Here is a 55587-nt window from a genome sequence, read left to right as displayed (position 1 = left end):
CAGCTACAGCGGTCGCCTCGAAGCCCCCAGCTCGACCTCGAGTTACCTGGACCGTAACTCCCTCGATTCGCTGCACCGCGTGGTGACCGCCAACGACGGCCTGGGCTCGGTGTATGTCGTGGCTGCCGGCAACCAGGGCGAGGCGCTGCAGGCCGAGCGACCCATCCACCAGCAGGCCGAGATATTCGAGCGCATGCTGATCGTCGGCGGCTCGACCCGAAACGACACGAACGAGATCGAGAAGGCCATGTACAGCAACTTCCCCGGCGACGATGAGCGCTGGCAGTCGCGTTTTCTCACCGCACCGTGGCGCACGCTAGTGGCCTTGGACGATGCCGATGACAGCTACGGCTGGGGGCTGGGCACTTCGTTTGCCACGCCGCGGGTCACGGCCTATGCAGCAGCCATCATCGAGCTGTGGCCGCACCTGGACGCCACGCAGGTATCGCAGCTGCTGCTGGACACGGCCGACCGGACATCGCCGCTCTATGGCCAGAACGATTGCGGCGACAGCGGCGACCAGAATTGCGGCTTCTTCTACCTGGGCCAGGGCGAGGCCGATCTCGAGGAGGCCCTCGAACCTCAAGGCGAGCTGGTCATGCCGACCGGTGCCAGCGTAGACGAGGGTGGCCAGTCGCTCGAACGAAGCGCCGCCCAGCTCTCGGATGCCTATGGCGATGCCCTGGCGGAGTCCGGCGTGTTGCAGGAGGTGGCCGTCTTCGACGCGCTCGGCCGCGACTATCGTACCGACCTGTCAGGGCACGTGACACAGCGCTCCGGGCGCGACCGCTCGCAGCATCGCCAGATGGAGCAGATGGCGATGGCCACCCAGGGTCACCGTACCGAGACCCGAGGCGAATTCGACAGCATGCGCTTCATGGCCCGGCACAACGTCTTCGGGGAAGCGACTTCCGCCCGCCTGGATGGCCGCTTCGGCCGCCATGAATGGTCGCTCTTCCAGTTCAGCGGCGACGAACCCAATCCCATGAGCCCCCAGGTCGAAGCCGGTTTCATGCCGATGCTTTCCTTTCAGGGAGGCACGGCGGTCAGCCGCGGCCTTGAGCGCATCGCCGGCGCCAGCCACCGCCTCGAGCTCAATGAGCGCATCGCGCTGGAAGCCGAGCACTGGTCCGGCAGCGCCGATGAAGAGATGACGACCCTAGCGGATCGCTACCGCGCCGAACGCTCAAGCATCGCGCTGGCGATGGACCTGGGCGAACGCCTGACCCTGACGGGAGGTGTCGGCGTCAGGCGCGAGGCACATGGCCTGCTCGGCGCCCAAGGCACGGGCGCCCTGTCGCTGGGCGAGGACAATCGGCTGAACCTGCAGCGGCTCCAGCTCGATTATCGGCTGGGCGAAACATTGACCGCCTTCGCCAGCCATGAGGAGGGGCGCGGCGAAATGACCGGCAACGGCCTGATCCAGTCCATCGAGGGAATTCGCACCCGGGAAACGGCGCTCGGCCTGCAGTGGCGAGGCGACGGCCATCAGGCCGCCTTGGCCCTGCGCCAGCCGATGCGCATCGCCGATGCCGAGGCACAGCTGAGCATTCCCACCGGACGCACGCTGGACGGCACGGTCGTGCGCGATGACGTTCGGGTTTCGCTGGCGCCTTCCGGACAACAGCGCGACATCGAGTTCGGCTACGCCCTGCTGCCTTCCGAGCGCACCCGGCTGCAGCTCAACTTGCTTTATTCCATCGAGCCGGGCCATGACCGGAACGCCAACGATGAGATTGCCGCCATGGTCAACTACACGCACCAATTCTGAAAACGCCCCGGCGGTGCGACGAGTGGCCGGGCAGCTCAAATCCTGCTCCGTGTCGCTACGCTTGCCGCCTGGGGCAGAGCGATTACCTTGAGGTTAATCGCCCTACAAGGAGGAGTCTCATGGCGCCAACCATTCCAACCGCAGCGCTCGGCTTCGCTGCCGTTGCCCTCTCCCTCTCTCCCCAAGCCCTGGCGCAGCCCAAGGAGTCCGTTCAGACGGAGGCCGGCGCCCTGAGTATCGAAACCGTCGCGGATGGGCTCGTCCATCCGTGGGGGATGGCGTTTCTGCCCGACGGCCGGTTGCTGATCACGGAACGCGAGGGTCGCCTGAGGCTGCTCTCGGAGGACGAAAGCCTCTCCGACCCGCTCGAGGGCGTCCCCGACGTGTTCAACCAGGGCCAGGGCGGACTGCTGGACATTGCCCTGCACCCCGATTTCGAAACCAACCAGCAGGTCTATCTCTCCTTTTCCGAACCCGGTGAGGAAGGCGCTTCCACGGCGCTGGGCCGTGGTCGGCTGATCGAAGAGCGGCTGGAGGAGTTCGAGGTGATCTTCCGCATGGAGCCGAGGGTCGAGCACGAGAACCACTTCGGTGGCCGCATCGTCTTCGCCGATGCCGACACGCTCTTCCTCACCCTGGCCGAGCGCTTCCAGTTCGATCCGGCCCAGGACACGTCCAACCACCTGGGCACCATTGTGCGTCTCAACGATGACGGCACGCCGGCCGACGGGAACCCCTTTCTCGACGACGACGAGGCCCGCGACGAGATCTGGTCCTATGGCCATCGCAATATCGAGAGCGCGGCCCTCCATCCCGAAACGGGCGAACTCTGGGTGGCCGAAATGGGCCCGATGGGCGGCGACGAACTCAATCGGCCCGAAGCCGGCCGCAACTATGGCTGGCCGGAAGTCAGCTGGGGGCAGCACTACGACGGCGAGGAGATCCCCGACCCCAGCGATGACGACGACTACGCCGGTTCGGTGAAACAGTGGACACCGGTTATCTCGCCTTCCGGCATGATCTTCTATACCGATGACGCCCTGCCGGAGTGGCAAGGCAGCATGCTGATCGGCGGACTCTCGGAGCATGGCCTGGTGCGCATCACCCTGGAGGGCGACGAGGTGGCGAACGAAGAGCGCATTCCGCTGGGAGCCCGCATCCGTGACGTCGAGCAAGGGCCGGATGGATGGGTCTACGTTCTCACCGATGAACAAGAGGGCAAGTTGATCCGCTTGTCGCCGCTCGACGAGAACGACGGCTGAGGGCAGCAGCACTACGTCACATAAAGCAACCGATGAAAACCGTGCTCCGCCAACAGCATTGCTACGTTGTAGACGTTAGACAAGGAATGGTTGCCAGCAAAAAAGGAGGAGATATGAAGATCGATAGCCCCCAGGACCTTTTCATGCGCTTGCTTTCCGAGACCAACAGCGCCGAAAAGCAAATTACCCGTGCCCTGCCGAAGATGGCCCGCGCCGCCGACGACCAGCAACTGGTCGAAGCCTTCCAGCATCACCTCGAGGAGACGCAAGGCCAGCTCGAGCGCATCGAACAGGCTGCCGACTCCATCCCTGACGTTCGGGTCAAGCGCCTCAAGAGCCACGCCATGGAGAGCCTGATCCAGGAAGGGGAAGAGCTGATCGAATCCACCGAGAAGGGCGCCGTGCGTGATGCCGGCTTGATCGCCGCAGCCCAGAAGGTGGAGCACTTCGAGATCGCGGCCTACGGCACCCTGTGCGAACTGGCCGAGCAGCTGGGCCATACCAAAGCGAAGGAGATCCTGGCCGAAACGCTCAAGGAGGAAAAGGCCACCGACGACAAGCTGAGCAAGCTGGCCAAGCAAGACGTCAACCGCAAGGCGCTTTGACGCAATACCCCATCGCGGCAGGTCGTCCCCCGACCTGCCCTTGTTTGCCGCAGTCAGGAGGAGCCGATGGCCACCACGGACGAGATGCTCAAGGCGAGCCTGATCCTGCAAACGGAAATCCTCGCCCGGCTGGAAGCGCTGGAACGTGCTCAATCAGGCAATACTGCCGCGACCTTCGACCAGCCCACCACCGAAGTGCTGCGCCAGATCCGCGACATGGCCGAGAGCGGCGGTTATGCCAACCTGAACCGTGAGCTCGAAGACCTGCTGGCACGACTCAATCGTGAGCCGTAAGATCAAGCCGTACCCGGCTCCGCCACGCCGAAGACGTGCTTGAGATAGCGCACGAAGCTTTCGTCGCGCGACATCGTCTTGCCCGGTGAATCCGAAATCTTGGCCACCGGCTGGCCGTTGCACGACACCATCTTGATCACGATATTCATCGGCTTCACTCCCGGCACGTCGCAGGTGAGGTTGGTGCCGATACCGAAACTGGTCCTGATCCGCCCCTCCAGCGCCGACTTGATCCGCATGGATTTCTCGAAGGTCAGGCTGTCGCTGAAGATCAACGTCTTGGTCATCGGGTCGATACCCAGCGACTCGTAGTGACGAATGCACTTCTCGGAAAACCACAACGGTTCGCCGCTGTCGTGGCGCAGGCCATCGAAGAGCTTGGCGAAATAGAGGTCGAAGTCGCGCAGGAAGGCATCGAGGGTGACCGTATCGGTCAGCGCTATGCCCAGGTGGCCGCGGTACTCCTGCACCCAGGCTTCCAGCGCGGCGCGCTGGCTATCCACCAGACGGCTGCCTAGCTGCTGGTGCGCCATGATCCATTCATGGGCCATCGTTCCCATCGGGCTGATGCCGTGGCGACGCGCCAGGTCGACATTGCTGGTGCCGACGAAGTTGCCCGGGAACTCCTCCTCCAGGACCACGACGATCGCCTCCTGCACGGGCTGGGAGAGGCGCCGCCGCGTGCCGAAGTCGGCCAGGTTGAAGCCCGCCAGTTGCTCGGGCGCGTAGGTTTCGCGCAGCGCAGCGAGCTTGCGGCGCAGCTGCGCCACCGCCTGCTCGACTTGGACATCCGGATAAAGCGTGCGATTGCGCACCTCGCTGATGATGGCCAGTATCGCGATCTCGAACAGAATGCTGTGAGACCAGGGCCCGTCGATGACGATGCACAGCTCGCTGCCCTGCATGCCGACCTTTACGTACTCGGGCCGAAAGCGGAACAGTTCCAGGAAGCGGATGAAGTCGGGCGACATGTAGGGAAAGCTCGCCAGGTAAGCCGATTCCTCGGGAGACAGCTGCAGCGTGGCCAACCGGTCGATCTGCTCGCGAATCTCGGGAATGTAACGCTCCAGGTCCTCGGCGTCCCGGCAGCGGAACTCCCATGTGACGCTGGCATTCGGGTACTGATGGTGGACCCCCTGCATCATGGTCAGCTTGTACCAGTCGGTGTCCAGCAGTGACCGGATGATCGGCCCTTCGCGGTAGGTCTCGCCCATGTCGCCTTCCGTTTATGTGATTCGGTACGGTCATCTCTCTGACAGGCTAGTGCTCGCCGCCCTTCTTCACCACCCGCGATGAACGCGCCAGGCCTTGGGTGACGGCGGCCAGGAAGGAATCCGCCGCGGCACGGGGCGGCCGGCTCGCCAGACTGCCGCCGACGAAGGTCACGCTCGCCACGACGATGCCCCAGACGCCTGCCGGCAACCCCAGGAAGCGATTGCCGACGGCATAGACGAACAGCACGAAGGCACTGGTGACGATGACGCTGACCAGCACCCCCAGCGCGGTGCCACGCCGCCAGAAGAAGGTACCCACGATGGCCGGCACCACGGCGACCAGCCCGGCCGATGCGGCCACGGAGAGCACTGCAATCATGCTCAGCTGCAACTCGGCGAAACCCAGCGCCAGCAGCGCGATGACCGGAATGACCCATTTGCCCACCGCCAACTGGCGCGCCTCGCTGCTGCCCGGCTTCAGGTTGCCGTAGACATCGCGAGCGACCATCGAGGAGAGCGTCAGCATGATTGAATCGATGGTGGAAACGGCCGCCGCCAGGATGCCGATCATCACGATCACCCCCAGCAGGGGCGGCACGTGGCCGGAAGTCAGCAGCGAGGGTGTGGCCAGGTCGGCGTTGTCGAGCCCCGGAAAGGCGACGATGGCCGACATCCCCCACAGCACCGAGACCAGGGTATAGACGAAGCCGAAGACCAGGAAGCCGAGCAGCATCCGGCGCATTGCCGAAAGCGATGCCGGCATGAACAGGCGCTGGCTGACTTGGGGATTGGAGAGACTGAAGAAGAACCATGGGATGGTCAGGCCCAGGAAGGTGGTGAAGGTGAACAGCCCCTCTCCCGGTACCACCAGGGATTCCGGGCGTTCGGCCGCCAGGGTGTCGAACAGCACCTGGAAACCGCCAAGCCCCTGGATGACCAGGTACGTGACCAGCGTGGACGCCCCGATCATCATGATTGCCTGCAGCGAGTCGGTCCACATCACCGAGCGGATGCCGGCGATAAACGAGAAGAACAGCGCCAGCGCCGTGGCCAGCACCACCCCGGCGGTGAAGGGGACCGCGCCCTGAGTCGTGCCCTGCAGCAGGTAGCCGATGCCGGCGAGCTGTACCGCGGCGTAGGGAATCAGGAACAGGCAGTTGGAGAGCGCCACCACGATGGCCACCGCCCGGCTGTCGTAGCGCCGGCCGAGCATCTCGCTCGGCGTGACGAAGCCGAACGCCTTGCCCACGGCCCAGAAGCGCGGCCCGAACACCGCCACCAGCGAGACCCCGGCGAAGTAGACGATCTCGAAACCCAGGGCACCGACGCCGCCGGCGTAGGTCAGCCCCGCCAGCCCCACCATCATGAAGGCGCTGTAGGTGGTCGCACTGTAGCTGAGCGCCGAGACGAAGCCGCTCATCTGCCGGTTGCCGAGAAAGTAACCCGACATGTCCTGCGTCTTGCCCTGGCGCGACAGGAAGGCGATGACGATGGCGATCGCGAGATAGCCCGCGATGGCCCACCACACGAGAGCAACCGTCACGTCACCGATCCTTGAAATCGCGTGTGAGGAAGACGTTCAACGCAATCACGGCCAACCCCGCCAGCGCCCAGAACAGGAAGCTGCCGTACCACCGCGCCACGTCGGTGAGCAGCGTGTAGGGCACCACGTAGCACAGCGCGACCACGATCCAAAGCAGCCAGATTCCCTTGTCCTTCATTCCCTTGTGCTTGCGCATAGATCTCCCTACGGCGTCGAATCGGCATCATCCTTAAGCCTAGATGATGGCGCCCGTCACGTTGAGGAAGCTGATGAACATAGTGGGTCACTGTGTTTTGAAACCATGCCATTCGAGTCAAATGCTGTATGCCCACGGCCCGCTACACTACTGGCAGGGTCACTGGAATGGACCTCGGGGAAACAAATGAAACGACCCGCAAGCTCGTGGCACGACCTGACGATATCCTCCTACCGGGCGGGAGTATTCGATCTGGATGGCGTCGTGAGCAATACTGCCCGCTTGCATTGCCTTGCCTGGCAGCAGCTTTTCGATACCTATCGCTCAGGGCTGGCCGAGCAGGACAAGGCATCGTTTCCGCCTTTCGATCCCATCGAGGATTATCGGCGCCATCTCGACGGCAAGCCACGTTACGAAGGAGTCCGCAGCTTCCTTGAAGCACGACGTATTCACCTACCGCGAGGCACGCCTCAGGACAGCCCGGATCACGAAACCATATGCGGACTAGGCAATCGCAAGCAACGCTTTTTCGTACAGCTCCTGGCCCAACATGGCGTCGAGGTCTTCGCTTCCTCCATCGCGTTCATCGAGTCGATTCGTACTGCCGGGTTGAAGACGGCTTTGGTGTCCTCAAGCAAGAATGCCCGGGACATTCTCGCCAAAGTTGGGGGTAGCCATTTGTTCGATGCCGTGGTCGACGGGATCGATTCGGAACGGCTGGGGCTCAACGGCAAGCCGCACCCGGACATCTTCAGCCACGCCGCTGAGCTTCTCTCCACTCCGCCAGACCAGGCCTTTGCCGTGGAAGACGCCCTTTCTGGTGTGGAGTCCGCCAGCAGAGCGGGCTTCGGGCTGGTGATCGGAGTCGACCGCGCCGGACAGCGCGAGGACTTGTTAGCTCATGGGGCTGATATCGTCATCGACGACCTGGACGAGCTGATGCCGTCCGAAGCGGTACCAGTGGAATCACTCCCCGATGCGCTGATGAGCTTCGATGCCATTGCCAAGCTTCTGGGGAACCGCCTACCTGCGCTCTTCCTGGATTATGACGGCACTCTCACGCCTATCGTGGATCGACCTGAACTGGCCGTGCTCGACGAGACCATGCGCCGCACCCTCAAGCGCCTGGCCCAGCACTGTAGCGTCGCTATCGTCAGCGGCCGTGATCGCGCCAATGTTGCCGCCCTGGTGGGTATCCGTAGCCTGGTATATGCCGGAAGCCATGGATTCGACATTACCGGCCCCGGTGGACTCTCCATGCAGCATGAACGCGCCATTGAAATGCTGCCGCACCTCGACACCGCAGAAGCACAGCTGCGGCAGCGCCTGGCCGGTATTCACGGCGTGCTCGTCGAGCGCAAGCGTTTTGCTATTGCCATCCATTACCGGCTGGTCACCGGGAGCGACTTGGAACGCATCCTGGCAGCCGTCAAGTTAGTCGCTGAAACACTTCCCCAACTGCGACGCACCGGCGGCAAGAAGGTTTTCGAGCTGCGGCCGCAGCTACCATGGGACAAAGGCAAGGCGATCTTCTGGCTGCTTGAGGCTCTCGACCTGGCGCAGACTGACGTCATGCCGATCTACCTCGGCGACGACGAGACCGACGAAGATGCATTTGCGGCAATGCGTGAGCTTGGCGGCCTCGGTCTCTTCGTGGGCGATGCCTCCCGTATTACTGCCGCCAGCCATCGGCTGAACGACACCATCTGCGTCGGCCGCTTTCTCGAGCGTATTGCCGACATGCTGGAACGCCCTCATGAGCGACTGGACACTTGATTACCTGCACTTCGACCCTGCCCAGGAGGAGCTACACGAAGCGTTGTGTACGCTGGGCAACGGCTACTTTGCGACCCGAGGTGCCGCGGAAGAAGCGGAAGCGGGAGAGATCCATTACCCGGGCACCTATCTTGCCGGCGGCTACAACCGGCTTACGACCGAGATCGCTGGCCGAAAGATAGAGAACGAAGACCTGGTGAACCTACCCAACTGGTTATGTCTGACGTTTCGCCCCGAAGGGGGCGACTGGTTCAACTTGATGGCAGTCGAACTGCACGAATACCGACAGGCGCTTGATCTCGAGGCGGGTGTACTCAAACGCCAGCTCTTGTTCCGTGATCATTACGGGCGTGAGACCCGGCTGTTGACGCGGCGTCTGGTGCATATGGCCCGTCCCCATCTCGCAGCTATCGAGTGGCGCCTGCACCCCGAAAACTGGTCTGGACGCATCTTGGTTCGCTCGGCCCTGGACGGGCGAGTCATCAATGCCGGGGTCGAGCGATACCGGCAACTGGCAAGTACCCATCTGGTGCCGTTGTCAACGGACGTTACTGATAACGCCACGGTCCGCCTGCAAGTCGAAACCTGCCACTCCCGGTTGCACATCGCCCAGGCGGCACGCACGCACCTGATCGTGAACGGCCAGGCGATGGAGTATATAACCGAAGTCGAACAAGAGCCCGGCTATATCGCCCAAGTGCATGCCCTCGACCTTGCGCCTGGCGATGAAGTCGTCATCGAGAAGATCGTGGCGATGCATGCATCCCGAGACCGTGCCATTGCCGAACCCGGGCTCGCCGCTAGCCTATCAGTCTCCCGAGCGGGGGCATTCGAGGATGTACTATCGAGCCATCAACGGGTTTGGAAACAACTTTGGCAGCGCTGCGATGTGAAGCTCGACGGGGGTGGACGCGCCCAGATGATCCTTCGCCTACACATCTTTCATCTGCTGCAAACGGTTTCACCGCACATCGTCGACCTTGACGCGGGGGTGCCGGCCCGCGGGCTTCACGGCGAGGCCTACCGAGGGCACATCTTCTGGGACGAGCTGTTCATTTTTCCATTCCTGAACTATCGCATTCCGGAGATAACGCGCGCACTGCTGCGGTATCGCTACCGCCGCCTGGAAGAAGCTCGCCACCTGGCACGCAAGGCAGGGTATCAAGGCGCCATGTACCCTTGGCAAAGTGGCAGTGATGGACGAGAAGAGAGCCAGCAGGTGCACCTTAATCCCAAGTCGGGGCGCTGGGTGCCCGACGACAGTTCCCTGCAGCGCCACGTCAACGCGGCGATCGCTTACAACGTATGGCGTTACTACGAGGTGACCGAGGATGGAGAGTTCCTGTCCTACTTCGGCGCCGAGATGCTATTCGAGATCGCTCGTTTTTGGCGCAGTGCCGCCAGCTGGAATCCACAACGCAAGCGATACGACATTCGAGGCGTGATGGGGCCCGACGAGTTTCACGACCGTTACCCCGACGCGCCGACACCGGGGCTCGACAACAACACTTACACGAACGTCATGGTCGCCTGGGTACTGGACCGTGCGGCGCACGTCTACGGTTTGATCGGCGAGCGGCGTCGAGGTGAGCTGAGCGATAGCCTCGGCCTGATGGACTCAGAAGTCCGCGAGTGGATTACCCTCAGCCAGTCTCTGTATGTACCGTTCCATGCGGATGGCATACCCAGCCAATTCGAGGGTTACGAGAAGCTGCAGGAGTTCGACTGGGCCGGCTACCGCGAGCGGTACGGCGATATCCACCGTCTTGATCGGCTACTCGAGGCGGAGGGGGATACCGTCAACCGCTACAAGGCATCGAAGCAGGCCGACGTTATGATGCTGTTCTACCTGTTTTCGGCCGAGGAACTGAGCGATATCTTCGCCCAGCTCGGTTACCCCTTCTCACCCGAGCTGATCCCGGCCACCATCCGTTATTACCAGCAGCGTACCTCACACGGCTCCACCCTGAGCCGGGTGGTGACCGCCTGGGTGCTGGCACGCTCGGATCGCCGTCAGGCGTGGGACGTGTTCCTGCAAGTGCTGGAAAGCGATATCGGGGACAGCCAGGGAGGCTCGACGGCAGAAGGCATTCACTTGGGCGCCATGGCCGGTAGCGTGGATTTAATCCAGCGAGGCCATACCGGGCTCGAGGTTCGCGATGGCATGTTGCGCCTCAACCCCTGCCTTCCCGAGGCGCTGCCGGGCTTGCACATGCGGCTACGTTTTCGCGGACATTGGCTCGAGCTCGACGTAAGCCACGACCGCCTGACCCTGACGGCACCCGAAGGTTGGTGTGAGCCGAAGCGAATCATGTTCTGCAACGACACGTATCCGTTCAGCGAGAGCCAGCCGCTGGAGTTGCACTATTCTCCAGAAGCACGCTGTTGGCAGGAACCTCATTGACCTTTCAGGGGAATGACACCGTGACTCGCTGTCGTTCGTTTAGCCCGCCGAGGCTCGGCAGTCAAAATAACTTGGCGTTCTTGGCAGGCATCTCCCGTAGCCGCCAGTAAACATACTACCTGCTCTTAGTTTGGAGCGGATATGCGTCGGGTTGATTTGGCAGCACCGCGTCAACGTCCCTGCGCACCTCGGCGAAGCCAATCATGCACGAAGGCCAGTTTCTCGAGCGCAACATCCGACAGCACGAAGGGGTAGAGGTCCGAAAGCCCCATGGATCGGTTGACGTGATTGACTCCTACGGTGAGAGACGCTGCGACATGAATCAGACGCATGGCATCCGGTTCCGAATAGGGATCCCAACCAGGATTCGGCAGCTCCGGTGAGGACAGACCCGCCGCTACGAAGCTGTCGGCGATATCGGTTAGATGCAGCAGGTGCGCCGCGGTCTCGGCCCAGTCCTCATGCGGATGCGCGGAGGCGTAAGTCGTCAGGAAGCGCTGTCGCCAGTCGGGCGGCGGACCATCCTGATAATGCCGCTGGAGCGCGGCGGGATAATCCTCACGTTCATCGCCGAACATGGCACGGAAGGCATCGAGGAAATCGTCGCGAAGGCTGAGCCGCCACCAGAGCATATGCGAGATTTCATGGCGCATGTGACCGATCATGGTGCGGTAGGGCTCGTCCAATGCCTGGCGCCGGGTTGTACTCAGCACCGGGTCCGCCTCGGCCACGCTGATGGTCACCACACCGGCAACATGGCCCATGAGCACGGGGGTTGGACCCTCTGCGAGCAGATGGAAAACGGGGCGTGCCCCGGGATCTTCCGGCCGGAACCAATTCCAGCGGCCAAGATTGTCGAGGACCCAGCGCTTGGCGGCCTCGGTATGCGCCCAGTTCGGGATGGCATCGGGGATAGAAGGATCCGGGGCGAGCGCCGTCATGGCGCACGACCGACAGAAAGCACCCTGTTCAGGAGCGATCCAGTTGCAGCCGATGACTTCCCGGTTAGCACAGAAAGGAGGCATAGGCAGAAAGGCCCGCGCCTGCGGGTCGTAGGCAACCGGGGTGCCATCAGCGGTGGCCAGGTTATCGAACCATAGCGAACCGGAACCAACAGGATTAGAAAAGACGCGCATATCGAGCCCTCCGCAACAGGAACCACTAGAACGAATACAGCACAGATTACGCCTCCTAGCTTATTTTCCCGCCTTCAGGTGTCCTCACCCGATTCCTTTCAGTAGCGTTGACGTCAGGATGGCGTCATCAGTGTGCGATCGGGCTCGTCAATCGGCCGCCATGTTGCTATGGCTTATGGAGAACACTCTGCGGGAGAAAACGACTGTGACCCAGACCCAGCATGAAAGAACCGTGATGGCCTTCGATGATCAAGGCCGCGAATACATGATCGACATATTGCCCAGCGCTCGCGAACTCAGCGAAATGCAGCATGAGGGCGCCGTTAGCGGTACGCCGACCTTCCGCACCCGCGAAGGCCACGACGTGACCTACCTCGGTAACGGCGAATTCATGATCATGGTGCCTGGCGAAGAGGCCGGCGTGACCGTCCGGACCGACGATTCCGAGTTCGTTTGACAAGCCGAGCACGACGCCAGAGGAGCCGAGCGGAATTGGTTGACAAAGATCCGTTCCTTTAATAGAACGTTCGTTAAAAGGAACGGATCGAGACCATCTTGGATAAGCTATCACTCGGCACCCTGGGCCAACACCTGCAGTCACTGCGTCAGGCGCAAGGCTGGTCGCTGTCGCAACTGGCCGCCGCCGCCGGCATCGCCAAGTCGAACCTGTCACGCCTCGAGCAGGGAAACGGCAATCCTACGCTGGATACCATCTGGCGCCTGGCGGTACAGCTCAAGGTGCCTTTCGGCACCCTGGTGGCCCCGATCGCCGTGCCCTTGGGCGAGGCCGGCGTGGAGGTTCGCCTGATCGACCAGGGCAAGGAGCACCCGCAGGTCGATGCCTACTGGATGCGCTGTGCGCCGCATACCCTGCGGCTTGCCGAGCCTCATACCCCAGGCGCCCGTGAATCGCTCACCCTGATCAGCGGCACGCTGGAAGCCGGCCCGGAAGGTGACACCCGAAGCCTATCGGCCGGCGACACCCTCACCTTCGCCGCCGACCGCCCCCATCTTTACCGCACCGGGGATACCTGGGCCACGCTGCTGCTCAGCGTCGTCTATCACGAGGAACCACCTTCATGAGCCTGCAAGCCGCCGCATCGCCCAACCGCCCCTGGCTGACCGGCATGAGCGAAGCCATCCCGCTACTCGGTGGCTATGTTCCGGTAGCCATCTCCTTCGGGTTGATCGCGACCCAGGCCGGCTTCAGCGCCTGGGAAGCCGTGGCGATCTCGACCCTGATCTATGCCGGCGCCTCGCAGTTTCTCTTCGTCGGCATGGTCGCTGCCGGAGCCCCGCTATGGCTGGTAGTGGCCATGACGCTGCTGATCAACCTGCGCCATGTGGTCTACGCCCCCAACCTGGCCCCCTGGCTGACGTCCAGCCGCCGCTGGCCCTGGCTGATGCATGGCCTCACCGATCAGATCTTTGCCGTGGCCCACGCCCGGCTGCCGCAGCTCCCGGCCTCTCAGCGCCTCGACTGGTTCACCGGTGCTGCCCTGCTGGCCTGGATGAGCTGGATCGGTGGCACCGCGCTCGGGGCACTTGCCGGCGGCGAACTGGTCGCTCGCTGGGCCCTGATGGGTGAGATCCTGCCCTTTGCCTTGCCCGCGCTCTTCCTGGTGCTGGTGGCCCCTCGCTTCACCTCGCGGCGCTGGAGCCTGGCCTTGGGCCTGACCGCTCTCAGCGCCCTGCTGCTGACGCACCTGGGCCTGACCAATGTGGCCATTCCTCTCGCTGCCGCCTGCGGTGCCCTGTGCTTCCAGGTCGTCACGTTCGGCCCTGCGAAGAAGCAAAACCATGCGCAAGAGTGTCAGGACCAAGGAGACGGCCATGAGTAGCGCCCTCTGGATCGCCGTGCTCGCCTCGGCGCTGGGCACCCTGCTGATGCGCCTGCTGCCGCTGCTGTGGATGCAGCGTCGCCTCGAGCGGCAAGGCGATGACGACAGCCTCGAGGCCATGCCCCATTGGCTGAGCCTGCTCGGCCCACTGATGATCGCCGCCCTCCTGGGGGTATCGCTGATGCCGGTAGCGCCCGGCGCCACCTCTTGGCTGGCCACCGTCATCGGCGCTTTGGCGACCCTGGCCGTGTGGTGGCGCACGCGCACCCTCGGCTGGCCGGTGGCGGCCGGTGTGGTGGCCTATGGTGCGGTGGTGATGCTGCTGGGGTGAACTTCAACAGCGGCGCCCCCTCTCTTCACCTTCGTCGAGAACCAGCCTAGGAGCTTGGTACTTGCTACGTTGGCTTTCGCTTAGCGGTCTAGCGCTTCGGCGATAACACGAAGTTTTTGCTCAAGGTCGGCGTCGCTGTCCGCTGTACTCGTTCCATAGCCGAACACAAACATGTCCAGGATCCATCCTGACAGCTGCTCTTCCTTCAGGTGACAGCGCTGAAGCTCGATCATCAGCGGTTGCTGGTCCAGGGGAAAGCACGCCGTCGGGAGCATGGCTGGGAGCAAGCTCCCAGCGAAAATCAGCGCTTGGTCGTACCGGGCGAACTGGCTCCTGTCTTGAAAGTGCATACCGATACCGAGGCAGTGCACCACCGGGTCTGTTTCGGTATACCACCTGACGATGCGTGCAGTCTCCATCAAGCCGCCGGGGTGATTCACCCTGAGCAGGAAATCGGCAAGGAAAGGGAAACCTTCGATTTCGGGGATTGCCTGGATCGCACTCGGGTCGTTGACCAGCCGACGATACGGGTGGATTTCGCCCTCGTCGTATTGTTCTGCCTCGTAGGGAATACTGAAGGAATCGTCGTCAAGCCGGACGAGCAATTGAGCGGTGTGGGTCATGGTGCTTCCCCTGATTGCATGACGCCCTAGTCTATCTGACGCCATCGCGAACTTCCGCCATGCCATGGAGGGCCGCCCGTGTCGCGCACCCGACCGTTGTTTCCAATGATGGCCATACGGTTCAGATCGTCCCGCAAGCTTCGGGGAGCAAGGAAAACCCGCCAGCCGCACAGGTTGTATCGAGAGGCCAGGGGACGGTAGCGGTAATTGTCCCTGCGGGCTACCTGCCCCTGCCGAGGAATGGCCAAGCGAGGCACAGGGTGTAGCACAGGCGGTAAAGACTTAATTTAGGAAGAGGAAGAAGATGGTGGGCCCAGTAGGATTCGAAGCTACGACAAAAGAATTATGAGTTCGCCTTTAAAACAATAAGTTACTGATATTTCAGAGTAATCGACTGTAATCGAGCGAAAGGTACAATTCTTTAGAGTCAGTAGGTTAGCGAAGTTTGAGGATAGCACAGGAAGCTGGTGTGTACCGTTGGTGTACCTAGGGGGTGGTTTAACTTCGAGGCAAACACTAGCCAAACAACTTACAAGGATACATTCTAATGGTCACCTTTATTTACATTTAGCCGACACCCTTCAAAGCCCAGATTCTTCACCGCTTGATGGTCGTGTGGGCCATCCGTGTCGACGTGCAAGGTCATAACATACTGATCTTTCTGACCAAAATGCCGCCTGGCGAACACACGAGCGGCATGCTTCACATCCGCACTGATCAGTGCCGGCTGATATACGAGATGGACATATGATGTTGGTGGTGTCGCGAGTGCTCTTCCTGCGCTTGCCGTTTCGATATCGCGGCAATATCGGACTAATCCCCAACTTTCATAACAAGCAGAACTCTCACCTCCCTAAAGCTATCTCTCTATATACAAACCTTGAAGCTGGGGAAGAGTCAGAAAACAAGACGGCCTCGAATTACTAAATCCTCCACTTGAGTTTAGCCTCAGCTTGTCGTCGTCGCTGACATCGACACCGTAGAGGTCAATGAGCCGGTCGATGATCTCAGCCAGACGCTGCTTCTCGGGGTCGTGGGGCTTGCCTGAGCCGACTTCGCTGACCGAGGTAAGGCCGCAGTCCTCCCCGGCGACTTCCAGGCGCAGACGTTTCTCCTCACGCTTGGTGAGGCGGTAGTAGGGCAGTTCCAGCTCGCTGACGTCCTTGCCCCTACTGTCGTAGCCACAGACCATGCCGGCTTTCCAGCCGTCGGCCACCATGGCCTCGATGGTGTCCTGCTGGGACCGGCCTTCCCTGCTGTTCGCCATGTTATACCCTGCGCCTGGCGTAATTATGTGTAACAGCCTAGCGCTTAAAGGATATAAGGAGAAGTCGACTTAGGCCGTTAAACCGCCAGGGCACGCCGCATCATTGGCGAAGCTTGACCAAGGCCTGCTCCAACAGCTCCAGTGACTGACGGTGCTTGTCGGGTTGCATCTTCTGGATATTGGCGAGCTTCCAGCGCACGGCAGGCAGCCGATCAACGCCAAAATGAGCAAGCAGCTCCCAGTCAGGGGCCCCCTGCTTGAAGGACAGAAGAAAGCGAACATCCTCATCCGTCATCAGCTGGCCCAGCCGCGACAGCAGCTCATCACGGACGCTCTCCAGCCCCTGTAATGGAAGGTCAACCCTGGCCATCCCAACAAACTCCTGTCGGTAGACGTCGTCCAGCGGTTTCAGTCGCGGGTTGATCACTTCGTTCAAGGGCCTGGGATGCCCCAGCAGATAAACCAGGAAGCCTTCGAATACGCTGCGATCCAAGCCGCCCTGGTTCAGAAGCAGCTTCACATCGAAAAGGTCCCTGGGGTGCTGGCGGTCCAGCGCTGCGCAGATCTTGCCGCCATACAGGTCCGGAAGTGACACCACCTGCACCGCAGCAAAGCCGTACTCGTCCTCCACGGCTTCAACGACATCGCGCTCCTGAGGCGGGTGAAGAGTGCCACGCAGTACCGGCGATACCTCTACTTTCACCTGGCTACGCCCTCGGCACACCAGGATCCTCAGCTCGTCTCGGCGATTATCCTGAAGCTCGGCCCCCACGCCTGGCAGCCGCGCACTGAAGGTCTGTGCCAGTCGCTGCAGCGCCTCGCGACAGCGTCGTAATGCCTCGTCACGGGTCTCCAACGGTAGGTAGGCCAAGTCGATATCGACCGATAGACGGGGAAATGGCTGTACGAAGAGATTGATGGCCGTGCCCCCCTTCAGAGCGAAGCACGGCTCGTCATTGAGAAATGGCAGCAACGAGACCAGCAGCCTGACCTGTTCGTGGTAGCGAGCTTCAATCGGCATGCAGGAACGCCTCCGGCACCGTCACGTGATATTCCCTGTCCAGCTTGCCGCCCTGGCAGAGCTGCCGCTTGCCTTTGCCGAGGTCCAGTCGACGTGGTTCCAGACGACCGTACCAGGCATGCCCGGCGTGGCGAGCCAGCACCAGGAAGGCCCGCTTGGTTCTCACCGAACGGCACCCCTCCAGCAATGCCTGCAGCCGGCGTGGACGCAGCGTATTGAGCCCACCGAATGTGTCGACCAGCTCACTGCTGAACAGCAACTCATTCGGCGTCACGGCGATCCACTCCAGAACCGCTCGCTCTGGGGTCGATACCTGCAAGCTGAAGGCCCTGCCATCCGGCGCGTAGTCCATGAAGCTGCCGGGAAGCTGCACTGACAGGCCCTTTTCAGAGTGGAGCACCATCCGCCCTGCCCACTCGGCGTCACTCAACCATCGGGGCAGCCGAGCGGCCTCCTTGCCATACAGGTGCGTCGTGCGCTCTCCCATGGGCAGGTAATGGACAAAGCCATGCAGTGCCAGGGCCGTCTGGCCACCCGGCCAAAGTAGTGGCAACCCCAAGTCGTCGCTTGCCTGCAGGGCGAAAACTGCGCTCTCCCAAGTAAGAGGCTCTCCCGCTTGGCAGTAGGTGCCGTGCCCCACGCGTTGCAGCCAGCCACTGCTGGCCAGTTTACGCGCCTGATCTGAGGTGACGCCGTGTGATGCCAGCCAGGCGGTCGTAACGACGACGCCATACGGGATCTTGTGCAGCAGGTGGTTTATTTTCACGCCCAAAAGCGGCCTTTAATTCCGTTTTCAGTATGAAGGATAAACCACAACGGTTTATCTTCAAGCACAGAATCGCCATGCCATGCCGCTTTTAGCAAAGATTTTAAACCTACAGCCGATCTTCGTCCCTGATCGAGCCAGGGGATAGCCCATCACAGCAGTTGCAGGATTTAGTTGGCCAGCATCGATGCACCACGTTCACCTCCAGGTGACCGACGCGAAGCTGTAGCGGGTGGGAACTTGAGGCATGACGCCAGGCTGGGGACGCCGCGGCAGAGGACAAAGCGGCCACACATCACATTAATCCTGATAATGCGTGTACTTTTTCGCACTTCCCTTCACTTGGTCGGAGGGATATTTCTCTGCATTCTTCTCCATCTTCGCCCAGCATGCCGCTTCGATATCCACATTCAGCTTACCCGCCAGGCGGATCAGATAGAGCTGAACATCGGCAATTTCGTCACGCACGGCGGCCAGTTGCTCCGCATCCAGTTCTCTGGACTGCGCCTCGGTCAGCCACTGGAAGCACTCCTGCAGCTCAGCTGCCTCCACCGTCAGCGCCATGGCCAGGTTCTTGGGGGAGTGAAACTGGTCCCAGTCACGCTCGGTGGCGAACTGGTCCATGGCGTCGCGGAGCTGCTTGAACGGGTCTGACATAAAGTGTCACCTGACTCTGCGGTATCGGATAGCGATGAGCATGCCTTCTCTGCCGCTCGCTATCCAGCCGGCATCGGCATAGGCGACCATCCGGCCGCTCACTCGTTCACAGCACGGAGAGGAATTCACCGATGACCTTCAGATCCTCGAGCTCGTCCTCAAGCACGATGTCCTTGTAGCCGAAGGCGTTGGTCTGGGGTTTTAGCACGATACGCTGGTTCACGAACTCGCCGTATTCCTCGATCTTCTCGCTCTGGTACAGCTTTACCGTAAAGCTGCCGCCGTGGTCCGGGTCCTCGATGGCGCGATGCTGCACCACGACGACCTTGCCTTGCCGTGTGCCGCCAGGGTTCGCACGGAACAGGCACCAGGCGCCATTAGGGATGCGCCGGTTCATCGACTCCCCCACCACTCGGCTGACGAACAGGTCGGGGCTTATACGTACGTGATCCGGGAGTTCGACCCAGTGCTCTGTCTCAGCAATCTGCATCTCGCTGAACTCACCAGCGGCGATGCTCAAATCGTACACGGGCACATGACGCTCGAACGGTGCGGCCTGGTCACGCGTCACGATGGGAAGGTGCAAGCCATCCAGCGTCTCGGCCTCTTCAGTCAGATCGGTATGCTCGGAGGCTGCCTGCGAACGGGCGAAGGCCGCGAAGTACTCGCGGGTCTCAGGGTCCGTTGCATAGACGTAACAGCCCTTCTGGCCCCGCGTCATCAGTGTGCGATAGGTGTTCTTGATGATCTGATCCGCCTGGCTTCGGGCGTGCTCAGGGTCATTTTTGAGCATCGTCTTGTAACCATTCACCGAACGGTCCTGCCTTGCCCGCTTTCCCGCGTCTGTTTCGACACGGCCGTCACGAATCACGAAGTCGTCGCCGATGATGACGCCAACGTAGTCGAATTCGAGCCCCTGGCAGGTATGGATGCAGCCGACCTGCTCTGCTGAACCATCGGCGATCGCCCACAGCATGCCGTCATCATCGAGGTTCCACTGGGCTGCGAAGCCATACTCGGGAAACACTATATCCATGGCGTGCTGGTCCTTCTTGCTGGCCCAGGGCCAGCAGTACCCCGCCACCATACGTGCCTTGTTGGCCTTTCGATTCTTTTCAAGAATGGCTTGACGGAGTTTGCAGGGATCAGCGAACACCTGGAAGTCGTAATCGATGTCCTCCAGGTCGGTGTTGGCCGTGGTGCGAATCTGCAGCGCATGGTCGAGCCACGCAAGGTAACCATCCGAGCCGTTGCAGCGAAACTGCGATGCTAGCTCAAGCTCCTGCACCACGGCGCCGCACTCGGCTGCCCGCCGCCTGATCTCTTCGACCGTGCCTACGTCTTTCAGCGTCACGCGTTGCGCCTCATCGATAAAGAAGATCGAGAAGCGTGACGCGGCGATCACCTCCTTGATCTGGCTCTCGCCCAGGTTCTGATACATGCCCGACTTCTCGTTCAGGCGGTGCGCCTCGTCGACGATCAGCGCATGGAAGGTATCCGGCTCAGCGTTAACGTAGCTGCCCGAGCCCTTGAACAGGTTGTCGATGTGCGTCTTCTTGCGCGTGCCGGTCAGCTTCTTCTTGAAGACCTCCCGAGGGGCCGAGTTGCGCGAGACGTACTGCGTCATCATCTCGCGCTTCGTCATCTCCACCAGCAGATTGATGGCCACCACCGACTTGCCGGTGCCTGGCCCGCCCTTGACGATCAGGCACTGCTTGTTGCCGCTAACTGCACGATGCGCAAGATCGATGGCGGTTTCATAGACGAGCTTCTGGTCATCGATCATCAGGAACTCGGCGTTGCCCTGCATCATCGAGGCCAGGGCATCCGCCAGGTTCTTGCTCGGCTTGATCACACCGTGCTCGATGCGATACATGATGTCGTTGCTGTCGCCGTACTTGATGTGCTGGCTGAGAAACTCGGAGAGCTTCAACGCATCCTGCGAGATGAAGATCGGCGCACGGCTTGTGTGGTGCTCGTAGAAGGGATCATTGATGGCGTCCCCCTGCTTCATGTTGTGCAGATAGGCGCAGGGCACCAGGCGGATCGACTCGGAGCGTACCGTCTCGTTGTAGTCCTCGATCAGCGCGCCATAGGACCACGCCTGATACGATGGATGGTTGGTCTCGCGTACACCGCCTCCCAGTTGAGTACGCACGATGGCATCTTTCTTTGTCACCTCGACGGACTGCCACTGTTTCAGTTCCACGATGACCGCCGTATCGTCCCGCTGATGGTTCTTTCCAGTCAGGATGAAGTCCACACGGCGATTGGTCAGTGGGATGTTGTACTCGATGGCTACTCCGGCTGAAGCGGGAATACCCTCATCGAGCAGAACGCTCATCATGAAGCGAAGGGAGTTCTCCCAGGACGTCACTTCTCTGCGCGGCGAGTTGCGGTTCAGTCTGCGTGCCACCTCGTTCTCAATGGCGTCGGTGATGCGATTGGCTCGCACATCATCGATGAACTGCTGCTTGGTGGCATTATAGACCAGCAATTTATTAGCCCCTTACAAGATTCTTTTTAATTTTATGAACATGCTTTGGTTGAGCATAATTCATTTAACCGCCGGCCACTCATCCAGTCTCAAACGAAGCATATACGAAGCCAAACTTATGGAGGGTATTGTACAAAAGACCGCCTGAGAGAGGTTACTTGAGAGGCATGACGGTTTGTTATCTATAACGGCGCTGCGCTGGCCAAGCCACGTAAACGGCATATTCATCTTCCATGCGAGCGAGGCCCCTAGGGGCGCCGGAATGCCTCCTGAAGCAGCAAAGCGTTAATCGGTCTGAAATTCCGCAGCCTGATAATTAGACTGACTGGCCAGGGCCATCGGTGCCAATCAGGCCCCGCTTACCGACCTGCCAGAGGACCGCATAGTGTTCAAGGCGACGCTTGCGCTCGAGGGTCTCGGATAACACGGCACGCAGGCTATCCCACCTTCCCTGGGTATCGGGTGAGAGCAGGGTCAATGATGTGCCTCCTGAGAGGCCACGTGGGCAAATGCTGCAGCAGTCTCTCGCTTGCGATGCATTGGTGGGCCCAGCTGGACTCGAACCAGCGACCAAGGGATTATGAGGACGCTGAAGCACACCTAAACCTTGTAAATTCAGAAACTTACGGGACGCCCGTTGCGTGACCTTGCAGCACAATGCACAACTATGCGGGACTCACTCCCGCAAAACTCCCACAGCCCCATGGCCGGCAACGCCGGCCATGGAAGTGACCTGCATCAGGCAATGGTGATGTTCGCGATCCCCCGCCGGCCCAATCGGCTTAGCCCTGCTGGAAGTTAGCGCCAGCCTACGCAAGGATATCAGTCTTAGCACGTCAGGGACATGGCACGCCCGTTTATTGACTTGAACGCGCCAGCGCGATAAACCAATAAACGCTTGATCCGTCTAATCACTGTTAGCTGCACAAGAAGAAGCTGAAATGGAATTATGGTTGCGAACTGACGAGCATGAAGAAGCTGTCTCAGCTCTAGAAATGGTTGCGGAATCATCCGCACTAGTCCTAGAAAATTGCTACAGGTGGAAGTGGGTTCTTATCTCTACTCACAATACACTCCAAGGGTTCATGGTATTATCTTTAAGGCAGGGAAACGGACTAAAAGCATTAAAAGACCATATTGCTGAAAAGTGGCTAAAAGCATATCGTGAAGGCGGTAAGTATCCCGCTGAGCAGCTAGACACGTTTTTAAATTTGTATAAAAAAGTAAAATCAGATCAAATGATTTTCTTTGTTCACAGCAAACCATTTGTGGCCACTCATGACCATGACAAAGCTGTGAAAAAATTAAATTCATTACGTAATGAGTTTATACATTTTGCACCTAAAGGATGGTCTTTGGAATTGGCGGGGTTGCCTAAAACCTGTCTTAACTGCTTAGAGGTTGCAGACTTCCTGGGTTGGCAAAGTGGCAATGTCCCTTGGTATGAGGAAGAACACAAGGAAAGAGCTGAAATAGCTATGAGAAGAGCTATAAAAAATCTAAAACACGCAGAAACAAAATATGAAGAGGCAGCTAACAAGTAGCTTCACCAGACAACATACTCGCTGCGCTCGCATCATTCCAGTGAGCTAAGCGTTAGAGGGTAGGAGAAAGTAAGTGGCAGCTGATGATCGAGAGAGCTTCGTTCGGTGGCAAACCGTCACACGAGATTATTTTACATCCGTTTCTAACCTTGTGCTTGGTCTTGCCACAGGCCTTCTAGCCTTTTTGGTTTCTGGTTTAACTTCCTCGCAGCCCACAAGCACTTGCTTACTCGTTGTAGCTACAGGCTCAATGATCTTGCTTGCGGCTTCCGTTGGGCTGGCGATCTGGTGCGCTATCAATCGCCTTCGGGATTTTCGAGCTACAACGCAAATTGCACGCTCACGCTACAAGGGTGAACAGGTAAGTTCCGACGCTCGTCAAGAGACTACGGTTCTGGGCCAATTATCGTGGCGACTATTCTGGTGGCAACTCGTACTGTTCGGCTTTGGAGCAGTCGGGGTCTCTATCACTGTTATTGCTCAGATGTGGTTGTAACCCATGCTCTCTAACAAGACCATTACATTCGCTCCCTACTGCCGCCGGACGCTCGCAATCTCACGCCGTTTGTGGCAGCGTTATGTGATCCAGTGAAAAATTTCTGACTCAAGGAGTTTAAATGAAAATCAAAGACTTGATTGAGAAACTGCAACAGTTCGACCAAGATCAATCCATCGTTTGCTATTCTGAGAACGAGGGGCTGAGATCCGATGACGGCCCTATCCAGATATTCGAGCTATTGAATGTTTCAGAAGTCGAGGCGGAGGCCAGCAGGCTAGACGATGGCGTGGGTAATCCTTGGCTGAAGTTCGGTAAATCCGACAATTCGTCAAGGTTTGTACTTATAGAAATCACATCCGATGCCTAGGCCACTCGAAGCAATACATAACCAAGTGCATCAGTACGCGCCTTGCGACGTCTGACGCCAGATTCGCTGCCGCCGTTGTGCACGGCGTTATACGTTTAGGGAGCCTCACTGATGAGTAGCATTGGAATTCTCGCCTACGGATCACTGATCGAAGATCCAGGCAAAGAAATTGAACCGCATATTCGTGAAAGGCGAGAAAGAATCGTAACGCCATTCGCGATAGAGTTTGCTCGGTCGAGTTCTACACGCAATGGCGCACCGACAGTTGTACCTGTCGAAAGTGGGGGCTGTCGCGTCCACGCTACAATTCTTGTCCTAGGGGAAGGCATTAGCTTAGAAAAGGCGGAAGACTTGTTGTGGCGGAGAGAGACGAGAAATGAGTGTACCGACAAGCACTACAGCGCTCCATCCGAACCAAGCCCAAACAAGATGATAGTAGAGAGACTCGAAAATGTCGCAGGCACCGAAGTTGTACTTTATACGAAGCTTGGGGCCAATATCACAGAGCCAAGCGCTGCTAAGCTTGCCGATCTTGCTATCAAAAGCGCCAAAGGCAAAGCCGGGAAGGCCGGAAAGGATGGCATCAGTTACCTGATGTCGGTAAAAAGGCAAGGTATCTCAACACCGCTGATGCCGGGCTATGAGGATGAAGTACTACGAAAAACCGGTGCGTCAAGTCTTGAAGAAGCATTGTCACGATGCCGTGATGGAAGCGTATAGCTGATTGCTTCAGCCGACTGATAACCCCATTCACTGGTCGCCGCGACTTAACCTCCCCCGATGTGAGCAGGACTTTCAGCGAAAATGGCCGCTCCCCTTCGCGTTAGCAATTGGAAAAAACGGCAAAAATGCACTGCAAGCGTAGTTTCGACATAGCCGAAAACGCGACCCTAAGGAAACACTATTACTTGCATCACGTTGGCAGACTCCCATTGCCCCCAGGCTGGCCGAGCAAGATTGTTTGCATGAAGTGATTCATGCACTCCGAAATACTATGTGCAACCGGGTCAAGTTCCCCGTTAGCGCCGTATTCCAGTAGCATCTTCAACGCTGTTGGGGTTCTCTGCCCTGCCGGTGTCGGCACACACACTAGACTTTGACCAAGGAACAACACCGGCCTTGCTACTTTCCGTATGAACATCTCATCCCACTCTGCCTGATCGCGATCAGCACCAGCTTTTTCAGCCAAGCCACAGAGTTGATTACGCAGGGCCGTCATCGCACTATCAAGGTCGGAAAATTCTGTCATCCACAGCGCCTCATGATCAAGCGCATTCTTTGTATTGATGACGACCATGCCACGATCGGCACTACATTTAGGATCATCAATTTGAGCAGCACCTTCTTTGATCCTCTCGTAAATGGTCTGCCCATTTTTTGAACTGATTGTTTTTATTGCCAAAGCCCATCGCTCGGGAGGCTTTTTTCCGTTACTTTCCTCAATCGTAAAAATTACATCAGGATTATCGCCTTTGGCATTCGTCGGATGATCGAGATCGACCTGTGTACCGACATGTGCAGCAAGACAGCCAAAGTAAAGCTCCGCCATTTTGCGACCTGTATCGTCATTATAGGCACTTCCAGCATTTTGCGAAAATGATGCTGTTTTGATCTTGCTTTCAGCAATTAATCTCAAATGAGGCTCAAATGTATTAAACTCGGAAATAGGTTCTACAGAGAGTAGCTTGGCTGCGAAGTCATGAACCCCTGCTGCGGCGCGTAAAGCTGTGTCAGGTTGATCGCTCCCGATGATGTCGGGATTCTTCATGATCTCAATAAGCTGTGTGAGGGACAAAAGCTCATCTTCTAGCGATGACCCAACAGGGGGTTGGATGCCAAGTTTGCTTAAGAGTGCTAAAAAGCGGTCGCCAATTGTGTCGGCATTTGCAAACGGTACAAACGTCATAGCTCCATCCCCTCCGCAGCCTAGTGTAATCACGCTTAATCTTTTCTGGTTCGCATAATTCTAACAACTTGGAAACAAAGTAAATAGCCCCATCATTTTACCCAACAGTCGTTGACTCGGGAAATGCGGGTTTAGGAGCCCTCAAACTGACCACATGCCTTCTCGATGATCGCCCAGCCCCATCAGTATCCAGTACGGTGCTGTAGGTGTAGAGAGGATCGCTGTTATCGGCCATAGCCGGCCGCATCTTCAAATACCGATTTAGCCCGGCCTCCACCCGGTATTCATAGCGGGTGATCAGGATGCCCAGCAGCGTGTACTGCTATGTTGCCGCCTTCTTCTTTCGGCGTGGTGAACGGGCCATGACTGCCTTCCTAGATTAGGCCAAGATGCATGAAAGAAAACCGTCTCAGAATCAACCGTCATTTTATGGACATACCAGACGCTCTTCTTCCTTCATAAGCGTAGACTGCAAAGGCTCTTCGATGATTATTTTCTGCCCAGAACGGCGCATCGTAAGACAACCTTCATGGTGATCGATAAAGAGGTTCAACTGTTGCATTGGAGAAGCAGTTTGCTTGTAGGGAAGTCTTCGCGTAATCATTCTTTCGAGCTGATGGGGTTTGAAAGATATTCGCATGCAATTTTGGCCAAAAAATGTTTCTCCTAGCCAAGCTAACCAACCTGGCCGCGCGCAATGTCTGCTAAGAGCCGGCCTAATCTGAATTTGAAATATTGGCATAATGCTGGTTTCACCAGCAGCATTTGGGTCCAGTTCAACAGTCAATGGCCGGGTTTCAAAATACTCTCTGGCCTCAGTAAATGCATATCCTATCATAACCATAATGATGGCGACTGCGACGCTGACTATAACCTGCTTTCGGTAATATGATAATGACTCGAGGATGCGATCAAAACGACGCGGTCGATTTTCATTCATAAAGCACCTCTTGGGGTACAAACAGGCTATCATCTCGTCCGTCATCTGACTCAACACTTAAGTGAAGCGTTGGAACATCAGAAATTAGATCAAGGTGTTCTCCGGGCTCAAGTATCGAACACATAACCGTAAGAGAGTCTTGATCCAGATATAGAAATACATTTTCTCCCTCACCTGTGGCCTCCAGGGGAGAGAGCTGATCGGATGTACCAGCAACACCTAGCGCTAAAAAACATCGACTTAAATCTGAAACAGACTCCTGTAGCAACTGTTCTATCTCATATTGAAATTCTTCGACATCCGAATCAAACAAAGATCTTGCAAGAGTCAAACGGATCACGACACCTTGCACGTCGCCTAAATCAACTCTCTGAATTAGCTTCCTCCAAGGAGCTTCTGAATAGTATGAGCTTCCGGTCGAGGAGGCACCGCCAACACTAAAAGTACAAATCTTTTGATTGGGATCTGAGTATCGACCGACATCAACATCCGGATATGTAATGGCAACGGCATCATTATCGACCGTGCCCGGTTCACATCGATATTCTGGATTACCGGCATATACTAACGGGGTTGCCATAAAGGCTGTAAAAAGAATTAATGCCCCACCAAGAAATGATCGTTGCATAACCATACCTCAATGAGTGGCCCGCATCATCATGATGGTGGCTCGGTCTTCAGCACAGAGTGGCGATAGCAGTGAGTCATGGCAACACCGTACCTGATGGGTCACGGGTTGCACTTTGTCATTGAGACCGCCCTCCCAGAATGTCGGAACCCATAAGAAGTAATGGGAATAAGCCTTAACCAAATGTGAACGCTTTCAGTGAAACCAAGCATAGCCGACTTTTTTCGCCCTCGCGAGGTGTGCTGACCTAGGCACAATAGCAGGCTAACAAATCATGAAAAACCTGATAGACCCTGATGGCATCAGTACCTGCCCCGGCCTCCTTCAGCAGGGTTGTTTGCAGGGTTAAATCTGCCATTCTCTTAGCAGCCCGAAAATTTAAGTAAATCTTGCCGTTACAGACAATAAAACAACAACTGAAAACATCCGGCAGGGATCTATTGTGGCCCTTCCGGGGGCTTCATCTCATGATTACAATCATGATAAGAATTCCCATTTTGTTTCTTTCCTGGCATGTTATTGCCTTTCTCATCAGAATCAGCATCACACCGACCAAGATAATAGCCAACTGTAAGAAGAGGCGCTGCCACCAGCGGAAACACCAAAGCAGACGAACTAAAAACCAGCGAAAGCGTAGCTATTGCTGCCATTTGAGAAGCGCCAAAAACTGCCGAACTAAAAAGAGCCTCTTTGTTAAAATAATCCTTCATAAAAAAATACATAACCCAATCTTAATGCTGAAAACAGCTTTTATCCATAGCAAACAAACAAACCATAGCACAATAAAAAACACTCTGCCCTCACTTCAATTTTCCCCCTGCTCATTTTTTGGCGCCCCCAAACAGGATATTCTTGATCTACCGGAGGCCTTGTGCAAACTCCATCACAAACGATGATTAAAAACTTTGTTAAGTCGCTTCGGGTAAATAACAGATAACCGGTTTCGGGTAGATAGAATGTCTCATCCCGATGTCTTAACCCCCATCTCACTTGGTATATTTAGCTATCACTACCGCCCGCGATCCGGATCACGATCACGGCGCCGCTTTCGCCGGTAACGCCGCACCTTTGGCTGATCGGAAGGCGCAGGGCCGCTATCGCCCTCCTCTGAGTCATCCCTTTCTTCACTCTCCGAAGCGGCCCGCGCAAAGCCCCTGGCCAGCTGTCCAGGCTCAAGACCTCGCGCCGGATCGGCCGCGCGGTCAAAGCTTTGATGGGCTTTTTTCGCGGCCTCGGCTTTCCGCTCTTCTGCATCAACCTCACGCCCCTTACCCACCAACCAGTCCGGCAGCGCCGGCATACAGTTGTCCGCCCCGCGCCCGGCGACGTTCTCCTCGCGCTGAAAGACCTCGTCGAGGGATTTCGCTTCGCGCTTTTCGACGCGGGCGAGAGCCTCCACCCGGCGCTGGATATCGCGTGACTGCAAGCCTTGCCGCTGGGCGAGATCCCGGCGCTCTTGCCCCTGCCGCTCACGTAGCGCCTGACGCGCGGTGAGATAGGCCCGTTCCCGCTGCCGATCCCGCCAGGCATGGAGCTTCTTGCGCACCAGCTCGGCGCCGGTAACCCGCCCAAGAAAAGCTGCCAGACCGCGGGGACGGTTGCTGTCCCGCTGCTCACGGATACGCCGCATCTGCGCCTCATAGGCTTCCCGCAAGGCACGGCGTTCATCGCGCTGCTCTGTCAGCAGCGCCTGACGGTCCTGATGCTGCTGCCGGCGCAGCGTTGTGGCCTGCTGCTCCAGCCCGCGCCGCCGTGCGGCTTGCTCGCGCTTCAGCTGCGCTGCTTCCTCGGCGCGCTGCTCGTCATGCTGGTGGCGCTCGATGGTCTTGCGGTGGGTTGCGACGAGCTTTTTCGCGTCCTGGGCGGAGGGCAGCGCCTCCGGCGGGAAGTCTTTTTCCAGGAAGGCGCGGATGTCTTTCGTGCGCACGGTCTTGTCATCGATCAGGCGCGGCAGCGCATGCATGCCGCCGTAAAGATCCACCAGCACATAGGGGCGTTTGCCGGTCGCGAGCATATAGCCTCTCTGGGCCAGCGCATTCACAAAGGATCTGGCGTTGTCGCTGTGCCGCCAGGCCTCGGTGACCTGTGCTTTGTGATCGCCCTTCGACAGGCCGGTAACACGCTTCTGGTGCAGCTCGTAGAGCGAAAGTTGCTCGCCCCGGCCGTCTTGATGATAGCCGCGCGGCAGTTCGAGGCCATGGTCCCGCGCGAACTCACGGGTGACCATCATCAGCTTTTCATGGTCGAAGGCCATCGGCACGGCCCGCTCATTGTCGGTGTCGATACGGGACCAGACGACATGGCAATGCGCCCGCCCGTATTTTTCGTGAAAGACGATGGCGCGTGGCTGGCCGGACAGGCCGAGCTTTTCCTCGGCCCGGTTGATGAAATCGGCATATTGCTCGGCCGTCAACGGCCCCTGCGCCGGGTCGGGATTGATGGACAGGCTGTAGAGATAATTGCGGCAGCGCGTCAGGGAATGCGCGAGGGCCTCCCACTCCGTCATGGCACCGTGCAGATCATCGGCAATTGCGCCGCGCACCTCGGCCACCTCGACACGCTCATTGTCGTGGGCGTTGAGCAGATGTGTGGCGAGGTCCTGGCCGAGGCCGCGCTGGCTGCCGAACGGAATCATGGCGACCGCCCCATGGCCGTGAGCAGCAGCGTGCGGATATCCGCAAGGGAGCGGGAGATATCGTCCAGAACGGGCTCATAGTCGCCGTCTTGCCCGGCCTGCTCGAGCTCCCGGAGCTGGCTGCTGATCCGGGCGGCTTCAGCCATCAGCCGGGCGAGCTGCTGCTGCTCGACGGGCGGACGGCGGGACTGGCGCGGCGGCGCATGGTAGAAGACAGATTTGGTGATGAAAGCGCATACCGACAGGCCGGATTTTTGGACGCGGGCGTGGAACTCGTCCCGCAGCTCTGCGGGAGGCCGGTAGGAGATGGGCGCTTCGCGCCTGTTGCGATCATTTTTTTTCATGCTTCCAAGCTATGCGCGCCATCAGCGTTCTTTCCTCGCGCAAACCTCGCCGGCCTGTCCTGGGCCCGCCTTATCGATGCGTGCCACCGGGGTCCGGGGCATCCCCGACCGATGGGATTCCAAAGGGAGAGCCGGTATCTCCCTGGTCGAAGCCGGCGGCGAAACGCCGGTCGTGGTCCATGGGCGCGAAAGCCCTGGTCGAGGGCTGCAAGGGGCGCTGAAATCCCCTTGCTCGATGGGGGTCCAGGGGGAGAGCGGAAGTCTCCTCCCTGGGCGTGATGCAACGCCGAAACGTTGCCTCAGCCTGGTCGCGCGGCTTTATGCGGGGCAGGCTGAGCCCACTCACTTGGCGAAGAAGATTCAAAAAATCTTCTGAGCCTAGCTGAGTCACTGGGGGGTCCGCGGGGGATGTGAAATCCCCCCGCAAGGTGAGCGCGGTGGAGACCACGAAGTGGTACTACCGCGCACACCTTGTACTCATCGGTAACGCCCTTGGGCCTTGGCCCTTCTTTAAATGCTACCGAAGGTTGCCTTAATAAGTGGTTAACGCGCTTGCCGCGTTATGCCGCCCTTGTTTGTAGCGCGAGGTTGGGAAAAGGAAAAGCAATTATTCATGTCGCCACAATAACAAAAACGCCGCGCCTTTTAAGGCGCATCCACAACCCCGCCGGAGACCGGCGACGCGAAGCAGCGGAGGGCGATATGCACGACGACCTGAGCACCCTGGACCTGACTGCCCTGAGCGATGACAAGCTCCGGCAATTAATCGCAGATGGCCGGGACGAACTGGCCCGGCGCAAAAAAAAGCGCAAGCAGGAAACGGCCACCCGCATCAAGGCCCTTGCCGAGGAAGCCGGCCTTGCTGTCATGGTGAAGGACAAAGTGCCAAAACGGCGTGGCCGCCCGCCGAAAAATCGTGATCAGTAAGACACGATATTATGGACGACACCCCACCGGGTGTCGTCATCTTTTGCTCAGAAATCACTATTGACAGAATCATTCACCAAAGATATCAATTGCCATCTAAACCATATGGAAATGAGAGACACTATGAACGCTAAGGAAAAAATGATCCACAGGGAGAGAGTTGAGCTATTGAGAAAATGGCGGGAAGCGACCACTCTTCTTGAAGAGATCGCACAATCCAGGCTTCTTACTGAAAAAGATGATCGCATTATCCGACATGATGTAGCCGGCCTTAACAACATGAAGTCGGTGATCGTAAGTCGCTGGAAAAAAGAGGACAACCAGCCACCAAAACCCTAATAACCCGGCATCAATTTTTATACGATTTTTTGCACCTCATCTTTTATATCACTTGACCAGCCTATCATGGCATCAAGGACTGCACCGACAGGGATATCGCGACGGATAATTTTTTCGATCTCGTCTTTTTGTTCTTTTGCATTAGCAAAGCCTTCAGAAACCAGATGAATCTTATCCTGGCAACGGGCAACAGCTATGAAGTCGTCTATATTGTGAGATATTATATTGGACATGCCATTCACATAGGGCAGGAAATTTTTGACCAACTTATACTTTCCTGTAAAGAACCATGTGTGATCGGCCTCCAGCTCAGCGATGGTTTTTGTCAAATCCACACCTTCTGCGATAAAGGTCTGCTTTAGCATTTCACAATGCCTCAACAATTCCTTGGAAAGTGAGAAGGCTTCACCGGGAAAATAGGCTATAAGCTCAGCCATCTCCTTTACTGGCGAATTATTCCTATCGGCTTCTTTCATCAGCTCTGAGAACTGGCTTAGCAAGGTAAGTCCGGCCGTACCTGCTTCAAGCGCCAGCTTGAGGTCCACGGGCGTCATGGCACTTTCTCACCGGTTGCGAAGATGTCTTTAGCTTAGTTCCTGGGTGAGAACATGCAAGAATTCGAAGGTTTGAAGAGCTTCGGCCCCGGGCCCAGCGTTCGTACGGCTTCATCTTCGGCATCTTTCAGGAGCTTGACAAACTCATCTGAACGCTTCAGCCGTGCAGCCCCTTCTGACATGGTGACTTGTTCACCGCCCCACCACCTGAAGGGCATACGCGGGTCGGCCCCAGCTTCCAGCAAAAGCTTGACAATCTCTATATCTCCACCTTCAACGGCTTTTCCAAGATAATATTGCCTAATATTGGCGCCATTAGGATTTGCTCCATGATTGAGCAGCTCCTCGACACGCTCTTTATATTTCCAGAAGATCGCCACATCGAGCTCGTGATTGAGCGACCTCTGACTTTTAAAAAGGTCTCTTAGTCTTGACAGCTTTCCCATATCTAATCCTCCTTGATCGTTCCGAACTAAACACCTCCCCATCTAGTGTCAAGAACAAAGCAATAAATCTGGCAGAGCGCCCTGCCCATACAAGGTTCGCGCGAGGCCACGAGCCCGAACCGGCCGCCACACTGTCAGGACATGCCCTGCCAGTAACGGTGACCGCAATGAGCCGCTTCCCAGACGATTTCATGAACGATATTCCGCGGGGCGTCGCCAGCCGGTATCTGCGACAGCAGAGCGTGCCGCAGGCCCGCTGGCAGCTCCCGGACGATATCCTGGCCAGTCCGGCGCTTCAGTATAATCCCGCCAATCCCGGGGGAAAGATCCTGATCGGCGCGCTTGGCGACCGGCTGATCGGGGTCGAGGATAACCGCCACGTCCTGACCGTGGCGGGGTCCCGCGCCGGAAAATCCGTGACGCTGATCGGCAACCTCCTTTTTTATCCGGGCAGCGTCCTTGCCCTTGATCCCAAGGGCGAGCTGGCCACTATCACGGCCGAGCGCCGGGCGGCGCTCGGCCAGAAGGTCTGCATCCTCGATCCCTTCGCCAGTGCACCGGACCGGCTGTCGCACATGCGCGCCTCCTACAACCCGCTGAGCGTCCTGACGCTCAGCAGTCGGACGATCATCGAAGATGCGAACCTGATCGCCGATGCGATGGTCGTTCAGGGCGCACAAGGCAAAGATCCGCACTGGGACGAGAGCGCGAAAAACTTCATCGAGGGTGTCATCCTGCATGTAGTCACCTGCCCGGCCTATAGCAAGGCGCGGACGCTGCTCACCGTGCGCGAGCTGATCAAGTCCGCGATGAAGCCGGATGATGGCGCAGAGGCGGACGAAGGCGATGAGGAGCCGCTCTGCGCCCTGGAGCGCGAGATGCTGGAAAATGCCATGCGGTTGAAGGGCCGCCGGAGCAGCGCCGATGTCGGCGGTGCGATTGAAGGCGCGGCGCGCGATTTCTACGAAAAGAGCGACCGCGAGCGCGACAGCGTGCTCTCGACGGTACGGCGCCATACCAAGTTTCTGGACTACACCTCATTTCGCAAGGTGCTGGGCCGCAGCAGCTTCAGCCTGGAAGAGCTCAAAACGAACCCGCGCGGCCTGAGCGTCTATCTGTGCTTTCCGGCCACGCGCATCGACATCGCCGGGCGCTGGCTGCGCATATTCATTAACCAGCTGCTCCAGGCGATGGAGCAGCAACCGGCAGCACCGGCGGCGCCGGTGCTAGTTTGCCTCGACGAGTTCCCGGTGCTCGGCCATATGAAACAGATGGAGAATGCCGCCGGCCAGATCGCCTCGTTCGGGGTCAAGCTCTGGGTCGTGTTACAGGACTGGGGACAGGGCAAGGCGCTCTATGGCGAGCGCTGGGAAAGCTTCGCCGCCAACGCCGGCATACTGCAATTTTTCGGCAACAACGATGTGACCACGACGGAGTATCTGTCGAAGCGGCTGGGAAAGACACGGGTCGAAGTGGCGCGCAGCGGCGAAGTTGCGCCTGAGCAGGCCGCGCTGGGCCTGAGCGGCAAGACCAGCGCGAGCGAATTGCACGACCTGCTGAGCCCGGAGGAGATCAGCCGTCAATTCGCACGCAGCGACCGCTACAAGCGGCAGCTCGTGCTGTGGGCCGGCTATCATCCCATGATCCTGCAACGGGTCGAGTATTTCGACCGGCAGAGCCCGGTCGCGCCTTATTTCCGGGTCACGTAGGCGTCATCCCGGAATTGGCAGGCAGGGTTTTGCGGTATTTCAGAATTTTATTTTCTGCTTTGGCCTGCCTGAATTCTCTGATCGTAAGGTAACGCGAAAGCGCGGGATCGTTACCGAAAGCATAGGCTAGCTCCGAAGGCAGGCGTCCCTGCCGGTCCCGCAAGATGAAATTGCAGCCCGGCTGCCTTGCCAGCACGCGGACCGCCTGACGCGCCCTGGCAGCGGCGGCTATATGCAACGCTGACTGGCCGGTTTTCACATCCTGATAGTTGACGGGCATACCGGCCTCTACATAAGCCTCTACAGTATCGGGGTTCCCGCGCTCAACGGCCTGCAAGAATTCGCGGCCGAGCATTTCATATGCCAGAGTATGCTTTCCCTCCTTGTCGTGGACAACCGTCTTAATTTTCGTCCGGATATCGCCATATTCAAGATCACAGTAATATTCCAGATATTCCTGACTATACTCCTGAGGCGCACCCTCATCATCATGTTTACGCGAAACCATATTTCAGCACCCTTCAGGAAGCGAAACGGAATTCAAGCACCTGTTGCGCGGCTTGTTTTTGCACGGATGACAAATTAGACCCAAAGGCATCCGTTACTTCAACACCGAACTTATGGTTCATAAGATAAAGGAACCGCCCTCCCGTCTTGCTCCATACCCCCATATCATTTACTGAATAATAACAATGATTTTGCCCTGAACTCTTTTTCTTGAGAAAAAGAACCAGAGTATCCTCCGGGGTAATCACGCCCCAGCCACCAGACGTGCTTTGCGAAAGCAACTCACTGGCATCCCTGTGGCCTTCTGAAGACGCTACTGGAAGCGGCCCCTTATTTTCTCTATAGCGCGCACATTCCTCAACGAGCTGCACCACGCCCAGATCATCCCCGCCATCGATACGCTGAACCGTCATGTTCAAGACGGTAATGGCGTCCTGCTCCTTATATTCCGCTCTTAGCGTTCCGCACAGATCCGAAACCGAGAGCGTAAAACTGTCTGTGCAGCTTTCACGCAGATACTCGGCGTAGCGTAACGCGGCCTGATAACCGGGCCTATATTCTTCCAGCTCATCTGCTTTAAGAAGATTGATATCCTCATGGGATAAGAACGAAACAATCGCGGCCAGCGATTCAGGCTGCGGGACCGGAAAATGCAGCCCCCTGCTCTTGTTGCTGACCCCTTCGACAAACTGCCGTAGCCGCTCACCGCCGATTTTCAGGGCTCTGCCAATCTCCACATCGGTATAGACGGCGATGGCTTCACGCACGTCGCACCATGTGTGCTGTGAACCAGCGCCAAGATCATAAAGCCGGTACGCCCGGAGCGCTTCACGGACGCGCCCAAGCTGCCAATCTGACAGATACCCGAACTGCGGCCCCGTTGGCTGTGGTTTACCCATGTCGCCCCTCCTCCCCTGCTCCATATCGGCCAGCCGACCTCCTACAAGGTTAGCGCGAGGTTGGCCCGGTCGCTCCCCTGCCAGAGTGACAACAAGCGCTGCATCACCCGGCAGCGCGCGAGGAGGACCGAGCATGGCTAAGCAAACGCATGAAAGGCATGTCTCGCTGTTCGAAGGCGAGCCGCTCACTGTCTGCCGTCATGATGAGCTGCAACGGCAGGTGATCGACGTCTACATTCAGGAGCTGACGCCCGAAAGCGTCAAGCATGCCGAGAACCTGGCGGGACTGGTCATGCTAATCAGCGTCATCGGTCTGTTCATAACGATGACGGAACAGCCGATCCTCTATTTCCCGGGGTTTCCGGCCATCCTGATCGGAGGCGGGATTTTACAGCGATTCCTGTATCAGGCCCTTCGCACAGAAACCCGGGTCTTATTCACGCCGACAGAATTCAAGGTTCTGCGGCGCGGTCGGTGGGACGTCTATGACCGGCACCTCAAGCACAGCTTCGTCATGCTCAAGCATGACGAAGCCCGTCAGGAGCGAGAGAAGCAGGAATGCCAGGCCCGCGCCGCCCAGGCCAAGGGCCAGTACAGCACGCCCCGGCGCTATTACGACGATTCCTTTCACATGGTGCTCGAATATTTCGGGCAGCGGCACGACATCGCCACCGTGTTCGATGAAAAGCGGGCTCGCGCTGTCATCGCCCGCCTTCAGGCCTGCGATTCCATGATGGACAGCCATATCAGGATGGGCGACAGCCACACCCTGAGTCCCGAGGAAGAATGGGGCGCGCAACCCGGCGGCCTTCCCGGCCAACACCGGTAACATGAGGAGGATGGATCATGCGTGTAATCAACAATCATCCCGCTGAAGGCCGCATCCTGTTCGGTGCCGTTCGCATCATTGCCTATCTGGTCTGGGCTATCCTCGGGCTCGCGCTCTGGGTGCCGTTTCTGGTGCGGGCGGTGCTGCTGTTCAACGGAGCCATGATCTATGCGACCGTCACGCAGCACCGCGGCCGCCTGCTCGTTGCACGGGGCGTGCTGGATGTCGCGACGACCTTCTACATTCTGGGCTTTCGCAACATACAGGAGTGGACGAGCGAGTATCCGCCCTACGATGCCCCGGAAGTCAGCCTGGCCATGAGTCCCATGAAGCTGATGGCGTGCTTTGTGGGCGAGCTGTTCTGGGCCGTGAGCGTCTGGTGCGTGTTGCTGTATCACCGGTCGCTCGCCCTGATGCTGCTTGAAGGCGCCGCCTATGAGATATGGATCGGCGTACTGATCTTTGTGGCCGGCGCGGTGGCGGCCATCATCGTGATGGAAAATATGCGCGACAGGAAGGCAAGGCGCACCGCCTCCGGCTGATCCCGGAGAGCGGTGCCAAGCCCTGTACAGCGAAGAGCCGGCTTATGCCGGCTCCTCATTTTCGCCCTGTGCTTTCGGCGGGAGCAAGACCAGCTCGCCGTTCACGGGGAGCGTTTCCAGCTTCACCTGGAAGCCGCCTTTCTTGTTGGGCCAGGCATGTCCGATCCGCGACCAGTAGGTCTTGTTGTTGTTCTCCGTCACGTGATAGGCGATCAGGGCCGGGCTGTTTTGTTTTGCTGTGTTCATGATGGTTCTCCTTTCGGCTGAGGGTTGATGTGCGAACACGCCCCCTTTGTCAGCCGGCAGGAAGTGGCCAGGGCACAAGGTCGCAGGTGCGAATGGAGCGGCCCGCAGACCGGACTCGTTCCGGGCGAGGACACGGGAGCGATTCCTGCGCCTGAAAGGTCTGCCTTGTGCCAGGGCCACGGTCGGCTAAAAAGCGGGTCGTATTCGCTTCGGACACAACCCGCCGGAAGGAAGGCCTGAAGCACGCATCGAGCAGCCCGGTCCCGACCTATGCAACGTGAAAAACACGACAAGATATGACCGGCGAGGCCCGCGGCCTCCAGCAGCCCCAACAAATGGCGCCCCAATAAAGCGAATGCTCACTCGCCAACACGGCCGGTCGGCCGCCTTCATCACGATCCAGGCCGGAGAAGTGACCAGATCATGGTCTTTGACGATGCGGTAGTAGGATGGTGTGATGCCGGCCTTCGTCGAGCTACTGACTGGATGGTAAAATAGATGGCGTCGAACTCAGAAAGAGGGTTGCACGATGAGCGAAGCCGACTGGATCGAAGCAGAGCGCGTGGAGCTGTTGGAGGAACGCAGAACTGAGTGGGCCGAGAACAACGTGGACATAGATGAACGTTTTGGCCCCGGCAGCTTTGGCTGCCATGAGGCGATGCATGTAGCCAATATGCTCGCGGGTCTGGTCGAGGGGGAGCTTTGCAACCACAGCGCCGTGCTGCGCGATCCGCATTGGTACAAATGCGCCCGGCTGGCCTGCGACAACCTCGCCCAGCTCTATCTCGCCATAGGCAAGGAACATCTGAACGGCCAGGATTCACCAACGCCTTGAATCTATTAAGGATTCCACTGACCAACCCCCGGCGCATCAAAGAGCAGGTTAAGGTGGTTGCGTGCCCCCGCAACTACCTTATCCTTCGACGGGTCTCTCTTACTGAGCGGCCCGTTGTCGTTAGCGGCAAGGATCAAAATTCCGGCGAGGTCGCAGAGCAGGTCGATTTCCAGTTTGCCGTCGGCGTTTGGTATCAACTCAACCCCATGCCCTGATACAGCTACAAATCTTCCATCCAGTCATTGCGACGACGTACTGGCCACCGCGCCACGCTGATAAAAGTTTCGTGGGCGGCTGTTTTCCCCCTCCCGTTCTAATTCAGGCCGGCACACGCGCCTTGTGCCTCCGTTCTGGCGATACAGCCCCTCAAAACCGCAAGTGAAGACACTCCTCCTCTGGCGTTGCGGCCCGCTGCGCGGGTGCGGGTTCTGTGCTGCATGCCCTCCTCCAGCGCTGCAAAGGCGCGGACTGGCCGGGCCTGAAGAACATCAAGGAGGAAAAAATGCAGCCTCTCTCATTCACCTTCAACAACCTGGCGCGGCAGCACACGCCGTCAGAGGAATGGATCTTCTGGATGATCGTCTTCTGGATCATTACCGAAGACGATAACAGACAGCGCGAACGCAAGCGCCGCCTCGCCCGGAAGAAACAACAGCAACACGAAGACGACGTGCAACGCGACCGTCGCAAGCGTCCTCTCGCACCGAGACCGCCAACACCTTGAAAGGATGACAGCGCTCGGCAAAGCGACCGCTGCATCAAACGGTGCTTCCCGGCGCTGCATGGTACGAATGTTAGGAATCGTGCGTGGAAAAAAATTTTCTTGTTATCTGCGTGATGACAGGAATTTTATAAAAACGGCGGAGAGGAAATTTGCTGCGGAAGTTTTCAAACAACCGACCATATCAAAGCACTGCCGTCAATATTTTCATTTTCCAGACTCATCTTCTTTTAAAGGCTCGACAGTTACAGCCGGGCTTGAAGGCAAAACTCGAGTCTCCTCCATCTCTCCTGAAGTCGAACAGGACTTTCCGAGATCAATTATGCAAAATTCTTTATTTACTGCGGTTAAACTAGCAATTATTGCCGAGAGCGCGACTATGGCACCAAATGCCTTTTGCCACCAAGAAAGGACAAGATTTTCAGACTTGACAGGCTTACCATTCCAGTAAAGCTTGTTAGCATCGTCAAGGCCAAACGAGCCTAACTCCTCAGCCTTAATACGCCTGATTTTTGGCATAATTAAATCTACCGTTTAGCAGATAGCAAATCTAATATTTGTTTAGTCTTTTCTTCAATTTTATTGACTTGATCTCTAGTAGACGAGATATGAGAAATAATTTCCCTCTGCCCAACATGCATTTTATTAAAAGACGGCGATAGCGATTGCTGAAAAACCTCTCTAATAGGTTTTTCGATTATACGATGCTTTGCCTCTTCGTCTAGCTTATCTTTATTCATGCTCATCTCTTGCAGTAAATATTCTACGTTCTCACTTGTCAAGCAAGAACCATCAGACTCTCCAACCTCCACCTCGATAACATGTCGTATTTCTTTATGTTCATCTGCCGGCAGCCAAAGCAAGAGCTCACTTAAAACTATCTCTTTAACAGCAATATCTGCTCCTTCTTTATCGTAAAGAGATAAAACAGATATCCTTTCCTCAATTTCATCTGGCAAGGTCACCTTCTCTACATTCACCACTTTCAGAGAAGATATATGCTCATTAAGCTGCAAAATCTTTTTACGAATGGGATCGACTCGCCAGGCGCATGCCTCTACCAAGTCAAACAAATGCTGGTAGGCACAATCAAATTTTACTTTCACTTCCTTGACTCGCATAAGAATATTCCTAAAGGTAATATCTTTCTGAAGCCGTCACAGGAAATTTGAGTATAGATCACAATTTAAGCGAAATGAGAAGAGTGACAAAGCCGCATCATGCGGCTTTGTCGTTTTCGCCCTGCATGCCGTGCAGATAGTCGGCGGCCCGCTGCGCGTGCGCGGCGGCGCGGAAGATGGCGCGCTTGTCGTTGCGCAGGACTTCCAGCCAGCTTGCGATATAGGCGCTGTGATCGGCCCTGGGTTCGAGCTCGATGCCGAGATCCGCGGCCAGGAAGGCGCTGCCGAGCTCGGCGACCAGCTCCTCCTGGGCGTAGCCTGCATCGCCCCAGCGCTTGCGCCCGAATTCGCGGTTCAGCCGCTCGGGATGCCGCGTCCAGTGCGTCGTTTCGTGCGCCAGCGTGGCGTAGTAGCTTTCGGCGTCGCGGAAGGTCTCGAAGGGCGGCATCTGGATGCAGTCGGCGCCGATGGCGTAGTAGGCCTGATTGCCGCCATGACGGATATCAGCACCGGTGGCGGCGAAGAAAGCGTCGGCGCGTGCGATGCGCTGCACCGGATCGAGCACCGGCCCGGCGGTCCGGTAGTAGTGATCCGGCAGCCCCTCGATCTGCTCGACGTTGAAGACCGTGTAGCCCTTCATGAAGGGGATGGTCTGGTCGATCTCCTCGCCGCTGTCCGCATCGGTTTCGCTGCGGGTGATCGTATTGGCGTAGACGACCTGCTCCCCTTCTCGCCCTTGCGGACATGGCCGCCGAGTTCCTTGGCCTGGCGGAAGGTCATCCAGATCGGTGCGCTGTATCCGATGGCGGCGGCTGCGCCCCAGAGCATCAGGATGTTGATGCCGTTATAGGGCTGGCCGTTATGGCGGAGCGGTTTGGTGATGCGGCCGGCGGCATGTTCGGCGTTCCAGAGCTTAATCCAGGGACGCACGCCTTGCTCGAGGTCGGTGATGATCTTGTCGGTGATCCGGGTGTAGATATCGGTTTTTGCTGCGCTATTGCGTGTCATGGCTTGTTCCTCCGTTCTTTGGTTTTCCTCACGACGCGGAAAGCCATAGGCCGGGGGAAAAGCCGGAAGGACACCGGAGGGGAACGGCCAACACGGGAGCCGCCGCAGGCGGCGAATGGAGCGGGCAGGCCGTTGTCCTTACGGCGCACCCGGCCAGATTGAAGCGTTATGGATTGAGGAAAACCGAACGGAGGGACCGCCCGCCAAAACACGCGCGCAGCGATAACCGCACCGAACGAAACCAGATCACGGATCGTCACCGACACGAAGACTGCGCCGCCTTGAAAGACAAGAACGTCGTGCCGGCGGCCACAAGCCTCCATGCGACACACGGCCAGCCCGCGGCAACATCCTGCCAATCCGGCCGCCGACGCTGTGAGTAAGCGCCCGCTCTGGAAATAAACCCCGGCAGGCGCAGGGCGGCCCCCTTGTCCGTGCAGGGGGAGCAAGGCGCGCCCCGGCGCGATATGGTCCCGCTACCCGAATGCGGGCAGCAGACGTAATCGACGCCGCTCACCTTCATGTATCGCCAAAACGGCGCAATTCGAGCAGGCGGCAGCCGGCACCGCAGACCACCGGCCGCACGATGCCATATCTGTGCCGCGCTATCGCCGCCACAGCTTGCTGCTACTTCAGGGCATCAACTGCCAGGCCCGCCCCGGGCCAGACAAAACGCCAGCTATGGAAGCGACCATGAGCGTGACGCGACGACAGTAAAGTAAGTACTTGCTGTCAACAGGAGGCGCGGTCGGGCCAGGTCTGAACATTCACGCCCCTGCCTATGTAGGCTGGCCGCAGGATCAGGAGGTGCGAGTTCACTAGAACAGGCTCAGCTGCTCAGACTGGCCGGGAACGAATAGCGCTGGCGGCCCGCACAGCACGAAGCTTTTCCCGGCGGAGTTAACCAGCATGCCGTGATAGAAGCCATTCAGGTCCGCGCGCGCAGTATCTGCGTCGCGCGTCTTCTCCCGGTAGGTCACCGGCGTGCCGTCAAACAGCCCTACCGGCACCAGCAGGTACGCCTCGGCTGAGGCCATGACTCCATTGCCATACCCCGTGCCGATACAGGTCCAGAGCGCGCCCTTCCAGGCAAAGGGCGGACGCACGGGCTTGCCCATACCGATATGATCGGCGCTATAGGAGGCATGGATGTCGCCTTCACCGATGGTCCGCTCTGCCCGGTGACACCACCGGCCCGTCGCAAGACGGGCCGGATCGACGGCATAGGTTTCAGAAGTGTCGGACAGGCGCGTCATGCTGCACCGCCTTTCGCCATGGCTTCCGCGGCCTGGCTGAGCGCCTGCGAGTTTTCGGTGATCACCGCCGCGTTCCAGGCGGCGCGAGCGTAAGTCAGAAGCGTGTGTACCGGCGCAAAATGCCGGTCGCGCTCGACCGGCAGGCCGAAGACGCCGCGCACCGATTCCAGCTCAGAGATACGCACCGGGCCAAGCTCGGGATAGCCGAGCCCTAGGTCACCAAGGCCGGTCGCGATGTCCGGGTCTTCGGGATCGAGCTCTGTCAGCAGCCAGGTGCAGTTCGCATCAGGCGTGAAGAGCTTCACGACCGGCAGGAAGTCGGCCGGCTCCCTGCCCTCTGCGTACAAGCCGGCATTGATGCGGCCATTGCGCAGGAGCTGTTCGCGGATGGGTGTGGTTAAAAGCTTCATTGTCTTGTCTCCTTTTCATTTCCTTAAGACGCGAAACGAAAAGGACGGGCGCATAAGCCGGGGGATCACCGTTAGGGGAACGGCCAACACGGCCCTGCGAAGCCTCCGGCGAAGCAGGGGTGGGGCGGGCAGGCCGTTGATCGACCGGCGCGCCCGGCCAGGATCGCGTGAGACTTAAGAAACGAGGGAAAGGAGACAGGCTGGTGAAGACAACGACCGCCCCAGCCATCACCGGACAGCGGCCCCGGCAGGCAAGCGGCCATCAATAACGATCAGCGATTGAGGCTTTCGACTTCCTCGCCGCCTTCGGCCACGATGGCGGCATGCTCAAACAATCGCCGAGTCGCTTTGTCCAGGAAATTCACCGGCATCGCATTACCGGCAATCACCATACTGTCGGCGCCGGTCATGATATCGATCTCAATGCGATCCCCTGCTTCCAGATGCTCCCGCAGCAAGGCATTGATCCGGATATTGGTCATCTGGCTTGGCCCCGGATTGGTGTAGTGAGAGAAGCGCCGCCGCAGCCTGACCGTTTCGCCGATATAGTGGCGGCTCTGCCCTGCCCCCAGCAGGCGAAACCGGTAGAGCCCCGCGCTGTCCGGCACCGCCGGAAAGATAAGCTTCCCGCTATCAGCCAGCATCAGCCGTCCCAGCACACGCCATGTCATGCCCACAGAGAGCTCCAGCGGATTGATGCCGCCCGCTTTCGGTAAGGCGCTGATATCGAAATTCTCCGCCGCGACCCTTGCACGCTGTGAGCCCTGTCCTGGTGTCGGCGCAGCCTTCCCGCCAGCGCCGGTATCCCGATAGAACGTGACGCTTTCTCCGGTCAGGTTAAGAGCGCCGGTCCGCCAGCCCGCTGAGAGCCAGGCCATGGCTTGACGGCCCTGACGCGCGTCATTTGCCCACCAGGCCGGATACAGCCGCGCGCTCGCCGGCAACACAAAGCCGAGGATGGATTCCAGCTGCCTGAAACCGGCATGCCACTCGGCGCCGTTCAACGACTCCAGATAAGCACCCAGCTTTTCGTATTTGCTCATAGCTGCGCCCCGTCATGCGCAAGGGATCGACGCCGCACGGCTGAAACCCGCCCCGCCGGGGTTCGGTTCACGAGAGCCCGGTCCCCGTCAGGGGATGCGCCCGTAATTCTCCTACCCGGCATCACGTGGACAAGACCTCCTCCAGCGCCTTGATAATCGACTCCCGCGTGCCGGGTCCCGACCTGTCCAGATTAAGCTCACGCCACCGCACGGCCGGCAACCGGTCGAGCCCCTCTATCCCCAGCACCTCCCATGCCGGATTGCCTTCATAAAAAGAAAGCAGGAACGCCTTATGCTCATCCGGCATGCCGGACAGGACCGTGCTGACCAGCCGGTCCCTGGCATCCAGCAGCGTTTCAAGCGCTACGGGCCGCTCCGTCATCCCGGCAAAGTCGGTTTCGTATATGGCGTGGATATCCTTGGCAGTCGGCGCTAACAGGGAATGGGGCGAATGATCGTGACTGATCAGATAGACGATAAGCGCCGTGCGCAGCGCATCGCTCAAGCCCTCTTCCTCCAGGAGCAGATGAACGTCGAACAGGTCGCGGGGATGCTGCCGGTCCAGCGCCGCCAGGATCTTGCCGGCATATAGATCAGCAAAGGACAGGACCTGTATCTTCGCAAAGCCGAACTCATCCTCGGTCGTCTCCGATACCGGCATCACGGCCGGTTCATAAACACAGCCCCGCAGGACCGGCGTCACCTCGACCTTGATTTGCAGGCGATGTTTGGTGCGCACCACGAGCTTGTTGATCGCTCCCTTCCCGCCGGGGGCCGAGCCCTGCACGGTCATGTCCGGAAACGCGCCGGTGATGCGCTCACCGATCCGCTTCAGGGCGCTATCGATCTCTTCCAGCGATTGCGCCCGCTCCGCCACCGGCAGGTAAGTCAGATCGATATCCACTGACAGACGCGGCAGGTCACGAACAAAGAGATTGATGGCCGTCCCGCCCTTCAGGGCAAAACAACTTTCCTCGGCGACCAGGGGGAGCACCGAGACGAGCAGCTGTACCTGCTGCCTGAATGTGGGATCAAAGGGCATCCATATCCTCCGGGACGGTGATTTGATAGGTCTTGTCCAGCTTGCCGCCCCTGGCGATCATCCGCTTTCCCTTGCCCAGATCGATCTTGCTGCGCTCGATCATGTCCAGCCACTGAGGCCGGTGCCGGTCGGCAAAGAAGAAAAACAGCCGCTTAACCTTGACGCTCTGCGCTTCCTCGAGCAAAGCCTGCATCTTGCGCGGCCGCAGCGTCACAAGCCCTTCCATAAACTTGTCCACCATATCGAACGAGGTACTGTTCGGCAGCTCGTCGATCAGCTCGAGAATCGCCCGCTCTGGGGCAGAGCGCACCAGCGGCCAGCCCCACGGCCCCCACGCATCGACATCCAGCCCCCCCGGCAGCCTGGGCGACGCGCCAGACTCAGCCGGGTCCAGAGAGAGCTGATCGCTGTAGCCGGGCAGCGCCGGCAGAAAGCGCGCGCGGTTATGCACAACAAAGGCCGGCATATCCGGCAGCTTCGCAAGCCAGGAGGGCAACTTGCGGTCGGTATAGAGATGGACAGCCTGCTGCGCCTGATAGAGATAGTGGGAATAGCCGCGCATCTCCAGGGCGGTCCGTCCCCCGAACGAGACGGGATAGCCCAGCAACACCTGCAAGGAGATGACGACCTGCTCCCAGCGCAAAACGCCGCGCGGCCGCCAATAGACACCGCGTACGGGACTGTCCAGCCAGCCACTGGAGACATACTGACTCCGAAGCGCCCGCGAATAGCCATGCGCCTCCAGCCACGCCGCATCGACCAGCAGCCCTTCCGGCAACAGGCGCTCCAACTGGTTTAGCTTTCCACCTTTCAGTTCACTCATGCTATACAAAATAGCATGTTTCCAAACCTTAAAGCCAGTTTAAACTAACAAGGAAAAGAATAGCCAAACTATACAAATGACAGGAAATATAAACCAGCAACTAAAAGCGTTCACTGCGGCTCAGCACCGGCAGCCTGCTCAAGCTCAAGCGCCCGGCGGCGAGTGAGCACGCGCCGGCACTCGGCCGCTTCGACAGAGGCGATTGTGCCGGGCCCCTGCCCGTAGAAAGTACAATTCGCCTGCCGGAATGCATGCCACAGGCGCTGTGCATCATCGAGCGTGTCCCTACGATCCGCACTACCCTGCCGGGCAAGCAATGCCTGATAGGCCTGATCAAGGCGGGTCTGCCAAGCCTCGGTCAGGCGGTCAACGCACCGGACGATAGCGACCGTCGTCCCCTCACGGCACTTTGAATATTCATCGTCATACCAGTCGCCGACGGGAGCGGTAGCTGCACAAGACAGCAACATCGAGAACACGGCCACAGTTACCGCCTTAAGCATCTTGCACCTCCCCGAGATGATCCCTGCGTCAGGCTTTGTTACACGTAGGGCACGCTCATCTGCCGACTATCCTCCTTTACTGTGAACGGTTGAATGGCTCTAGACTGCAATGCGGACACTCTCAACCTCTGTAGGTCAGTCTACTGCATAAAATTCCCGCTTGACAGAAAATGGAGGCGATGCTTAACTCTGTAGCATGGAATACAGCGCAAAATACATGAAGCTGACAGCCGTCTGCGAGATACAGTCAGGCTACACAGCCCGAAAGAAGCTTGAGCCAGCTCCCCATGGGGGCGTGCCAGCGGTGCAGCTGCGAGATCTGGAGGGGGACTGTGACTTTGACCCAGCAGGATTGCCGCTTTACCAGCTGTCGGGATCTACCGACCGCTACTGGGCGAGGCCCGGGGATATCCTCTTCCGGTCACGTGGAGAGCGGAACACTGCTGTGAGGGTGGCACCAGACGCACAAGTTGGAGCAATCGCCATGCTGCCCCTGCTCGTGCTCAAGCCGCATGAGGTCATTGACTCCGGCTACCTGACCTGGTTTATCAACCAGCCGTCCAGCCAAAGGTACTTTGACAAATGCGCCCGGGGAACGCGGCTACGGATGATCCCGAAGAAGTGTCTGGACGAGCTGGAAATTGTCGTTCCCGACCTCGAAACCCAACGACGGATCGCTGAGGTCGCCGATCTGGCGCGGCGCGAACACGAGCTCATGCTACGGCTTGCCGAGAAGAAAATGGAATTCACAAATTTCGCCCTGCTGGAGCAGGTGCGAAAAGCCCAGCCCCACGGCAATGGGGCTGGGCTGCCAGGCGCCCGCGGGAGTCACGATCCCGCAGGCTAGTAAGAACGGACAGTGCACGAGGTAAGAGATGCCCATTCAGATAGAGAATTATACCGCAGACGGACCGCATAGCAACGTCGACCCCTTGCTGAGCCAATCAGGCGTGTATGTGATCCTGGGCCGGCCCCAACAGACCGCGAACTGGATTGTTGTAGATGTGGGCGAATCGCAGAATGTCCAGGAGCGCGTGGCTAACCACGACCGTAAGCTCTGCTGGGGCGGTCAAGGCCACTCCCAGCTCGCCGTGGCAGCCATTTACGCTGACCAGCAGAACAGGGTGCTGATTGAGAAGCAACTGCGTCAGCGCTTCAATCCTCCCTGTGGATTGATTTAAGAAAGCATTTGGGCGGGCCAGCAGCCCGCCCCACTATGAAGTTTGAAAGGAATTGTAAAATGAGCAGCAAGCTTACACAGCAAGAAGTAAACCAAACCGCCTGGTCGGCATGCGATACGTTCCGCGGTGTGGTCGATGCCGGGCAGTATAAGGACTACATCCTGGTGATGCTATTCCTCAAATACATATCAGATTTGTGGAATGATCACTTGGAGACTTATAAAAAGAAGTTTGGTGACGATGATGTGCGCATCCGCCGCCGCATGGAACGTGAGCGCTTCTATCTTCCTGATGGCGCAAGCTTTTATACGCTGTACGAACAGCGAAACGAGGCAAACATTGGCGAGCTCATCAATATCGCGTTGGAGAATATTGAGGATGCAAACCGCGCCAAGCTTGAGGGCGTGTTCCGGAATATAGACTTCAATTCCGAGACTAACCTTGGCCGTGCCAAGGATCGCAACCGCCGCCTCAAGCACCTTCTGGAGGACTTCAACAAGCCTGCCCTCGACCTCCGCCCCTCGCGTGTAACCGAGGACATTATCGGCGACTGCTACATTTATCTGATCTCGCGCTTCGCGTCTGATGCTGGTAAGAAAGCCGGCGAGTTCTATACACCGACGGCGGTCTCGCGCCTTCTCGCCAAACTTGCCAACCCCCAGCCCGGCAGCACAATCTGCGATCCGGCCTGCGGCTCCGGCTCACTGCTGATCCGCGCTGCCGAAGAAGTCGGCTCGGAAAATTTCAGCCTCTATGGCCAGGAAGTAAATGGCGCCACCTGGGCCCTGGCCCGCATGAACATGTTCCTGCATGCCAAGGACGCCGCCCGGATAGAATGGTGCGATACACTAAACAGCCCAATGCTGATCGAAGGCGATCAGCTGATGAAGTTTGACACCGTGGTTGCCAATCCCCCCTTCTCTCTCGACAAGTGGGGTGCCGACAATGCTGAGCACGATCAGTATAACCGCTATTGGCGCGGTGTCCCGCCCAAGTCCAAGGGTGATTACGCTTTCATCACGCACATGATCGAGATCGCCAAGCGGCAGTCCGGGCGTGTGGCAGTGATAGTACCGCATGGCGTGCTGTTTCGCGGTGGCGCCGAAGGTAAAATCCGCAAAGCACTAATCGAGGCAAACCTGCTCGACGCAGTCGTTGGCCTCCCAGCGAACCTGTTCACAACAACCGGTATCCCGGTCGCTATTCTGGTATTCGACCGCTCGCGTGAGGAAGGCGGCCCAAACCAAGACCGCAAAGACGTGCTGTTCATTGACGCCAGCAAGGAGTTCTCACCAAGCAAAACGGCAAATGTCATGGAGGACGGCCACATCGACAAAATCGTCGAGATCTACCGGGATCGTGCTGAAGTTGACAAATACTCTCACCTTGTCGCACAAGCAGAGATCGTGGAGAACGAGTACAACCTGAACATTGCGCGTTATGTCGACACTTTTGAGCCCGAAGAAGAGATCGACGTAGCTGCCGTCCAGCAAGAAATCAATGATCTCGAGGCCGAGCTTGCCAAAGTGCGAGCTCGCATGGCCCAGCACCTGAAGGAGCTTGGTGTCGATGCGTAATACACAGGTACAAAGGTTTAAGAAGGTTCCATTAGACGAAGTCGCTGTAGCTGAAAGAGGTAAGTTTTCGGCACGACCTCGCAACGACCCGCAATATTATAATGGCAGTATCCCGTTCCTCCAGACAGGGGATATTGCACGTGCAGGCAGAAACATTACTTCGTGGGAAAAGACGCTCAATGATAAGGGTCTTGCCGTAAGCAAGGTATTCCCTCAAGGAGCTATTCTAATGGCAATCGCTGCAAATGTTGGCGATGTAGCAATCTCAACTTTTTCAGCTGCATGCCCTGACAGTGTGGTAGCGGTGTCGCCGCGGAGAAACATTGATAAAGAGTGGCTATTTCAGACCTTAAAATTCTCGACAAAAAGTCTGGCCGCACTAGCCACCCAGAATGCACAGGCAAACTTGAGCCTTGAAAAAATAACCCCCTTCAAAGTTTATCTACCAACTAATACCGAACAAGAAAAAATTGGAAAGACTCTCCGCACCTGGGACGACACCATCGAGAAAACTAAAAATCTAATTAATGCACGCGAACGCCAACACACGGCACTTACTCATCAGCTTGTTTTTGGTAAGCGCCGCCTTGGCCATTTCAAGTCTAGCGAAGAAAGAACCCGGTATCGATGGTTCGATCTCCCAGCAGAATGGACAGCAAAGCCAATTGGCGAGATCGCTCTGGAAGCGTCAGTAAAAAACAGCAACGGCAACACCGCCGAGGTTCTATCCTGCACAAAGTACGATGGATTTGTTCGCTCTCTTGATTACTTTAAGAAACAAGTCTTTAGCAACGATCTATCAGGATATAAAGTTATCCATCGTGGTGAATTCGGCTTTCCTAGCAATCATGTAGAAGAAGGATCGATTGGGCTTCAGAATATTGTAGATGCCGGACTTGTTAGTCCCATCTACACAGTATTCAGGTTCCAACAAGAAATCATCAATAATGATTACGCATACGCCGCCCTTAAGACGAGCCTCTATAAGCATATATTTGAGGTAAGCACGAGCGCATCCGTCGACCGTCGCGGCAGTCTTCGTTGGAGTCAATTCGCAAAGATACCTTTCCCCGTGCCACCCTTGGCTGAACAGGAAGCTATAAGCGCCGTTTTAAAGGACAATCAGAGGGTAATCGACTGCTTGAAGGAAGAACGAGATGCCCTAATACGCCAAAAACGAGGCTTGATGCAAAAGCTGCTGACTGGGGAGTGGCGGTTAACGAATGAAGTAAAGATGGAGGCTGCCGGATGAAAGTATTGGGAATTCGCGTTGATCCGAAGAGGACACGGTATGCACTGGTCGACTATGACGGCACTAACTGTACTCTACTCAATGCCGATGCCGAGTCACGTCTTTTGTACCCCGCAAATGTGTCAGAACCTGATGGAAAAGTGGACTGGCTATACCGAGAAATGGAGCGCGTCTTCCATGAGAACCAGGACATCGAAAAGGTCTGCATAAAAACTAACGAATATACACAGAGCGATAGCAAGTCCAAGCGTGAATCTGCGTATCTGGAGGGCGCTGTATTGCTGTTCTGCAGGCAGAAACATTTACCGGTTACGGTTAAGATCTACGCATCACTCGGCACCCGAAGTGCCGATGTAAAAAATCATGCCGAGCAACGTGTTGGACGCACAGCGTCATACTGGGATAACAAGATGGCGGATGCCGTTATCGCTGCCTGGAACGGAGCCCGGACCTGATGCTTCAACCGTCTCCCATCGCTCAGCTACTGCCTGGCACCCAGCTTTACAAGTACCGGCTTCGTCATCGCATTGGTAGCGGAAGTTTTGGCGAGGTCTGGCTTGCCGAAGATCAGGCTGTTGGCCACGAATATGCTATAAAAATATTAAAACCTGGCATGCCTGTTCACCACCGGCTTCGTGAGGCACAGATTGGTCATCTATTAGAACACAATAATGTCGTCCGCGTGCATCAAGCTGACATCACTCGCCTTGGCCAGCATGATTATGTAATTATAGCCATGGATTATATGCCCAATGGCCCCATTACGAAGCTTGCAAATCCATCACTATATCTTCCACTCTCCGAGATCATCAGGATCGGAAAAGATATTTTACGTGGCCTTGAATATCTCCACGGGCACGATTTTTTTCATAACGATGTAAAACCAGAGAACGTACTCATTGGCCCCCAAGCCCAAGGCATGCTAACTGATTACGGCATCGTCGGAGTTACACAAGACGGAGCGCCTGTTCCTCCACCTGATTTCTATAAGATTCATGCTGCACCTGAAGTGCTCAGGGCGCACGCGATTACGGCCCAGACCGATGTCTTCCAGACAGGGCTCACACTTTTTCGAATGGCTGTGGGGCTTGACACACTCCGGCAGAAGTTCACCGCGCTAGGTGAGCATGCCTATTACAACGCAGTAGTGCAGGCCAATTTAATATCAGCATCAGATTTTCCAGCCTATGTTCCTTCACGGCTAAGGAGAATTATCCAGAAGGCAACCCACCCAGATCTTGCCGAAAGATATCAGTCTGCCCTCGAAATGCGCCGGGATCTTGAAAAGCTGAACTATCCTGGACATTGGACTGTCGAGGCCAATGGAGATTTCGTCGGTTACAATGGCACGCATAGCTATCGATATGAACAAACGAAGAAAGCGGGCAATAAATACGATGTACAAGCATTCAAGCGCAGCCGTGGAACCGGGCGAGAAACCCGCTGTACAAAGTACTGCCATGCGAATGTGACGAATGGAGTAGCAAAAAAAGAAATTGCGAAGTTTGTCAAAGCTGTCGTGGAGGGAATATGATAGCTCAAGGATTTGACCCGACAGAAAAATACCAGTCGCAGGTACCGGCGATCCAGACGCTTGTCGCACTCGGCTTTGCCCCCCTCTCACAGACCGAAGCGGATAAGCTACGCAGCAAGCCACGGAACGTAGTGCTTGATGAAATCCTGATCGAGCAGATGCTGAAGCTGAACGCCTACACCTACCGTGGTAAAAGCTACCCGTTCGATCTGGAGGACGCACATGAAGCGCTGCGTCGGCTTAAGCCGACGCCTGACAAGCTCAAAGGCCTGCGCGGCACAAATCAAGATATATATGATCAGCTGATTCTGGGTACAACAATAACAAAAGCTATCGAAGGGGATAGTAAAAGCTACTCTTTTCGCTATATCGACTGGGGGAATCCAGAGAATAATACCTATCATGTAACCGCGGAAATGGTTGTTGAGCGTACGGCCACCACACAAACTCGCCGCTGCGATATCGTATGTTTTGTCAACGGCATCCCACTTATTGTCATTGAGAACAAGCGACCTACAGAATCTCTCAAGAAGGCTGACAGTCAGCTTATCGGCTATCAGAGCGAAGATAATATCCCGCAACTATTTCATTATGCGCAGCTTCTGATGAGTATGAAGCGTCAGGAAGCGCGATATGCAACGGTCGGTACACCACGCAAATTCTGGCAAATCTGGCGTGACGAGGAGGATCGCGACGAAGACATTCTGGCGGCAATCAATCGTCCGCTCACCGACTTAGAGAAGAATGCCCTATTTTCAGGTGACTTCGCAGACGCGAGAACGTTCTTCGATGAACTAGCCAAAGGTGGCGACCGTGCTATTTCCGAACAGGACCGGCTCGTGTACGCACTGTGCCGCCCTACGCGACTCCTTGATCTCATTAGGCGCTTCACTGTCTTCGACGGCGGTGAGCGTAAAATTGCGCGGCATCAGCAATATTTCAGCATTCGCGAAGCTATTGAGCGCGCCAAGCAGAACGACCTTGAAGGCAGGCGTAAAGGTGGAGTGATCTGGCACACGCAGGGCTCAGGCAAGTCACTAACAATGGTTATGCTGGGACGAGGGCTCGCTCTGGACAAAGATATAGCCAACCCGCGCATGATCATTGTCACTGACCGTGACGACCTGGACAAGCAGATTAAGGGGACCTTCAAATCCTGTGATTTGGAGCCTATTCGAGCGGCAACCGGCTCGAACCTAATCGATCTGATTAAAAATAAGACACCGCTGATCACCACGATCATTAATAAATTTGATACTGCGATGAAAGCGAGTGATTTTCGGGACGAGAGCAAAGACATCTTTGTCCTTGTAGATGAGAGTCATCGGTCGCAAACGGGTCGTTATGGTGGTCATGGAAAATTTGCACTCAAGATGAGACGTATCCTGCCCAAAGCCTGCTACCTAGGCTTCACAGGTACCCCGCTGCTGAAAAAAGAGAAAAATACTTTCGATACATTCGGGGGGCTTATTCACAAATACACAATAGATGAAGCTGTCGCCGATGAGGCTGTCGTCCCCCTCCTCTATGAAGGTCGCATGGTCGAACAGCAGGTCAGTGGTGATGTCATTGATACATGGTTTGATAAGATAAGCCAAGGCTTAACCGACAAACAAAAAGCTGATCTCAAACGAAAATTCTCCCGTATGGATGCGCTGTCAAAGACGGGACAGTCAATCCGTGCCAAAGCATTCGACATATCGGAGCATTACCGCCAATTCTGGCAGGGCACAGGCTTTAAGGCTCAGCTTGTGGCCCCCTCCAAGGCTGCTGCCATCCGGTTCAAGGAGGTTCTTGATGACATCGGTCATGTCGCTAGTGAGGTCATCATCTCGCCACCCGATGATAAAGAAGGCAATGAGGAGGTGGATAAAGAATCCACAGATCTCGTCCGCAAGTTCTGGGACAAAATGATAACCCGGTATAAAACCGAGGCAGACTATAACCGACAGTTAATAGAAGACTTCAAGGGATCTGGCGGCCCTGAAATTCTTATTGTCGTATCAAAGCTTTTGACTGGCTTTGATGCGCCTCGCAATACGGTACTGTATGTCTGCAAACAACTGAGAGAGCATAATTTGTTGCAGGCTATCGCGCGTGTAAACAGATTGTTTGAAGAAAATGGAAAAGAAAAGCAATTTGGTTTTATCATTGACTACGAGGGCTTGCTCGGTGAACTAGATCAGGCACTTTCAGCATACAATGCATTCCAGAATTTTGACAAGGAAGACATTGTTGGCACCCTACATGACATCCGTGAAGAGATCCGTAAGCTGCCACAGCTCCACGACCAGCTATGGGACCTCTTTAAGGAAGTTAAGAACAAGAAGGATATGGAAGCATTTGAGCAATTTCTGGGAGACGAACCCAAGCGTCACGATTTTTACTCCCGGCTCCGTGCTTTTGCCAGATGCCTGCACATCTCGCTGTCCTCAGAAAAGCTGTACGATGTTTTCAATGAAGAGCAGATCGAGAAGATTAAAAAGGACTGGAAAGCATTCGAGGAATTAAAGCGCTCTGTTCAGCTTCGTTATCAGGAAACAGTCGATGTCAAAGAGTATGAACCGAAGATTCAGCGCTTGCTGGACGATCATGTAACAGCGAAGCCAGCTGTAACTATCATCGAGACAGTCAACATCAATGATCCGGCATCCTTAAACAAGGTCATCGAGGAAGAAGGCACTACCGCTGCCTCTAAGGCTGACCGTATTGCAAGTGCGACAAAGCGGACAATCACAGAAAAAATGGAAGAAGACCCTTCTTTCTACAGACAGTTCTCTGAATTGTTGAAAGAAACAATAATTGAGTACCGAGCAAAGCGAATATCTGAAAAAGAATATTTAAACAACGTCGTCGATCTTGCAAGCCGAATGGCTCGCAAGGACCGAGGAAAAGATGTCCCCAGTATCATAAAAGGCGATGAAGACGCGCAGGCAGTTTTTGGAATTATTGAACCGGTATTGAAGTCACTTGATGAAAAGGCAGATATTAAGACAGCAGCGGAAATTGCTAATTCAGTAATAGATATTATCAAAGCACATCACATTGTAGATGTGTGGACTAACGATATCGCTAAGAATGATATGCGGAACGCCATTGATGACTTCTTCTTCGATGTCATTCGAGACGAAAAAGGCATTGAAATACCAGTAGATAAGTTGGATGACATGGAATCCAAGATCATGGAGATCGCAAAGGCGAGGTTTCCAGGATAAATATGGATACTCTACAAGTGCCGTACGGCGAAGGCCATATCGAGTTCTTCCTTGATCGACGTGATCGAAAGACCATGTCGATCACAGTGACTCCTGCGCTCGAAGTTGAAGTGATCGCCCCGTTCAACGCTTCACTTGACCATATATTTGAAAAGGTGCGCAAACGCGCACCCTGGATAAAAAAGCAATTAAGTTTCTTTTCTCAATTCCAGCCAAGAACACCAGAAAGGAAATTTATTTCTGGAGAAACACACCTTTACCTGGGCAGGCAATACAAACTTAAAGTAACCCCGAACATCATTGAAGGTGTAAAGCTTTATCGTGGAAGAATTATAATTCAGAGCCACAAGCCGAGCCAAGAGAATATTACGAAGTCTTTGCTTAACAACTGGTACCGTGAAAGAGCCCGTGTAAAATTTCCTGAACGAGTAAACCGATGTTTGAATCTATTCCCCTCACCGGCTGATTTTGAACCTAGCAGCTTAGAAGTCAGGCAGCTTAAACAACGCTGGGGATCGATGACTCCTCGGGGACGCTTGATTCTCAACCTTTCCCTGATTCGTGCTTCCGTGGACTCTATTGAGTATGTGATCACACACGAGCTATGCCATATAGCGCACCAACATCACGGCCGTGACTTCTATGCTCTTTTGGATCGAGTCATGCCAGATTGGGAAGAGCGCAAAGCGAAGCTGGAAAGACAGCTTGCATAAAACATCAATAAAGACCAACCTAGAAATTATTTTTAAGACCGTCTAGCTAGACAAGACAAACTGAAGCAGCGCAAGGAACTTGACTATGTCTAATTGCATGATGCAGCACATTAATCATAGGTTGTATTTTAGTTTGTTTTTTTGGATGCTAGTTATGTTCCCGTAGATATTTACTATAAATAAAAAATTTTCTTTTCCGGTTTCTGCGAGCTCTATCGACTGACAGGATAGAACTGAAAATAAGAGGGGATCATGCCTGAAACGAACCCAACGCCGCACGAAGCGGTC

General features: G+C 56.8%; 62 protein-coding genes (2 of these 62 only partly in view). 30 read left to right on the top strand and 32 right to left on the bottom strand.

The features are described from left to right. From ACOJCM_RS10225 to ACOJCM_RS10210, 4 genes are all read left to right on the top strand, one after another. A protein-coding gene (locus ACOJCM_RS10225; protein WP_445211950.1) for a S8 family serine peptidase crosses the window boundary here: on the top strand, positions 1-1771 show its 3' portion. Its footprint begins 497 nt before the window's first position; only the last 1771 of its 2268 coding nucleotides appear in the window; its start codon lies beyond the left edge, outside the window; the stop codon is at positions 1769-1771. A gap of 119 nt (positions 1772-1890) precedes the next feature. Continuing rightward, positions 1891-3033, top strand: a complete 1143-nt coding sequence (locus ACOJCM_RS10220; RefSeq protein ID WP_445211949.1) for a PQQ-dependent sugar dehydrogenase — start codon at positions 1891-1893, stop codon at positions 3031-3033. A gap of 113 nt (positions 3034-3146) precedes the next feature. Beyond that, positions 3147-3638, top strand: coding sequence for a YciE/YciF ferroxidase family protein (locus ACOJCM_RS10215; RefSeq protein ID WP_445211948.1), 492 nt, complete (start codon positions 3147-3149; stop codon positions 3636-3638). Between the two features lie 66 nt (positions 3639-3704). Next, positions 3705-3932 carry a hypothetical protein gene (locus tag ACOJCM_RS10210; RefSeq protein ID WP_445211947.1) on the top strand — a complete coding sequence of 76 codons (228 nt, stop codon included), beginning with the start codon at positions 3705-3707 and terminating at the stop codon, positions 3930-3932. 2 nt (positions 3933-3934) lie between these two features. Here the strand turns inward: ACOJCM_RS10210 and pncB are convergent, their stop codons facing one another. From pncB to ACOJCM_RS10195, 3 genes are read right to left on the bottom strand one after another with little or no spacing between them, the layout of a single operon-like run. Next, positions 3935-5146 (bottom strand): nicotinate phosphoribosyltransferase, encoded by a 1212-nt coding sequence (pncB, locus tag ACOJCM_RS10205; RefSeq protein ID WP_445211946.1) that lies wholly within the window; start codon positions 5144-5146, stop codon positions 3935-3937. A gap of 46 nt (positions 5147-5192) precedes the next feature. Beyond that, on the bottom strand, positions 5193-6689 hold the full coding sequence (locus ACOJCM_RS10200) for a sodium:solute symporter family protein (RefSeq protein WP_445211945.1): 1497 nt from the start codon (positions 6687-6689) through the stop codon (positions 5193-5195). Between the two features lies 1 nt (position 6690). Next, positions 6691-6885, bottom strand: a complete 195-nt coding sequence (locus tag ACOJCM_RS10195; protein ID WP_445211944.1) for a hypothetical protein — start codon at positions 6883-6885, stop codon at positions 6691-6693. Positions 6886-7071: 186 nt separating this feature from the next. On the opposite strand from ACOJCM_RS10195, the gene otsB reads away from it, so the two are divergent. Both otsB and ACOJCM_RS10185 read left to right on the top strand, forming a co-directional pair. Next, positions 7072-8661, top strand: coding sequence for a trehalose-phosphatase (gene otsB / locus ACOJCM_RS10190; protein WP_445211943.1), 1590 nt, complete (start codon positions 7072-7074; stop codon positions 8659-8661). Then, positions 8642-11065, top strand: coding sequence for a glycoside hydrolase family 65 protein (locus ACOJCM_RS10185; RefSeq protein WP_445211942.1), 2424 nt, complete (start codon positions 8642-8644; stop codon positions 11063-11065). Before otsB ends, ACOJCM_RS10185 begins: the two co-directional genes overlap by 20 nt. A gap of 170 nt (positions 11066-11235) precedes the next feature. Here the strand turns inward: ACOJCM_RS10185 and ACOJCM_RS10180 are convergent, their stop codons facing one another. Further along, the gene (locus tag ACOJCM_RS10180) at positions 11236-12201 is read right to left on the bottom strand and encodes a zinc-binding metallopeptidase family protein (RefSeq protein ID WP_445211941.1); all 966 of its coding nucleotides are present in this window, start codon (positions 12199-12201) and stop codon (positions 11236-11238) included. Positions 12202-12406: 205 nt separating this feature from the next. On the opposite strand from ACOJCM_RS10180, the gene ACOJCM_RS10175 reads away from it, so the two are divergent. From ACOJCM_RS10175 to ACOJCM_RS10160, 4 genes are all read left to right on the top strand, one after another. Continuing rightward, positions 12407-12658: a hypothetical protein gene (locus ACOJCM_RS10175; RefSeq protein WP_445211940.1), complete on the top strand. Its 252-nt coding sequence runs from the start codon at positions 12407-12409 to the stop codon at positions 12656-12658. A gap of 98 nt (positions 12659-12756) precedes the next feature. Beyond that, on the top strand, positions 12757-13284 hold the full coding sequence (locus ACOJCM_RS10170) for a helix-turn-helix domain-containing protein (RefSeq protein ID WP_445211939.1): 528 nt from the start codon (positions 12757-12759) through the stop codon (positions 13282-13284). Further along, positions 13281-14042 (top strand): AzlC family ABC transporter permease, encoded by a 762-nt coding sequence (locus ACOJCM_RS10165; protein ID WP_445211938.1) that lies wholly within the window; start codon positions 13281-13283, stop codon positions 14040-14042. Before ACOJCM_RS10170 ends, ACOJCM_RS10165 begins: the two co-directional genes overlap by 4 nt. Next, positions 14035-14373 carry an AzlD domain-containing protein gene (locus ACOJCM_RS10160; protein WP_445211937.1) on the top strand — a complete coding sequence of 113 codons (339 nt, stop codon included), beginning with the start codon at positions 14035-14037 and terminating at the stop codon, positions 14371-14373. Before ACOJCM_RS10165 ends, ACOJCM_RS10160 begins: the two co-directional genes overlap by 8 nt. Positions 14374-14453: 80 nt before the next feature. On the opposite strand, the gene ACOJCM_RS10155 is transcribed toward ACOJCM_RS10160, so the two are convergent. The 8 genes from ACOJCM_RS10155 to ACOJCM_RS10120 form a co-directional block, all read right to left on the bottom strand. Further along, positions 14454-14996 carry a hypothetical protein gene (locus ACOJCM_RS10155; protein WP_445211936.1) on the bottom strand — a complete coding sequence of 181 codons (543 nt, stop codon included), beginning with the start codon at positions 14994-14996 and terminating at the stop codon, positions 14454-14456. Positions 14997-15540: 544 nt separating this feature from the next. Beyond that, positions 15541-15702 (bottom strand): relaxase/mobilization nuclease domain-containing protein, encoded by a 162-nt coding sequence (locus ACOJCM_RS10150; protein WP_445211935.1) that lies wholly within the window; start codon positions 15700-15702, stop codon positions 15541-15543. A gap of 153 nt (positions 15703-15855) precedes the next feature. Beyond that, positions 15856-16263: a hypothetical protein gene (locus tag ACOJCM_RS10145; protein WP_445211934.1), complete on the bottom strand. Its 408-nt coding sequence runs from the start codon at positions 16261-16263 to the stop codon at positions 15856-15858. Between the two features lie 100 nt (positions 16264-16363). Then, positions 16364-17284: a nucleotidyl transferase AbiEii/AbiGii toxin family protein gene (locus ACOJCM_RS10140; RefSeq protein WP_445211933.1), complete on the bottom strand. Its 921-nt coding sequence runs from the start codon at positions 17282-17284 to the stop codon at positions 16364-16366. Then, positions 17274-18050 (bottom strand): type IV toxin-antitoxin system AbiEi family antitoxin domain-containing protein, encoded by a 777-nt coding sequence (locus ACOJCM_RS10135; RefSeq protein WP_445211932.1) that lies wholly within the window; start codon positions 18048-18050, stop codon positions 17274-17276. Before ACOJCM_RS10135 ends, ACOJCM_RS10140 begins: the two co-directional genes overlap by 11 nt. A gap of 300 nt (positions 18051-18350) precedes the next feature. Continuing rightward, positions 18351-18707 carry a nucleotide pyrophosphohydrolase gene (locus ACOJCM_RS10130; RefSeq protein ID WP_445211931.1) on the bottom strand — a complete coding sequence of 119 codons (357 nt, stop codon included), beginning with the start codon at positions 18705-18707 and terminating at the stop codon, positions 18351-18353. 106 nt (positions 18708-18813) lie between these two features. Beyond that, positions 18814-21204 (bottom strand): DNA/RNA helicase domain-containing protein, encoded by a 2391-nt coding sequence (locus ACOJCM_RS10125; RefSeq protein WP_445211930.1) that lies wholly within the window; start codon positions 21202-21204, stop codon positions 18814-18816. 316 nt (positions 21205-21520) lie between these two features. Next, positions 21521-21682, bottom strand: a complete 162-nt coding sequence (locus ACOJCM_RS10120; protein WP_445211929.1) for a hypothetical protein — start codon at positions 21680-21682, stop codon at positions 21521-21523. A 463-nt stretch (positions 21683-22145) separates the two neighbouring features. Here ACOJCM_RS10120 and ACOJCM_RS10115 point away from each other — a divergent pair, with 463 nt between their 5' ends. From ACOJCM_RS10115 to ACOJCM_RS10105, 3 genes are all read left to right on the top strand, one after another. Next, the gene (locus tag ACOJCM_RS10115; RefSeq protein WP_445211928.1) at positions 22146-22748 is read left to right on the top strand and encodes a hypothetical protein; all 603 of its coding nucleotides are present in this window, start codon (positions 22146-22148) and stop codon (positions 22746-22748) included. Positions 22749-23365: 617 nt separating this feature from the next. Continuing rightward, a complete protein-coding gene (locus ACOJCM_RS10110; protein ID WP_445211927.1) occupies positions 23366-23614 on the top strand; it encodes a hypothetical protein in 249 nt (82 codons plus the stop codon). A gap of 111 nt (positions 23615-23725) precedes the next feature. After that, complete coding sequence (locus tag ACOJCM_RS10105; protein ID WP_445211926.1) at positions 23726-24334, top strand: hypothetical protein; 609 nt, start codon at positions 23726-23728, stop codon at positions 24332-24334. 193 nt (positions 24335-24527) lie between these two features. On the opposite strand, the gene ACOJCM_RS10100 is transcribed toward ACOJCM_RS10105, so the two are convergent. From ACOJCM_RS10100 to ACOJCM_RS10075, 6 genes are all read right to left on the bottom strand, one after another. Then, on the bottom strand, positions 24528-25520 hold the full coding sequence (locus ACOJCM_RS10100) for a hypothetical protein (RefSeq protein WP_445211925.1): 993 nt from the start codon (positions 25518-25520) through the stop codon (positions 24528-24530). Positions 25521-25947: 427 nt separating this feature from the next. Further along, a complete protein-coding gene (locus ACOJCM_RS10095) occupies positions 25948-26460 on the bottom strand; it encodes a hypothetical protein (RefSeq protein ID WP_445211924.1) in 513 nt (170 codons plus the stop codon). Then, positions 26453-27088 (bottom strand): hypothetical protein, encoded by a 636-nt coding sequence (locus ACOJCM_RS10090; protein WP_445211923.1) that lies wholly within the window; start codon positions 27086-27088, stop codon positions 26453-26455. Before ACOJCM_RS10090 ends, ACOJCM_RS10095 begins: the two co-directional genes overlap by 8 nt. Before the next feature lie 437 nt (positions 27089-27525). Continuing rightward, the gene (locus tag ACOJCM_RS10085; protein WP_445211922.1) at positions 27526-27810 is read right to left on the bottom strand and encodes a hypothetical protein; all 285 of its coding nucleotides are present in this window, start codon (positions 27808-27810) and stop codon (positions 27526-27528) included. 287 nt (positions 27811-28097) lie between these two features. Continuing rightward, the gene (locus ACOJCM_RS10080; RefSeq protein WP_445211921.1) at positions 28098-29723 is read right to left on the bottom strand and encodes a relaxase/mobilization nuclease domain-containing protein; all 1626 of its coding nucleotides are present in this window, start codon (positions 29721-29723) and stop codon (positions 28098-28100) included. Further along, positions 29720-30067 carry a hypothetical protein gene (locus tag ACOJCM_RS10075; protein WP_445211920.1) on the bottom strand — a complete coding sequence of 116 codons (348 nt, stop codon included), beginning with the start codon at positions 30065-30067 and terminating at the stop codon, positions 29720-29722. The genes ACOJCM_RS10080 and ACOJCM_RS10075 overlap by 4 nt, the downstream gene beginning before the upstream one ends. Positions 30068-30769: 702 nt before the next feature. Here ACOJCM_RS10075 and ACOJCM_RS10070 point away from each other — a divergent pair. Further along, positions 30770-30994, top strand: coding sequence for a hypothetical protein (locus ACOJCM_RS10070; RefSeq protein WP_445211919.1), 225 nt, complete (start codon positions 30770-30772; stop codon positions 30992-30994). 123 nt (positions 30995-31117) lie between these two features. After that, the gene (locus ACOJCM_RS10065; protein ID WP_445211918.1) at positions 31118-31333 is read left to right on the top strand and encodes a hypothetical protein; all 216 of its coding nucleotides are present in this window, start codon (positions 31118-31120) and stop codon (positions 31331-31333) included. Positions 31334-31350: 17 nt separating this feature from the next. Here the strand turns inward: ACOJCM_RS10065 and ACOJCM_RS10060 are convergent, their stop codons facing one another. Both ACOJCM_RS10060 and ACOJCM_RS10055 read right to left on the bottom strand, forming a co-directional pair. Further along, positions 31351-31887, bottom strand: coding sequence for a hypothetical protein (locus ACOJCM_RS10060; protein WP_445211917.1), 537 nt, complete (start codon positions 31885-31887; stop codon positions 31351-31353). A gap of 35 nt (positions 31888-31922) precedes the next feature. Next, positions 31923-32333: a hypothetical protein gene (locus ACOJCM_RS10055; RefSeq protein ID WP_445211916.1), complete on the bottom strand. Its 411-nt coding sequence runs from the start codon at positions 32331-32333 to the stop codon at positions 31923-31925. A gap of 167 nt (positions 32334-32500) precedes the next feature. On the opposite strand from ACOJCM_RS10055, the gene ACOJCM_RS10050 reads away from it, so the two are divergent. After that, entirely contained in the window at positions 32501-34042 is a 1542-nt protein-coding gene (locus ACOJCM_RS10050; RefSeq protein WP_445211915.1) for a type IV secretory system conjugative DNA transfer family protein, read from the top strand. Here ACOJCM_RS10050 and ACOJCM_RS10045 read toward each other — a convergent pair. Then, positions 34035-34550, bottom strand: a complete 516-nt coding sequence (locus tag ACOJCM_RS10045; RefSeq protein WP_445211914.1) for an ankyrin repeat domain-containing protein — start codon at positions 34548-34550, stop codon at positions 34035-34037. The two genes, ACOJCM_RS10050 and ACOJCM_RS10045, sit on opposite strands and share 8 nt — an antisense overlap. Before the next feature lie 13 nt (positions 34551-34563). Further along, positions 34564-35448, bottom strand: coding sequence for a hypothetical protein (locus ACOJCM_RS10040; protein ID WP_445211913.1), 885 nt, complete (start codon positions 35446-35448; stop codon positions 34564-34566). 220 nt (positions 35449-35668) lie between these two features. Here ACOJCM_RS10040 and ACOJCM_RS10035 point away from each other — a divergent pair, with 220 nt between their 5' ends. Together ACOJCM_RS10035 and ACOJCM_RS10030 are read left to right on the top strand one after the other, a co-directional pair. Then, entirely contained in the window at positions 35669-36277 is a 609-nt protein-coding gene (locus ACOJCM_RS10035) for a hypothetical protein (RefSeq protein WP_445211912.1), read from the top strand. Between the two features lie 17 nt (positions 36278-36294). Then, on the top strand, positions 36295-36819 hold the full coding sequence (locus ACOJCM_RS10030; protein ID WP_445211911.1) for a hypothetical protein: 525 nt from the start codon (positions 36295-36297) through the stop codon (positions 36817-36819). Positions 36820-36861: 42 nt separating this feature from the next. Here the strand turns inward: ACOJCM_RS10030 and ACOJCM_RS10025 are convergent, their stop codons facing one another. Then, positions 36862-37065, bottom strand: a complete 204-nt coding sequence (locus tag ACOJCM_RS10025; protein ID WP_445211910.1) for a hypothetical protein — start codon at positions 37063-37065, stop codon at positions 36862-36864. A 529-nt stretch (positions 37066-37594) separates the two neighbouring features. On the opposite strand from ACOJCM_RS10025, the gene ACOJCM_RS10020 reads away from it, so the two are divergent. The 3 genes from ACOJCM_RS10020 to ACOJCM_RS10010 all read left to right on the top strand — a co-directional run bounded on the left by ACOJCM_RS10020 (position 37595) and on the right by ACOJCM_RS10010 (position 39072). Then, on the top strand, positions 37595-37900 hold the full coding sequence (locus tag ACOJCM_RS10020; RefSeq protein WP_445211909.1) for a hypothetical protein: 306 nt from the start codon (positions 37595-37597) through the stop codon (positions 37898-37900). A 430-nt stretch (positions 37901-38330) separates the two neighbouring features. Further along, positions 38331-38624 (top strand): hypothetical protein, encoded by a 294-nt coding sequence (locus ACOJCM_RS10015; RefSeq protein WP_445211908.1) that lies wholly within the window; start codon positions 38331-38333, stop codon positions 38622-38624. A gap of 4 nt (positions 38625-38628) precedes the next feature. Further along, on the top strand, positions 38629-39072 hold the full coding sequence (locus tag ACOJCM_RS10010) for a hypothetical protein (RefSeq protein ID WP_445211907.1): 444 nt from the start codon (positions 38629-38631) through the stop codon (positions 39070-39072). Between the two features lie 76 nt (positions 39073-39148). On the opposite strand, the gene ACOJCM_RS10005 is transcribed toward ACOJCM_RS10010, so the two are convergent. From ACOJCM_RS10005 to ACOJCM_RS09965, 9 genes are all read right to left on the bottom strand, one after another. After that, positions 39149-39742: a hypothetical protein gene (locus ACOJCM_RS10005; protein WP_445211906.1), complete on the bottom strand. Its 594-nt coding sequence runs from the start codon at positions 39740-39742 to the stop codon at positions 39149-39151. A 97-nt stretch (positions 39743-39839) separates the two neighbouring features. Continuing rightward, positions 39840-40382 (bottom strand): ArdC family protein, encoded by a 543-nt coding sequence (locus tag ACOJCM_RS10000; protein ID WP_445211905.1) that lies wholly within the window; start codon positions 40380-40382, stop codon positions 39840-39842. Next, positions 40379-40750, bottom strand: coding sequence for an ArdC-like ssDNA-binding domain-containing protein (locus tag ACOJCM_RS09995; RefSeq protein ID WP_445211904.1), 372 nt, complete (start codon positions 40748-40750; stop codon positions 40379-40381). Before ACOJCM_RS09995 ends, ACOJCM_RS10000 begins: the two co-directional genes overlap by 4 nt. An 818-nt stretch (positions 40751-41568) precedes the next feature. Next, the gene (locus ACOJCM_RS09990; RefSeq protein WP_445211903.1) at positions 41569-42006 is read right to left on the bottom strand and encodes a hypothetical protein; all 438 of its coding nucleotides are present in this window, start codon (positions 42004-42006) and stop codon (positions 41569-41571) included. Continuing rightward, the gene (locus tag ACOJCM_RS09985; RefSeq protein WP_445211902.1) at positions 42003-42416 is read right to left on the bottom strand and encodes a DUF2958 domain-containing protein; all 414 of its coding nucleotides are present in this window, start codon (positions 42414-42416) and stop codon (positions 42003-42005) included. Before ACOJCM_RS09985 ends, ACOJCM_RS09990 begins: the two co-directional genes overlap by 4 nt. A 272-nt stretch (positions 42417-42688) precedes the next feature. Continuing rightward, on the bottom strand, positions 42689-43459 hold the full coding sequence (locus ACOJCM_RS09980; protein WP_445211901.1) for a DUF7662 domain-containing protein: 771 nt from the start codon (positions 43457-43459) through the stop codon (positions 42689-42691). Between the two features lie 121 nt (positions 43460-43580). Then, positions 43581-44501, bottom strand: coding sequence for a nucleotidyl transferase AbiEii/AbiGii toxin family protein (locus ACOJCM_RS09975; protein WP_445211900.1), 921 nt, complete (start codon positions 44499-44501; stop codon positions 43581-43583). Further along, on the bottom strand, positions 44491-45324 hold the full coding sequence (locus ACOJCM_RS09970; protein WP_445211899.1) for a type IV toxin-antitoxin system AbiEi family antitoxin domain-containing protein: 834 nt from the start codon (positions 45322-45324) through the stop codon (positions 44491-44493). The genes ACOJCM_RS09975 and ACOJCM_RS09970 overlap by 11 nt, the downstream gene beginning before the upstream one ends. A gap of 110 nt (positions 45325-45434) precedes the next feature. Next, complete coding sequence (locus ACOJCM_RS09965) at positions 45435-45827, bottom strand: lysozyme inhibitor LprI family protein (RefSeq protein ID WP_445211898.1); 393 nt, start codon at positions 45825-45827, stop codon at positions 45435-45437. A gap of 196 nt (positions 45828-46023) precedes the next feature. Between ACOJCM_RS09965 and ACOJCM_RS09960 the strand changes: the two genes are divergently transcribed. The 9 genes from ACOJCM_RS09960 to ACOJCM_RS09920 form a co-directional block, all read left to right on the top strand. After that, the gene (locus ACOJCM_RS09960) at positions 46024-46674 is read left to right on the top strand and encodes a restriction endonuclease subunit S (protein WP_445211897.1); all 651 of its coding nucleotides are present in this window, start codon (positions 46024-46026) and stop codon (positions 46672-46674) included. Positions 46675-46702: 28 nt separating this feature from the next. Beyond that, positions 46703-47008, top strand: a complete 306-nt coding sequence (locus ACOJCM_RS09955) for a hypothetical protein (protein WP_445211896.1) — start codon at positions 46703-46705, stop codon at positions 47006-47008. A 59-nt stretch (positions 47009-47067) separates the two neighbouring features. Beyond that, positions 47068-48585, top strand: coding sequence for a type I restriction-modification system subunit M (locus tag ACOJCM_RS09950; protein WP_445211895.1), 1518 nt, complete (start codon positions 47068-47070; stop codon positions 48583-48585). Then, positions 48578-49837, top strand: coding sequence for a restriction endonuclease subunit S (locus ACOJCM_RS09945; RefSeq protein ID WP_445211894.1), 1260 nt, complete (start codon positions 48578-48580; stop codon positions 49835-49837). Before ACOJCM_RS09950 ends, ACOJCM_RS09945 begins: the two co-directional genes overlap by 8 nt. Next, positions 49834-50292, top strand: a complete 459-nt coding sequence (locus ACOJCM_RS09940; protein WP_445211893.1) for a hypothetical protein — start codon at positions 49834-49836, stop codon at positions 50290-50292. The genes ACOJCM_RS09945 and ACOJCM_RS09940 overlap by 4 nt, the downstream gene beginning before the upstream one ends. After that, on the top strand, positions 50292-51371 hold the full coding sequence (locus tag ACOJCM_RS09935; protein WP_445211892.1) for a serine/threonine-protein kinase: 1080 nt from the start codon (positions 50292-50294) through the stop codon (positions 51369-51371). The genes ACOJCM_RS09940 and ACOJCM_RS09935 overlap by 1 nt, the downstream gene beginning before the upstream one ends. Next, entirely contained in the window at positions 51368-54586 is a 3219-nt protein-coding gene (locus ACOJCM_RS09930; protein WP_445211891.1) for a type I restriction endonuclease subunit R, read from the top strand. The genes ACOJCM_RS09935 and ACOJCM_RS09930 overlap by 4 nt, the downstream gene beginning before the upstream one ends. A gap of 2 nt (positions 54587-54588) precedes the next feature. Beyond that, entirely contained in the window at positions 54589-55299 is a 711-nt protein-coding gene (locus ACOJCM_RS09925) for a M48 family metallopeptidase (RefSeq protein WP_445211890.1), read from the top strand. Positions 55300-55551: 252 nt separating this feature from the next. Continuing rightward, positions 55552-55587, top strand: the 5' end (the start) of a protein-coding gene (locus ACOJCM_RS09920; RefSeq protein WP_445211889.1) for a hypothetical protein. Its footprint extends 771 nt past the window's final position; only the first 36 of its 807 coding nucleotides appear in the window; its start codon is at positions 55552-55554; its stop codon lies off the right edge, out of view.

It is taken from the genome of Billgrantia hypersalina (assembly GCF_052584175.1).
This window is presented reverse-complemented; position numbering and strand designations above follow the sequence as displayed.

Bases quoted from the DNA above. Each gene is read 5' to 3' on its own strand.
- ACOJCM_RS10165 (WP_445211938.1), top strand. From the start codon at position 13,281: ATGAGCCTGCAAGCCGCCGCATCGCCCAACCGCCCCTGGCTGACCGGC.
- ACOJCM_RS09970 (WP_445211899.1), bottom strand. From the start codon at position 45,324: ATGAGTGAACTGAAAGGTGGAAAGCTAAACCAGTTGGAGCGCCTGTTG.
- ACOJCM_RS10100 (WP_445211925.1), bottom strand. From the start codon at position 25,520: ATGACGTTTGTACCGTTTGCAAATGCCGACACAATTGGCGACCGCTTT.
- ACOJCM_RS10045 (WP_445211914.1), bottom strand. From the start codon at position 34,550: ATGGTTTCGCGTAAACATGATGATGAGGGTGCGCCTCAGGAGTATAGT.
- ACOJCM_RS10110 (WP_445211927.1), top strand. From the start codon at position 23,366: ATGAAAATCAAAGACTTGATTGAGAAACTGCAACAGTTCGACCAAGAT.
- ACOJCM_RS10040 (WP_445211913.1), bottom strand. From the start codon at position 35,448: ATGGGTAAACCACAGCCAACGGGGCCGCAGTTCGGGTATCTGTCAGAT.
- ACOJCM_RS10060 (WP_445211917.1), bottom strand. From the start codon at position 31,887: ATGACGCCCGTGGACCTCAAGCTGGCGCTTGAAGCAGGTACGGCCGGA.
- ACOJCM_RS10085 (WP_445211922.1), bottom strand. From the start codon at position 27,810: ATGTATTTTTTTATGAAGGATTATTTTAACAAAGAGGCTCTTTTTAGT.
- ACOJCM_RS10180 (WP_445211941.1), bottom strand. From the start codon at position 12,201: ATGCGCGTCTTTTCTAATCCTGTTGGTTCCGGTTCGCTATGGTTCGAT.
- ACOJCM_RS10160 (WP_445211937.1), top strand. From the start codon at position 14,035: ATGAGTAGCGCCCTCTGGATCGCCGTGCTCGCCTCGGCGCTGGGCACC.
- ACOJCM_RS10220 (WP_445211949.1), top strand. From the start codon at position 1,891: ATGGCGCCAACCATTCCAACCGCAGCGCTCGGCTTCGCTGCCGTTGCC.
- ACOJCM_RS10000 (WP_445211905.1), bottom strand. From the start codon at position 40,382: ATGAAGGGCTACACGGTCTTCAACGTCGAGCAGATCGAGGGGCTGCCG.
- ACOJCM_RS10185 (WP_445211942.1), top strand. From the start codon at position 8,642: ATGAGCGACTGGACACTTGATTACCTGCACTTCGACCCTGCCCAGGAG.
- ACOJCM_RS09980 (WP_445211901.1), bottom strand. From the start codon at position 43,459: ATGAGCAAATACGAAAAGCTGGGTGCTTATCTGGAGTCGTTGAACGGC.
- ACOJCM_RS10090 (WP_445211923.1), bottom strand. From the start codon at position 27,088: ATGCAACGATCATTTCTTGGTGGGGCATTAATTCTTTTTACAGCCTTT.
- ACOJCM_RS09930 (WP_445211891.1), top strand. From the start codon at position 51,368: ATGATAGCTCAAGGATTTGACCCGACAGAAAAATACCAGTCGCAGGTA.
- ACOJCM_RS10130 (WP_445211931.1), bottom strand. From the start codon at position 18,707: ATGTCAGACCCGTTCAAGCAGCTCCGCGACGCCATGGACCAGTTCGCC.
- ACOJCM_RS09995 (WP_445211904.1), bottom strand. From the start codon at position 40,750: ATGACACGCAATAGCGCAGCAAAAACCGATATCTACACCCGGATCACC.
- ACOJCM_RS09965 (WP_445211898.1), bottom strand. From the start codon at position 45,827: ATGCTTAAGGCGGTAACTGTGGCCGTGTTCTCGATGTTGCTGTCTTGT.
- ACOJCM_RS10050 (WP_445211915.1), top strand. From the start codon at position 32,501: ATGAGCCGCTTCCCAGACGATTTCATGAACGATATTCCGCGGGGCGTC.
- otsB (WP_445211943.1), top strand. From the start codon at position 7,072: ATGAAACGACCCGCAAGCTCGTGGCACGACCTGACGATATCCTCCTAC.
- ACOJCM_RS09990 (WP_445211903.1), bottom strand. From the start codon at position 42,006: ATGACGCGCCTGTCCGACACTTCTGAAACCTATGCCGTCGATCCGGCC.
- ACOJCM_RS10195 (WP_445211944.1), bottom strand. From the start codon at position 6,885: ATGCGCAAGCACAAGGGAATGAAGGACAAGGGAATCTGGCTGCTTTGG.
- ACOJCM_RS09985 (WP_445211902.1), bottom strand. From the start codon at position 42,416: ATGAAGCTTTTAACCACACCCATCCGCGAACAGCTCCTGCGCAATGGC.
- ACOJCM_RS09955 (WP_445211896.1), top strand. From the start codon at position 46,703: ATGCCCATTCAGATAGAGAATTATACCGCAGACGGACCGCATAGCAAC.
- ACOJCM_RS10005 (WP_445211906.1), bottom strand. From the start codon at position 39,742: ATGCGAGTCAAGGAAGTGAAAGTAAAATTTGATTGTGCCTACCAGCAT.
- ACOJCM_RS10010 (WP_445211907.1), top strand. From the start codon at position 38,629: ATGACAGCGCTCGGCAAAGCGACCGCTGCATCAAACGGTGCTTCCCGG.
- ACOJCM_RS10025 (WP_445211910.1), bottom strand. From the start codon at position 37,065: ATGAACACAGCAAAACAAAACAGCCCGGCCCTGATCGCCTATCACGTG.
- ACOJCM_RS10070 (WP_445211919.1), top strand. From the start codon at position 30,770: ATGCACGACGACCTGAGCACCCTGGACCTGACTGCCCTGAGCGATGAC.
- ACOJCM_RS10075 (WP_445211920.1), bottom strand. From the start codon at position 30,067: ATGAAAAAAAATGATCGCAACAGGCGCGAAGCGCCCATCTCCTACCGG.
- ACOJCM_RS09975 (WP_445211900.1), bottom strand. From the start codon at position 44,501: ATGCCCTTTGATCCCACATTCAGGCAGCAGGTACAGCTGCTCGTCTCG.
- ACOJCM_RS10155 (WP_445211936.1), bottom strand. From the start codon at position 14,996: ATGACCCACACCGCTCAATTGCTCGTCCGGCTTGACGACGATTCCTTC.
- ACOJCM_RS09940 (WP_445211893.1), top strand. From the start codon at position 49,834: ATGAAAGTATTGGGAATTCGCGTTGATCCGAAGAGGACACGGTATGCA.
- ACOJCM_RS10020 (WP_445211909.1), top strand. From the start codon at position 37,595: ATGAGCGAAGCCGACTGGATCGAAGCAGAGCGCGTGGAGCTGTTGGAG.
- ACOJCM_RS10215 (WP_445211948.1), top strand. From the start codon at position 3,147: ATGAAGATCGATAGCCCCCAGGACCTTTTCATGCGCTTGCTTTCCGAG.
- ACOJCM_RS10080 (WP_445211921.1), bottom strand. From the start codon at position 29,723: ATGATTCCGTTCGGCAGCCAGCGCGGCCTCGGCCAGGACCTCGCCACA.
- ACOJCM_RS10055 (WP_445211916.1), bottom strand. From the start codon at position 32,333: ATGGGAAAGCTGTCAAGACTAAGAGACCTTTTTAAAAGTCAGAGGTCG.
- ACOJCM_RS09945 (WP_445211894.1), top strand. From the start codon at position 48,578: ATGCGTAATACACAGGTACAAAGGTTTAAGAAGGTTCCATTAGACGAA.
- ACOJCM_RS10065 (WP_445211918.1), top strand. From the start codon at position 31,118: ATGAACGCTAAGGAAAAAATGATCCACAGGGAGAGAGTTGAGCTATTG.
- pncB (WP_445211946.1), bottom strand. From the start codon at position 5,146: ATGGGCGAGACCTACCGCGAAGGGCCGATCATCCGGTCACTGCTGGAC.
- ACOJCM_RS10030 (WP_445211911.1), top strand. From the start codon at position 36,295: ATGCGTGTAATCAACAATCATCCCGCTGAAGGCCGCATCCTGTTCGGT.
- ACOJCM_RS10140 (WP_445211933.1), bottom strand. From the start codon at position 17,284: ATGCCGATTGAAGCTCGCTACCACGAACAGGTCAGGCTGCTGGTCTCG.
- ACOJCM_RS09950 (WP_445211895.1), top strand. From the start codon at position 47,068: ATGAGCAGCAAGCTTACACAGCAAGAAGTAAACCAAACCGCCTGGTCG.
- ACOJCM_RS10095 (WP_445211924.1), bottom strand. From the start codon at position 26,460: ATGAATGAAAATCGACCGCGTCGTTTTGATCGCATCCTCGAGTCATTA.
- ACOJCM_RS10210 (WP_445211947.1), top strand. From the start codon at position 3,705: ATGGCCACCACGGACGAGATGCTCAAGGCGAGCCTGATCCTGCAAACG.
- ACOJCM_RS10115 (WP_445211928.1), top strand. From the start codon at position 22,146: ATGGAATTATGGTTGCGAACTGACGAGCATGAAGAAGCTGTCTCAGCT.
- ACOJCM_RS10105 (WP_445211926.1), top strand. From the start codon at position 23,726: ATGAGTAGCATTGGAATTCTCGCCTACGGATCACTGATCGAAGATCCA.
- ACOJCM_RS09960 (WP_445211897.1), top strand. From the start codon at position 46,024: ATGGAATACAGCGCAAAATACATGAAGCTGACAGCCGTCTGCGAGATA.
- ACOJCM_RS09935 (WP_445211892.1), top strand. From the start codon at position 50,292: ATGCTTCAACCGTCTCCCATCGCTCAGCTACTGCCTGGCACCCAGCTT.
- ACOJCM_RS10145 (WP_445211934.1), bottom strand. From the start codon at position 16,263: ATGGCGAACAGCAGGGAAGGCCGGTCCCAGCAGGACACCATCGAGGCC.
- ACOJCM_RS09925 (WP_445211890.1), top strand. From the start codon at position 54,589: ATGGATACTCTACAAGTGCCGTACGGCGAAGGCCATATCGAGTTCTTC.